Here is a 57,671-nt window from a genome sequence, read left to right as displayed (position 1 = left end):
GATATTCGTGATGGTATTGAAATTTACTTAAAAAATGAAGGTTATCATGTCATTAAGGCAGCAGACGGTGTAGAAGCACTTGAGAAGCTAGAAAATAATGAAGTACATTTAATTATTTTAGATATTATGATGCCAAATATGGATGGTATTACGGCGACGTTTAAAATTAGAGCAGAGCGCAACATTCCAATTATAATGCTTAGTGCGAAAGCTGAAGATGGTGACAAGATTCATGGCTTATCCGTTGGAGCAGATGATTACGTTACGAAACCATTCCATCCTTTAGAGCTGTTGGCGCGTGTTAAATCACAATTGCGTCGTTATGTACAACTTGGGACGTATAATGACGGAGCAGCAAAGGTAGAAATTGATGGTTTAGTGCTAGATGAAGATGCTAAGGAAGTTGTATTGGAAGGCGAACCTGTTCGTTTAACGCCAATTGAATATAAAATTACAGAATTACTAATGAAAAATGCAGGACGTGTTTTTTCAATCCGAGAAATTTATGAACGTGTATGGAATGAGGAAGCTTACAATGCTGAAAATATTGTAGCAGTTCACATTCGTAAAATACGTGAAAAAATTGAAGCAGATCCGAAAAATCCACGTTATTTAAAGGTGGTGTGGGGCGTTGGCTATAAAATGGAAAAATAAAATAGAGAAGTATGTAACAATAGCAGGATTTGTGGCAGGTGTTATCGGTCTCGTTTATTTCGGTATTTATGCATATAAAATGGTAAATTCCCGCTCCTCCGAAATGCTACAATTTTTCGAAAAAATTTTTTAGGGGGGAGTTGAAAACATGATGAAAATTTGGAAGCCTCTTCTTGCACTTATTTGTTTAACATGGTTTATTTTCGGTGTATTTACGTTTTCTAAAATTGGCTATCAGTATGTAGGGAAATCGTATTTTCAATCCGGAAATTTTCAAAATGAACTGGACAGCTTTCAAGCAGAGCTAGGGCCGTTAGTGCTTAATTTACCAACAGCTGAGGAATTGAAGAGCAAGATTACAGTTTCAGAAAATGAAATTGAGGAACACCGCAATTATTACGGTTCATTAGGCACACAAATTGATAATATAAAGAGTCAATATGAAGAGAAGATTCAAGAAGCAGCTGATAATAATGCTAACGAATTAAAAACAAAGCTTGAAAATGAGCGAGATGCCAAAATAAAAGATATTACAAAAAACTTTGAAGATGATGAATATGTTCGTAAGAAAATTGCGGCGCAAAAGGGTGCACTCATCGATAAATATATAAAAGCTGTAAAAGATGAAGCAAAAGATTTTGCGAAAAACTATAGCTATTTGTCTTATGAATTAACGAATGTTGAAACTGGAGAAACTTTTCAATCCGGAGATATTACTGACAGCAATGTATACAAAATAACATATGTACACCCTCCGCTAAGAACGGGAAGCATCAGTAACAATTCAAGTCATTTGTTATACGGTTCGGATGTCTACATTGAATCGGATGTATTAAATGAAACGAGTGAATACACAGGAACGATTACTATCTCGAAAAGAGCTGCACAGTCTGCAGCGATAATGGATGGATATGACCAATTTAAACGGAATCAATACATGTTTTTTGTTATTTGGCTTACAAGTCTAATAGCATCATTCTTTGCTTGGAAAGGACGTAAAGAATTGCTTCCTACTATAGGCAGCTTAAAGGAAAAAGAATCTTTAGCCAAGCTACGCATTGATATCCAAATAGTATTCCTGTTCATTACAGGTTGTGTATACTGGTTTTCTTCACATATTGCATTCGAAGCAATTGAATATACGTATCAATACAATTATGTACGATTTTTAATTGACTTTGTATTTAAAGTATTAATTTTAATCATTATTGGTGTTGCATTTTTCGTGCAAGTTATTTGGTTGTATGATCGTGTAAATACAGTGAACAAACTAAGTCAAAATGTACAAGATAGTTATTTGTGGGGAATAGGGGAATCGATGACTGATTTATTTTTAAATCGATCAATCGCTTTACATTCAATTGTTTTAGTCGCAGCTGCCTTTTTTGGTGGTGGTAGTCTTGTTGCTAGTATGATGTGGGGGGGGGGATTCCCAATTCTCGTATTAGGAATATGTACGATTGTCGGCATTCCAGCAATGATTGTTTTCCTTTCTAAAATGGGCTATTTAAATCGCATTATGAAGGATACAAAGGATATGGCGGAAGGGCGCCTAAACCAAGATGTGAAAGTAAAGGGGAAATCCCCGTTAGCAGCGCATGCAGAAAATCTTAATCATTTACGTGAAGGTGTTCGCACATCAATGCATGAACAGGCAAAGAGTGAACGTTTGAAAACAGAGTTAATTACAAATGTTAGCCATGACTTACGTACCCCTCTTACATCTATAATTACGTATACAGATTTACTGAAAAATCCAGATATTACGGAAGAGGAGCGTAAGCAGTATATTCATATTCTCGATAAAAAATCAGACCGATTAAAAGTATTAATTGAGGATTTGTTTGAAGTATCCAAAATGGCGAGTGGCAATATTGAGCTTCATCGAAGTCGTGTTGATGTGACACAGCTTGTTCAGCAGGCGGTAGGAGAGCATGAGGAAGATTTAAGTAAAGCACGCTTAGATTTGCGCATGTCGATGTCTAATGATCCTATTTACGCTTATGTTGATGGACAAAAATGGTGGAGACTTATCGATAATTTAATTGTCAATGTATTGAAATATGCCTTAGAAGGTACACGTGTTTATGTTACGTTAAAAAGAACGACTAACGGTGATGCTGAATTCACTGTGAAAAATGTTGCGAAATATGAAATAAGTGAAAATGCTGATGAATTATTTGAACGCTTTAAGAGAGCAGATGCTTCACGTCATACAGAGGGCTCAGGGTTAGGTTTAGCCATTGCACAATCTATTGTAGATTTGCACGGAGCACGTATGAGCATAGATGTAGATGGAGATTTATTTAAAGTAATCGTTCGAATACCAGCAGTGTAAGAAGCAGCTAGGACAAAAGAGAAAAAGTGTTAGATTGACTGCAATCAATCTAACACTTTTTGCTATGCCGTTGTTGTCCGCTACGGCGGACGCTTTCCGCGGGCACACCGTAAGCCGCAACCCTCGCTAACGCGCGGTTTGTTGCGTCTTACGCAGCGTGCGTTCCCGCAGGAGTCGCCGCCTCCGCTACCAACAACTAGTTCTCACTTCTAATTATTTATTGATCTTAAAAGATAAATTGATCCTTCTTTTAAAATTTTCAAGTTTATCTCTGCCTCTTATTAATTGTGGTCACAATTCCTCGCAACGACAATGCTTTTTATAGCCCTACATTTTTGGCAATAATCATTTTCATCACTTCATTTGTGCCAGCGTATATAGACATTACGGGAATATCACGATAACGTCGTGCAATTTTATATTCCTCCATATAACCGTAGCCACCGTGCAACTGCATGCACTGAGTAGATATCTCTCGAGCATTTTCAGTAATCCAGTATTTCGCCATAGAAACCTTTGTTACAACGTCTTTACCAGCAATATGCTCTTCGATTAAAGATTCTAAAAACGTTTTGCCAAGCTCTATTTTTGTCGCCATTTCCGCAATTTTAAATTGCGTATTTTGGAAATCACTAATGGATTTTCCGAAAGCTTGACGTGATTTAACATAATCAATTGTTAAAGCGAGCATATCTTCGGCTGCGGATTGGGCTGCGACTGCTACAGCTAGACGTTCCTGTTGTAGCTTTTCCATCATGTAGGTGAAGCCTTTTCCTTCCTCACCTAATAAATTTTCTACTGGAACACGACAATCCTCAAAAAATAGTTCAGCCGTATCTTGCGCATGCATGCCTACTTTTTCAAGTTTACGCCCCTTTGTAAAGCCTGGTGTTCCTGCCTCGATAACGAGAAGGCTAATTCCTCGATGTTTTTTCTCAGCATGGGGGTTCGTTTTTACCGCGACAACGACTAAATTTGCATGAATCCCATTCGTAATAAAAGTTTTTTGACCATTAACAATATAATAATCGCCATCTCGAATAGCAGTCGTTTGTATATTCGCTAAGTCGGAGCCTGTCCCGGGCTCTGTCATTGCAATTGCTGTAATAGTTTCACCTGTGACACATTTTGGGAGCCAGCGTGATTTTTGTTTAGCTGTCCCATATGCCTCGATGTAAGGGACAACGATATCATTATGCAAACCGACACCGATAAGGCTTGAACCTACACGTTCTAATTCTTCTTGGATAATGACACCAAAGCTAAAATCTAACCCGAGACCCCCATATTGTTCTTCCACTTGTGGACATAGATAACCTAATTGTCCAAGTTTACGCCAAAAACTAAGCGGAATAAGATGATCTTTTTCCCACTGATTATAATGGACCTCAGCTTCTTCTGCTAAAAACTTACGGAACGTTTTGCGGAATAACTCATGTTCTGTGGATTCAAATTTATACTTCCCCATCTGAGACAACACCCCTTTATTTGCTCGTTTATGCATAAATTTTCTAGTACATCTATAATGTTACTGAAATATTGCTTAAAATAAAAGAGCTTTTAAAAATACGATTTCCATCTGTAATGCTATAATCACTATGAATATATGAAAGTAGAGGACTAGTATATGGCAAAAATAAGCATGGGCGTTCTTTTTTTAGGTATATATAGTGCTTTAACGTTCTATTTAGGGTGGGGCTTAAAGCAGTGGCTTGTCGCAATGAATTGGTTTTACTATCCAGTTTTCTATTGGCTGTTACTTTATATCGTTTCCTTTAGTGTTCTTATAGGAAGGATACATGAATCTTTACGAGTGTTTTCTGTAATCGGTAATTATTGGATGTTTATATTTGAATACGGCTTATTGTTATGTTTAACAGTACAAGTTGTTATGTGGGTAACGCCATTCAATAATATTCGCATTATTGGAAGTTTGGCTGTCTTTACGTTCTTTGTACTGTGGGTTGTCGGTACGTATCTGGCATATTCTCCAGTTGTACGTAATTTAGACATTACAATGGATAAAAAAGATAGTGAGTTATCGTCAATGAGAGTTGTTATTGCTTCCGATTTTCATTTAGGCGTGTTATCAAATAAAAAGCATTTACAACGTTTTGTAAATTTATCGAATGAAGCGAAGCCAGATGTTGTTTTTTTAGCAGGAGACATTGTTGATGATGACCCAAAATGGTTTGTTCAAGACGGAATGGCTGATGTGATGAAACAGCTTACGGCTACTTATGGTGTATATGGTGTGCTTGGTAATCACGAATATTATGGTAAGAAAATTCCTGAATTTGTAGAGGAAATGAAAAAAGCTGGTGTGGAAATTTTACGAGATGAAACAATTCGGGTTGGCAATGCGTTTATAGTAACGGGCCAAGAAGATATTACGAATAAAGAAAGACAACAACTCGATGCTATAAAATTGAAAGATCATTTGCCTTGGTTTGTGATGAATCATACACCGGATGATTTGGCAACACCAGAGCAGGCAGGGGTAGATCTCCATATGTCTGGTCATACGCACAAAGGGCAATTATGGCCTAACCAGTATATTACAGCTCGTGTTTTTGAGCTGGATCATGGTTATAAGATGAAGGGACAAATGCATACACTTGTTTCATCGGGCTTTGGATTTTGGGGACCACCAATGCGTATAGGTAGTCGTTCTGAGCTATGGGTTGTTGATATTACTTTTCAGTAAAAGAGGTAGTATATGAAAAAAGAGTAGCTTATAATAAGTTGGTGCGTGCAAAAAACGATTATGGCTAAGTATTTGATGTTATCGTCATAATTAAAGTGAATTCGGATTGTGAAAGAAGTACACAGCAGCTTATTCAACATAAAGGCTGACTGTTTCCAACTGAGGCTAGCTTTCGTATGAGGTACTAGGAAGTTTATGAAAGCTACCTTACAATTGGTATCTATTGTAGAAGCTTCATTTTCCGCACATAGAACAAAAGAAGAATAAAGTTAAAAGGTAAGGTGACAATGTGGATATAATAGAATTATTGAAGGCACTAATTTTAGGCTTTGTCGAAGGAATGACAGAGTTTGCACCAGTATCTTCTACAGGTCATATGATTATTGTGGATGATATGTGGTTAAAGACAGAGGAGTTTTTAGGAAAGTATCCGGCTAATACTTTTAAAATCGTTGTTCAGTTAGGGTCGATATTAGCGGTCGTTGTGGTCATGTGGAAGCGTATGCTAAGCCTCGTGGGTCTATATAATATTAGTGGACAATCACGATCTATGAAAGGTCGCTTTAACTTAATGCATGTAATTGTCGGTATGTTACCAGCAGTTGTATTAGGATTTGCGTTTAAAGATTTTATTGACGATCATTTATTTAAAGTAGAGCATGTTATTTATGCATTAGTAGCTGGTGCAATTTTAATGATTGCTGCCGATAAATTTGCACCAAGAAAACCTAAAGTCGAATCATTAGATGATATTTCTTATGGCATGGCGTTTAAAGTAGGTTTAGTACAGTGTTTATCTTTATGGCCAGGATTTTCTCGTTCGGGTGCAACTATTTCAGGTGGTGTCCTTTTCGGAATTAGTCACCGAGTAGCTGCTGATTTCACGTTTATTATGGCTGTTCCAATAATGGCAGGTGCAAGCCTTGTATCTGTATTGAAAAACTGGGATACCCTTTCAATGGATTATTTAGGATTTTATGTAGTTGGTTTTATTAGTTCATTTGTATTTGCATTACTATCCATTAAGTTTTTCTTAGCTCTTATCTCAAAAGTAAAACTAATGCCATTTGCGATTTATCGTTTGGTATTAGCTGCTATACTAAGTATTATTATTTTTATGTAAATGAAAAAAGTCACTCATTTGTCACAATAATGAGTGATTTTTTTTTTGAACATAGAGCTATTCATTAAGTTGGTGAATATAAAAACGTTATTATTAACTAATTATTAGTAATGCTGCAATAGTAAAATAGATAAAAAGTATTATAAAATCAGTGATAATGAGTGTCAATAGGTGGTCTAATAGATAATTTTTACTGAACTATTGTATCTATTAATCAATACACTTTATAATCAATTATAGATAAGTTGCGTACGAAAAAATAGAATGGCACAATATATTACTTTATGGGGTGGAAAGATGTTTCAATTTAGGAATAGACCTAAGCAAAATACAATTGTTATGAATGATGTGTCAAATACAGGTGTAACTATTCAAGATCCAGAACGTCTGCTGCAGCTACAACTCGTCAATCTAACAAAACAAGATTTACAGTTAATAAAAAGTTTAAAGCCATATGTTGAGCAAAGTGTTGTGGAAGTGGTCGAAACATTTTATAAAGCAGTAGAGAGTGTACCAACTTTACGAGATGTTATTCAAAAGCACAGTTCGAGTGAACGCCTTCGCCAAACACTTCGCCATCATATAATTGAAATGTTTGAAGGGAAAATCGATGACAACTTTTTAGAAAAGCGTCGGAGCGTAGGAAAAATGCATGTAAAGATTAATTTATATCCGAAATGGTATTTAGCTGCGTTTCAAAACCTAGAAAAATCTTTGCGGAAAATCGTCTATAATTTGCATCTATCAAAAGAAGAAGAAGAAAAGTTATGTGATGCTATTAGTAAAATGTGTAATTTTGAACAGCAAATTGTTTTGGAAGAGTATAACAACTATTCTAATTCTATAGTAGAAGAGCAACGAAGTAGTATCCGTGCACATGTAAAAGATATAGTTGGTGGAATTTCGACGCAGTTAGAAGCCCAGTCTCATGAAACAAATGAATCGGTAATGGAGCTTATTTCTAGTACGAAGCAAGTAGATGCTTACTTAAAGGAAAGTATTGATGAAGCTAAGACGATGCAAAAAGTTTCATCTGAAGGCTATTCGAAAATAGTATTATTAAATGAGCAAACTGGAAAAATTAATGATAAGACTGCTGAAATGGCGATAATGGTAGAAGAGTTAAACCATTCTTCTTCCAAAATTAATAAAGTAATCGAGATGGTGAAAAGCATTTCTGGACAAACTAATTTACTAGCATTGAATTCAGCAATTGAAGCTGCACGAGCTGGGGAACATGGAAAAGGTTTTGCAGTAGTAGCCGATGAGGTACGTAAGTTAGCAGATCAAACGAAAGAATCAGTGGAACAAATTGCAGATTTGATCGGCATGTCTAATGGCATTACGAAACATGTAGTTCAGGCAATTCAAGAAATACAAGAGCTCGTAAATAATAGTATCGAGCAAAATTTGAACTCATTAAAAGCATTCGATGCGATATCTGGCTCAGTAGAGGGCTCTATCGTAAACTTCCAAAATGTTGGAAGTCAAATTACTGAGTTGGCAAATGTAATTGAATCCATTGGCGAATCTTCGGAGGAACTAGAACGAGTTGCAAGTCGTCTTGATACGACGATTAAAGATTTCTAATTAAAATTAAAGAGTGCGTGAGACACTTTTTGTGCTCAAGCATAACGTATGCGGACGCCCTTGTTTTTTTATAGTTTATATCCCTTGTTAAAATTACTGAACTTCTTGATAATTGTTATGATAACTCTGAACTATGCATATAAAAGTGCATAGTTTTTTTATGGATAAAATTGTTGAAATAGAGGGTAGAGAAGTTTAAAAAAGGATAAAATCCCATAACTGAAGGATAAAATTACTGATATGAAGGATAGATTTAAAAAAAGCAGAAAACCGTATTTTTTTATCGTGCAAAATGGAAATATTGAATATAAAAGCTTGCTTGTGACGTTAGCATATTAGTGTTACGCTAAAGGCAAAATGGGGAATTGACTCAAAGGGGTGTTGGAATATGAAAAAGAAATTGTTTATTACACGAAAATTTCCGGCTCAGTTTGTTGAGCCTTTAGAAGAGCATTATGATATAGAACAATGGGAGGAAGAAGAAATCGTTATTCCGCGAGACAAACTTTTAGCAGCAGTAGCGGATTGTGAAGTATTGTGGGTAACGATTGCAGACCAAGTCGACGAAGAATTATTAAAACACGCCCCCAATTTAAAACTAGTGACAAATCTAGCAGTTGGTTTTAACAATATTGATGTACCAGCGTTGCGTAAAAGAGGCATAATGGCTACAAATACGCCTGGCGTATTAACAAATACGACAGCTGATTTAGTATTTGGCTTATTGCTAGCAACAGCACGTAGAATACCAGAAAGTGAGCGTTATTTACGTGATGGTCATTGGAAAAGCTGGTATCCTATGCAATTAGTTGGTAAAGATGTGTCGGGCTCAACGATTGGCATTATCGGCATGGGACGTATCGGGCAGGCTGTTGCGAGACGTGCGAAGGGCTTTGATATGAAAGTTTTATATCATAACCGTAGACGTCGCCATGAAGCGGAAGAAATGTATGGCTTCCGTTATGCATCCCTAGAGGAGCTTTTAACGAAATCTGATTTTGTTGTTATAATGACCCCTTATAATAGCGATACAGTTGGTTTAATCGGCGCGAAGGAGCTTGCCTTAATGCAAGAGGATGCAGTATTGATTAATGCCTCTCGTGGAGGAATTATTGATGAAAATGCCCTTTATGACACGTTGAAAAATGGCAAGCTATGGGCTGCAGGGCTAGACGTTTTTGAGCATGAGCCAGTTGCATTGGATCATCCTCTGTTAACCTTACCAAACGTCGTTGCGCTTCCGCATATCGGTAGTGCGTCGTTAAAAACAAGAACAGCTATGCTAATGCTCAATGTCAATGCACTAATGGCATATGGAGAGGGCAAGCCAATATCGAATAGAATTGACTAAACAACTATTTAAGGGGTGCTTCCACTCATGCGAGCGACCTCCATTCAAAACCAACTTCAACTTTAGTTGAGGTAGTGACAATAGGATAACTTTTTAATTTTAATATTGCATAACGTAGGCGCAAGATCTAATGGATCGAGCGTCTTTTTTTGTACTAAATGGAGTAATGCTGCGCACTATTATTGAGAGCAATAAGAAATTGTGCTTATTAATAAATTTCATTTGCGTGAATTTATTTCATAATACATTGAATATTTAGCTTAAATGTATTATATTATTCACGATTATGAAATTTAGAGGAGGTGAAGGAATGAATATAGGGATGGAAATAAAGAAATTAAGAACTGAAAAAGGAATTACTTTGAAAGAGTTAAGTGAAAAAAGCGAACTTTCTGTTGGGTTTTTATCTCAATTAGAAAGAGGTCTTACTACTATAGCAGTTGATTCACTTGAAAAACTAGCTGATATTTTGGAAGTACATTTAACACATTTTTTTGATTATCCACATAAAAAGAAAGATGTCGTTTTAAGGAGTTATGAACAAGAAATAATAGACGCCGTAGATGGTGGCTTTATTAAGTATAGTTTAAGTACAAATTTGGAAAATAAACAACTTGTTCCTAGGCTTATCGAAATACTACCTCAAAAGAAAAATGAAGAAATATTATCCTATAAGCATGAGGGAGAAGAGTTCATTTATGTTTTAGAGGGTATATTAACGGTTTACATAAATGGCAAGAGCTATGAAGTGTATCCTGGTGATAGTATTCATATGGACTCAAATATTGCTCACAATTGGGCAAATTATACTAACAAAAAGGTTAAGCTCATCGCTGTTAATACGCCTAATTTCTATAATAGTGGGTTAAATAATATAGCTTCTGATTAGTCAAAACGTAAAATAAAGTTAATAGAAAGTGAAAATAAAAATGGATAAATTTGTATTGCTCCTAATTGGCTCATTTTTTGTAATCGGAGGTATTGATTATATTACCGGTAATCATTTAAAACTGGGTCGGAAATTTGAGGAAGGCATAAAAACCATGGGGGCTTTAGGGCTTGGTATGATAGGAATACTTTCTTTAGCACCTATCTTAGCAAATTTTTTATCCGCTAAGATTATTCCACTATGTCAAGTATTTCATTTAGATCCTTCTATCATTCCTGCAGCTTTTTTAGCTGTAGATATGGGGGGCTATCAAATGGCTGAGGAGCTAGCAATGACAAAGGAAATGGGAGCATTCTCAGGAATTATCATTGCTTCTACTTTAGGAGCCACAATTAGTTTTTCAATTCCTGTCGCTTTAGGAATGCTTTCGAAAGAAGATGAAAAATTTTTTTCTAAAGGTGTTTTGGTTGGAATTATTACGATACCAATAGGATGCCTTGCAGCAGGCTTATGGCAAAAAATGAATTTTAATCTATTAGCATGGAATCTGGTACCTATATTTGTTTTTGCCATTATTTTAGGGGTTGGATTATTAAAAGCTCCGCATGTGTTTATAAAAGTTTTTAATGTATTTGGCAAGCTTATAATGAGTCTAAGTGCTGTAGGATTACTTTTACAAGGTGTAGATGTAATATTTGGTGTTAAGCTTGTTTCAGGATTAGCACCTCTATCTGAATCTATGGTTATAGTAGGCAAAATTGCATTTATTTTAGCTGGTGCATATCCTATGCTAGAACTGATTAGTCTAATTTTTAAAAATAGGTTTAAAAAAATAGGGAAGAAATTTGGTATTAATTCTGCGGCGGTAGCAGGCATTATCGGAAATTTAGCTAGCAATTTATTAATATTTGGCACATACAAGGATATGAATCCTAAAGGAAAAGTGGTATGTACTGCCTTTGGAGTAAGTGGAGCGTTTGTATTTGGTGGCCAATTTGGATATGTGTCAGAAGTAGCCCCAGAAATGTTAGGAGCGTTTATAGTTTCGAAGCTTACTGCAGGCTTATTAAGTATAGTACTAGCCTTATGGCTGTTTGATCGTGAAAATAAAAAATTTAGTCTTAAGAATAATGGAGGTATTAGTAATGAATATTAAAAATAGAGTCGAAAAGCTAAGAGAGCTAATGCAAGAAAATCAAATGGATGCTTATATAATTCCAAGTTTTGATGCACATCAGAGTGAATATATAGCAGAACATTGGAAATGTAGAGAATGGATATCAGGATTTACAGGGTCTGCAGGTACAGTAGTGATTACGTTAAATGATGCTGGATTATGGACGGATGGCAGATACTATATTCAAGCTGAAAAGCAGCTTGAGAACTCGGGAATTAGATTATTTAGAATGGTAGATCCAGGGGTACCATTTTATTCAGAATGGCTAGCAGATGTTCTGAATGAAGGAAGCGTTGTTGGCTTTGATGGAAATGTTTTTTCAATAGATATGGTTAAAAAGATGGAAGAAGATTTAAAAGCAAAAGGTATCGAATTAAAAATGGATCAAGATTTTATTGGTGATCTGTGGGAAGACAGACCGGAGATTCCTAAAGGTTCAATTTTTACGCATGACGTAAACTATGCAGGGAAATCTCGAGTAGAGAAATTAAATGAAGTAAGAGCAGAAATGAAAAATAAAGGGGCAAATTATTATATTTTAACTTCCCTTGATGATATTGCGTGGCTTTTAAATATAAGAGGTAACGATGTGCCTAACAATCCAGTTGCCATAGCCAATGTAATTGTAGCGGAACATAAATGTTATTTATTTATTGATTCGTGCAAGGTTCCAGCTTTGGTTAAATCGGAACTAGAGGCAGAAGGAATTGAAGTAAGAGAGAATGATGAAATACAAACATTCTTGGAAAATCTTTCACACGAAGATGTCGTGATTTTAGATACAAATAAAACAAGTATCAGATTATTTAATGCCATTAATGAACAAACAAAGAAAATCGAAAGTCCTAACATTACGACGAATTTAAAAGCGATTAAAAATGACGTCGAGATAAAAAAATTAAAATGGTGTGAAATAAAAGATGGTTTAGCTATGGTGAAATTTATAAAGTGGCTAAAACACTTTGTAGATAAAGAAGAAATAACAGAGATTACGGCAGAAGAAAAATTAGAAAATTTCAGAAGTGAACAAGAAGGTTTTGTTGGACCTAGCTTTGATACGATTGCAGGTTATAAAGAACATGCAGCGATGATGCATTATAAAGCTAATCAAGAATCGCAACATACTTTGAACAACGAAGGACTATTTTTAATTGATTCAGGCGGACAGTATTACGATGGAACAACAGATATTACACGAACGATCGTTTTAGGAAAACTTACTGAAGAACAAAAAAGAGATTTTACTTTAGTATTAAAAGGCTTTATAGCATTAAGCTCAGTAAAATATTTATACGGAGCAACAGGCTCTAACTTAGATGTTTTAGCAAGACAACCAATTTGGCAGTATGGTTTGGATTATAAGTGTGGGACAGGGCATGGGGTAGGATTTTTCCTGAATGTTCATGAAGGGCCACAAAGCATTCGCAGTACTAATCATGTTACATTAGAAAAAGGCATGATTGTTACGAATGAACCGGGAATATATCTTGAAGGTAAATATGGAATTAGAATTGAAAATATGATGTTAGTAGTTGAAGACGAGAAAACAGAATTTGGTCAATTTATGAAGTTTGAAGCAGTTACGTATTGCCCTATTGATTTAGCGGGTATCAATAAAGATATGTTAACAGAGAGTGAAAAGCAATGGTTAAACAATTATCATCAAGAGGTTTACACAAAGCTAGCGCCTTATTTAAATGAAGAAGAGAGTGCATGGTTAAGAGAAGAAACGAAAGAAATAGAATAGACAAACAACATGGGTGCCAGGCACTCGGAATAAGTGCCAGGCACTCAAACAATTTCGAAAAAGCGTCATTAAATATAAGTATAGGGTTGCTTGATTCTTACAAAAGAACAAGCAACCCTACAAAGTAATCTATTACATTTTGAATAACCATGCTAAGTGAAACGAAACAGAACATGGACTGCAACTATAGGATGCATGAGTCCTGTTTAGCTAGCTATTTTCCTATTTTTTGTGACTACGTTCTAGTTACTTATTGAACATATCGAATAGTCCACCGATACCACCTTCACCTGCTGACTGGCCGCCACCGCCTTGTGAAATCGGAGCAGCTGCAAAGACACGACTTGCTAAACGGCTAAACGGTAATGATTGAACCCAAACAGTACCTGGACCGCGTAATGTTGCGAAGAAGATTCCTTCACCACCAAATAGCGCAGTTTTTACGCCTCCAACCATTTCGATATTGTAATCAACGTCAGAAGTCATCGCTACTAAACAACCTGTATCAACACGCAATACTTCACCAGGCTGTAAAGTTTTTTGATGAATTGCACCACCTGCATGTACGAAAGCCATACCGTCGCCTTCAAGTTTTTGCATAATGAAGCCTTCACCACCGAAGAACCCTACGCCAATTTTTTTCTGGAATTCAACACCAACTGAAACGCCTTTAGCAGCCGCCAAAAAAGCATCCTTTTGACAAACAATTTTCCCTTTTAGTTGACTTAAATCCATAGGGATAATTTTCCCAGGATATGGCGATGCGAAATAGACATGACGTTTACCTGAACCAGCGTTCGTAAATGTAGTCATGAATAAGCTTTCACCTGTCACAAGACGTTTACCTGCTCCAAGTAATTTCCCCATAAAACCGCTTTGTGAACTACCTCTTGAGCCATCACCAAAAATTGTTTCCATCTGAATAGCATCATCCATCATCATTAAGGCTCCTGCTTCTGCTACTACCGTTTCTTGCGGATCTAGCTCAACTTGCACATATTGCATGTCATCACCAAATATTTTGTAGTCGATTTCATGGTTATTCATAATGTAATTCCTCCAATATCATTTATTGTTATTGTATACGATTATTAGACAGGATAGTTTCAGTACATAATTAATAATTTTAGAAAAAAAGGGAATAAGATAGAAAATGTCGAATATAAAAAACTAGAATGTGTATTATTTATCTTTGCATCAGTTGTTTCTATATAGTGATGAAAGTATGCACTATCTATTTGAAATTGCTGGACAAAGATAAAGCCTTTGGCAATTGTCACCGATATTTTTCACCAACGTTGCTTCGTGATTAGATTTAAGAATCATGGGGTTACTTTAAAATGAAAATTCGGAATTTTGACACTTTGTAACTGCATATATGTTATGTAGTGCACATAGGAAGCAATAGCGGCAGATATTTTCTGTAGCGAAAGCAAAAGGTACGTGGAAGCCAAAGCATCATAGATTTATCAGGGGGTGTTTGTAATGGAAATTAAAAACTATATCGGTGGTAAATGGGTTACACATTCGCATTTACAAAGTATAGCAGTGACAAATCCTGCAAACGGAGAGCACTTAGCAACAATACCGCTTTCAACCGCAAATGAAGTGATGGAAGCGGTAGCTGTAGCGAAGGCTGCACAAAAACAATGGGCACTTGTGCCAGCACCAAAGCGTGCAGATTATTTATATGCCATCGGTCAACGGATGAAAGAAAAGAAAGAATATTTGGCGACCGTTTTAACAAAAGAAATGGGTAAAGTGATTGAAGAAGCAAGAGGGGAAGTACAGGAAGGAATTGATATGGCTTATTATATGGCAGGGGAAGGGCGAAGGTTGTTTGGGGAGACAACACCGTCTGAGCTTGCTAATAAGTTCGCCATGAGTGTGCGAGCACCAATAGGCGTAGTTGGCCTAATAACACCGTGGAACTTCCCTGTTGCTATCGCTACGTGGAAATCTTTCCCTGCCCTTGTCGCGGGCAATACGTTCATTTGGAAGCCATCTAATGAAACACCAATGATGGCGTATGAAATGGGGAAAATTTTTGAGGAAGTGGACTTACCGGAAGGGGTAGCAAATATTATTTTTGGTACAGGGCCAACTGTAGGGACAGCATTGATTGAGCATCCAGATGTTAAAGTGATTTCGTTTACTGGCTCTACCACAACGGGAAGTAAGGTGGCGGAACTTGGTGGGAAGCATTTAAAGAAAGTGTCACTAGAGATGGGTGGAAAAAATGCTGTAATTGTCATGGACGATGCAGACTTACAGCTTGCTACAGAAGCGATATTATGGAGTGCATTTGGTACAGCAGGTCAAAGATGTACAGCATGTAGTCGTGTGATTGTGCATAAAGATGTAAGAGAAGAATTAGAAAACCGTCTATTAGAAGCAATGCAGTTTTTAACAATTGGAGACGGTTTAGATGAAAGTGTGAAAATTGGTCCAGTGATTAATAGAGCGGCATTGGAAAAAATTAATCATTATGTACAGATTGGTAAACAGGAAGGTGCAACCTTATTAACAGGAGGCAAAATTTTAAACGAGGCTCCTTATGATAAAGGGTTTTACTATGAGCCAACATTGTTTACCAATGTCAAGCCTCATATGATTATTGCACAGGAAGAAATTTTTGGACCGGTCGTCTCTCTTATTGAAGTTGCCAACTTAGATGAAGCAATTGAAGTCAATAATGGTGTGAAATTTGGCTTATCAAGCTCTATCTTCTCACAAAATGTTAATACGATTTTCCGCGCTCAACGAGACTTAGATACAGGTATTGTTTATATCAATGCAGGTACGACAGGTGCTGAAATCCATTTGCCTTTCGGGGGAACGAAAGGAACTGGAAATGGACATCGAGATTCTGGTGTAGCAGCATTGGATGTCTACACAGAATGGAAGAGCATATACGTTGACTACAGCGGCAAATTACAAAGAGCACAAATCGATACAAAGTAACAGATCAATGAAAGGGGATGTTCATGATGAAAGTTGTTGTATTAGGTGCAGGATTGATGGGGAAAGAAGTAGCTCGTGATTTAATAAAAAATAACAATGTTGAACGTGTTATTTTAGGAGATATCGACGTAAATACAGCTCAAAAATTTGTAGATACATTAAATACAGATAAAGTTGAAGTAGTAGAGCTGCATGCGGAAAGTGATGACTCGTTAACATCGGTTATTGCAAAAGGTAATGTTGTTGTGAATGCACTGTTCTATTCGTTCAATGAACGTGTGGCAAGGGCTGCGATAGAGGCAGGTGTTCATTCTGTAGATTTAGGAGGACATATCGGTGGTGTAACTGACAATATTTTGGCATTACATGAAGAAGCAAAGGCAAAAGGTGTGACAATCATTCCTGATTTAGGTGTAGCACCAGGTATGGTGAACATATTAGCAGGCTATGGCGCAACAAAACTAGATGAAGTAGAATCTATTAAACTATATGTAGGAGGCATTCCTACAGAGCCGAAGCCACCTTTGCACTATACGCGTGTCTTTTCTCTTGATGGTGTATTTGACCACTATACACAGCCTTCTAAAATGATTCAAAAAGGCAAGCTTGAAGAAGTTCCATCATTATCAGGAATTGAACCTATATATTTCGATGGTTTTGGTGTGCTTGAGGCATTTTATACATCGGGTGGTATTTCCACTCTTTATAAGACATTCCCAAATGTCCACACATTAGAATATAAAACGATTCGTTATAAGGGGCATGCAGAGAAATTTAAATTATTAGCAGACTTAGGATTTTTAGATGCTAGTAATAATGTAGAGCTGGAAAATCAAGAAGTGCCTGTAAGAGCGGTTGTCAGGGAAGCACTGAAGAAAAAACTTGAACTAGGAACGAAGCCTGATGCGGTGCTATTACGTGTAATAGTAGCAGGTGAAAAGGCGCAACAGCAGGTCACATATGAGTACGAAATGGTTGTACGTAAAGATATGACAATTAATGAGACAGCGATGGCTCGTGCTACAGCAAATACAATTTCTGTAGTAGCACAAATGATTGGCGATGGGCTTATTACAGAACGTGGAGTATTTGCTCCAGAAACCATTGTACCAGGAGAGCCGTATATTAAAGAAATGGCTAAGCGTGGTGTTGTCATTAAGGAAACATCTCATAAGTCTGCAATGATTGTGAAATGGTAGGTGAAGGCCTTGAATTTCGAATTTACAACAGAGCAGGAAATACTAAGAAAAACTGTACGCCAGTTTGTTGATGATGAAATAATGCCACATATTGCAAAGTGGGATGCAGAGGGGAGCTTTGATGCAAGCATATGGTCAAAGCTTGCTGAGCTCGGATTTATGGGTGTATGCGTACCTGAAAAGTACGGTGGCAGTGGCATGGATTATAATGCACTTGCTATCGTTTGTGAGGAACTTGAACGAGGGGATACAGCTTTTCGAACGGCTGTATCCGTCCATATAGGTTTAAATAGTATGACGTTAATGCAATGGGGCACTGAAGCGCAAAAACAGCAATACCTTGTGCCACAGGCGAAAGGTGAACGTATTGGGGCATTTGGGTTGACTGAGCCTGGTGCAGGTTCTGATGTAGCGGCAATGACTACCACCGCAGTTCGAGATGGTGATTGTTATGTGTTAAATGGGCAAAAAACGTGGATTTCTTTATGTGATATAGCTGATCACTTTATTGTTTTTGCCTATACAGACAAATCGAAAAAACATCATGGCATCAGTGCCTTTATTGTTGAACGCTCAATGGAAGGCTTTTCATCCAAGGCGATTAAAGGGAAGTACGGAATTCGTGCAGGCAATACAGGAGAACTTTTTTTCGAGGACTTGCGCATTCCGGTTGAAAATCGTTTAGGTGAAGAGGGAGAAGGCTTCAAAATTGCCATGTCTGCATTGGATAATGGCCGCTTTACAGTAGCAGCGGGTGCAGTTGGTCTTATTCAAGCGTGTATTGAGGCAAGTGTGAAATATTGTCATGAGCGTGAGACATTTGGCAAGCCAATCGGTGAGCATCAACTTGTCGGCCAAATGATTGCCAAAATGGAAGCAGGCTATCAAATGAGTCGTCTGCTTGTTTATCGAGTTGGTGAGTTGAAAAATAATGGAATTCGCAACACAAGGGAAACTTCGTTGGCAAAGTGGCAGGCTTGTGATTTTGCCAATAAGGCAGCAGATGACGCGCTGCAAATTCATGGTGCGTACGGCTATTCAGATGACTATCCTGTTGCGCGTTATCTTCGTAACTCTAAAGCGCCAGTAATTTATGAAGGCACACGAGAAATTCATACCATTATGCAAGCCGATTATGTACTTGGTCGACGGAACGATAAGCCGTTAGCCAAAATGTTACCTAAATGGCCATTTGATGAGTAAAAGAGAGGTATTATATTTTTTAATGTTAAGCTAACCAATTAATTAGTTTAGCTGAGATGCTCGACAAAAGGCGTCAAGATTATTTCTTGATAATGCCTTTTGTCATTTTTTTATTTTTAGGTGCCAGGCACTCACGCAATTCTAAATTTTCATACAATATTATGTATTGGTAAGAAAAAAATCTACGAAGACTCCTGTGGAAATTGCTAGTTCGTAATAGAAATCAACGGCAGTAGCCATCTACAGTCTGAGCTGAACTTCGTATAGGAAATATTTTACCTACCTTTATTTAAATGCCACAGTAAGATATTTATAATAAAGTAGAATGTTCTTCCAGAAGGAGCGCGTTAAGTGGATTTGAATTTCGGAGAAAGGAATCTTTGTATATGTCTAAAATGGTTAATATGCTTTCTATATTATGGCTCCTTAAAACAAGGAAACAATTGACTGCAAAGGAGCTAGCTGAAGAATTAGAAATCAGTATCCGTACGGTATACCGTTATATTGATGCTCTATGTGCAAGTGGCGTACCAATCATTTCAGATGCAGGGCATAACGGTGGGTACAGTTTACTAAATGAATTTACAAAGGCCCCTTTATTTTTTAACCCGGATGAGCAGAAAGCGCTTGTACACGCTGCAAAATTTGCAATAGATGCCGGGTATCCTTTTAGTGAAACTTTAGATGAAGCCATTTCTAAATTGAAAATGTATACAAACGAGGAACAACTGAATCATATTAATAATCATTTAAGAGGATTTGAAGTTATACATCCGACTGTTGCACCTTCTTTAAAATCTATTCTTCAAGATTTAGAAATGGCTGTTGCAGACAGTTATAGTGTAAATATCGTTTATCATAAAGAAAGGGAGATTGAACCTCAATCTCGTTATATCGACCCTTATGGTATTGTATATTGGAAAAGTAAATGGTACACAGTAGCTTATTGCCATTTGCGGAAAGAAGTGCGGAGTTTTCGAATTGATCGTATTCAATCATTGTCCAAAACAGATCAAAAATTTGATCGGCCTTTTGGATTCTCAGCACGTTCTTACTTTTTAAAAGACCTTTTACCTGATTCGAATCAGCGTGATAAACTCGTTTCAGTCCGTATCGAAGGTAATGCACATGTGCTAGATGATTTATGTCAGCATTGGTTATTCAATCATGCTTTAATAGAGCGAAAAAATAATCAGGCTCTATTTAAGGTTGATAAAGAGTCCATTCATCGTTTTGTACCTTACTTTCTTCTTCCCTATGGTAAATCACTTACTATTTTGGAGCCAACTTTATTACAGGAAAAATTGGCAACTATTAGCTTTGAGTTATTCAAGCATTATCAAAATACTTCACTTCACTGACCGTAGATGTCAGTGAAGTTTTTTTATACTGTAAATGTTCAAAACAAAATTATAGGAGGCATAAAAATGATGAAAGATTTAAAATATCAATTTTTTATTGCAGGTACACCTGAGGAAGTTTGGAAAGCACTTATCTCTCCGGAAGGTACAAAACAAATTTATTATGGTTCTGTCATTAACTCTACATTTCAAGTTGGCGACCTTTTGGAATATGTCGGTCCAGGTGTAGATGGAGATAAAACAGTACATGTATACGGCAACGTATTGGAATATGAACCAAATCGGTTACTGCGTTTTACTCACTATCCTGGAAAGTCTTATGTAAAGGAAAATAAAGCATTGGAATCAAGAATTTCTTATCTTTTAGAGCCTGTTGGATCATGCACGAAATTGACGCTTATTCATGACCAATGGAAAGAAGGCGATGCCTCCTATGACAACAGTGACATAGCTTGGTGGATGATTTTAAGTAATACAAAAACTTTAGTAGAAACAGGTAGCACGCTAGATTTTGGTGAATGTTTATAAGAGGAGAAGGAAGGACAATCCTTATTAGCAACCATTAATAAATAATCCATTTTGATAATCCTTTTATCAAAATGGATTATTTTTAGTTACCGACAAGCTGCTCGAAGTTTTGTTTCAATGTATCGCTTTTATTTTTTTATAAAATTTTTTCTTTAAATGTAACTTTATAACACTTCAGTAGTCTAATTATAAAACAAGTATATGAAGGAGTGGAAAATAATGAGAGGTAAATGGTTAGCCATAATGATTATCGTTGTTTTAGCTGTTTTGCCAGGGGTCTTCACATTTATGGTTTCCCCAGAAGCGCATGCTAAAGCAACAAGTACAATTATATCAACGCAAAGTTGGACAGCATCCTTTACACAAGCTTTAAAATCAAAAAATATAACGGATGAATTTGTCTATGTTACCGATGAAGCGGGGCAAAGAGTGACAGCAACAATTACGTTGGGAGAAGATAAAAAATCACTTATTGTTAGTAAACTTTCTCCTGGTAGTTATCGATTACATGTAAATAAAGAAGCATTCGCTTATAGTACGCTTAAGACGACATCCCATGATATTGCATTTACCGTTATTGAAAAACTAGAGCCTGTAAAATCTGAAAAAGAATTGCAACAATATTTTGAAGCTATTATGGCAAATGGTAATAGGGAGCCCGAAATGGGCATTCTTGAGGATAGTGCCTCAAGCAGTAAAGATAGCGCACCTTCAGCTAATAGTTCTTCTACGACAAATAACCAAGTAGAAGGTGTCGAAGAGGGCGATATAGTAGTTGTGAAAGATGGTTTTATTTACGCTATAAAAGATCAAAGTATAACTGTTGTTGATGCAAGTAATCCTAAAAACTTGAAGCTGGCAACGACAATTAAACAAAAGGAATCTCAATATATTGTGAAGTTAGCATTATACGATAATGTATTAATTGCAATAGGAGAAGACTACATTGAAAAATCAGGCACAAGCATGTCGACGGCCGTTTTTTATGATATTACAAATCCGAAAAATCCAAAATTTATTCGTGAAGTTGCTCAAGAGGGCTATTTACAGGATATGCGAATTACAAATGATACGCTGTATTTAATCGGCAATATGCATCCAAATTATTGGATTCTTCAAGAGGAAGGAACGCAAGATTTAAAGCCAAAAATGTATGATAGTGTAGACAGTGAGGAATACAAAAGCTTACCTCTTGATAAGATTTCAATTTTACCAAACACAATGGATGGCACGTATAGTTTAATTACAGCAATTAATTTAAAAAATGGAGCTAAAACTTCTGCTAATACTAAAGGTTATTTAGGAGGTAGTAGTGGACTTTATATGTCAGAAGATGCGCTATATTTAACTACACCAATTTATGATGGCAATCAAGCAGTTCCATTCGGAGGTATCATGGACAGAATCTGGATGCCTCTATCAAGTAATACACAAGTATTTAAATGGGATTTAGATGGAACAGCCATGAACTTTGTTGGTACGAGTGAAGTTAAAGGCTCTGTGTTAAACCAATATTCAATGGATGAGTACGAGGGGAATTTCCGCATTGTTACGACTGAAGGCAACATGTGGGATGAGAAAAATATTTCCCGAAACCATTTGTTTATTTTAGATAAAAGCTTAAAGGAGATTGGTGCAGTAAAGGATTTGGCGCCAGGGGAAAAAGTGTATTCAGCACGCTTTATGGGAGAGAAAGCATATGTCGTAACATTTAAACAAGTTGATCCACTATTTGTTATCGATGTAGCAAATCCGAGAAAGCCAACAGTACTAGGTGAATTAAAAATCCCAGGGTTTAGCAACTATTTACATCCATTAGATGATACACACCTAATTGGAATTGGTTATGATACGGAAGAACGTTTTGATCCTTATACGAAGCGTAATTTCACGGTAACGACTAATATGAAAATGTCGCTATTTGATGTTACAGATTTTAAAAACCCAAAAGAGCAATCTACAGTGAAAATTGGTGGAAAAGGCTCTTATTCAGACGTACAATACAATCCAAAAGCATTGTTCCGCAATAAAGAATATCATTACTTCGGCTTCCCAGTCGTGCTTTATGAGGCAGGGAAGGACGATGAAGTTGTATACCAAGGTCAAGGTGCACAAATTTATGAAATTACAGCGGAGAAGGGTATTGCACTAAAAGGAAATATCATTAATAAAAGCACGGGTGAACCATATGAAAATTGGGAGCAAAACGTCCAACGTGTAGTTTATGTAGAGGATACTTTATACACAATTGCACGCAATGAAGTAAAGAGCTACCAATTAAAAGATTTCAAACCGCTTGATACACTAAACATCAATTAATGGTAGCAAAGGTGGTGACTCCTGCGCCGAACAAACAAAACGTAAGACGTAACAACCCTCGCGTTAGCGGGGGAGCGTCTTACTGTTCTAAGCGAGAAGAAACCACCAAAACGGACATCAATGGCATAGCAAAAAAGTGTTAGATTGATTTTAGTCAATCTAACACTTTTTCTATTCATTGACGATATGGAAGAATTTCAGATACTGTAACAAATTCATAGCCCTCTCCTTGTAAATAGGCGAGTACAGCATCGAGTCCATCTGCTGTTGATTGATGAATATCATGCATTAAAACGATGGAGTTATTGTGCAAATTACTTTTAATATACGTTAGTAATAATTGTGAATTACGATGTTTCCAGTCCAATGTGTCAATACTCCATAGTACTACAGGAACTGGTATTTTTTCATTTATTTCATCATTGGTCGCTCCATATGGTGGTCTAAAAACGGTTGCGCCCTGATTAATTGCTAATTCAATTTCATTAGCAGTTGATGTATATTCTTTTAATACTTGTTCTAACGGCATTTTTGTCAATACAGGATGGTTCCATGTATGGTTTCCAATTTCATGACCACGTGCAAGAACATCTCTGGCGATATCAGGATAGTGTTTTACACGACTGCCAAGCATAAAGAATGTAGCTTTAGCATCGTATTTGTCGAGCGTATTTAAAATTTGCTCTGTAACTTTCGGATGTGGACCGTCATCAAATGTTAACGCAATACGTTTAACATTTGGATCTCCTGGGGAAACAGGAGGTTTAGTTGGTTCCATTGTCTCCATAGCAATTTGGAATTCAGAGGCTAACAATGGATTGATAAGTGAAAGTGAAAGCTTCACTATAGGTGCACCTGCTGATCCACTTGCAATTTCATATTCGTCAAAGTAAAAATGTATCGAATCATCGACAATGGCAAACCGATTAAAGTTTTCCCACTTTGGCTCCGTCACTTTAAGTAGCTCATCTTCATTTAGTACTTCTTTTAACTGAAGGTTTTGTTGTAAATCTTTGCGAACATAGGCTGCTAAAGTTGATAAGTTATTGTTATCGTTTTGTAATAACGTTTGTATATTAATTTGTTCACCTGTCTCGTTATTATAGAAAAATGTTGTTGTTGAAACGACATGATTAGCTCCGCCTAAATACTGCATTTTCGTCAAGACAAATGAATAGTAGTGCTCGTGATATGGGAAGGTCTCTAAATTTATAGTAAGCTCACCCTTAGCCTCTTTATTCTTATTATTTTTCATAGATGACAGATAGTTGTCTTTAGCATCCGTAATATATTGTAATACGGTCTCGTTAAAAACTTTATTTTCTGTTTGTGGATAGTGAACGGCAAAAGGTGAGCGTTTATCGTTAGAAACGTCAGATACAATACGTATGCCAGGAAACGCAGAGTTTTCTGTGGATAAATTAGATTCACTATTTGTGTCTTTCGAGGCACTTATTTTTTGAAATTTAAATTCGTCCTTAGATAGTATAATAACAAGGATGATGGATATTAATGTAACAATGAGCCCAATTAACAATAAATCAATTATTGGGCGGCGTCTTTTTCTGCGCTCCTCTATCAATGTTGGTTTGCTCCTTTCTATAATTATTCTTCTATAAAATCAGACGTACGAGACATTGGAAAAGTTATAGAAATCTACAAATATTTTATATAATTAAATAGAAATATAATAAAAAATAGAATATGTAACAGTTTTTTATAACCACCACGTGAATAACTTATAAAGACTCGATTTTGCAATCTGTATTTTTCAGTTTTAAGCTCAATTAAATTCGATTAATAAATGGATTTTGAACTGAAGGCATTGTATCATTTAGCGACAGATACAATTATTCCAAAATATAATTGATAATATCGAAGATTTTTGGTTGAGTTTTTATTTGCAGTTCGTTACTATATGCAAGGAACCTTTTGAAGGAGGTAGATAACTGGAATGCTATCACATGAAGTGGATAATGAATTTACTATTGACTGCTTGTTACTTGCAGGGCGAATTATGATTGAAAGTGGTGCAGAAACATATCGTGTTGAAGATACGATGCTACGTATGGCACAATCTCAAAATATGCTAGATGCGCAATGTTATGCTACACCTACAGGTATCATTTTTTCGTTAGGCAAGACACAGCCGACGAGAATCACTTCGATTTCCAGTAGGGTTACTGATTTACAAAAAATATCCATGGTAAATTCAGTATCTCGTAGACTCACATCTCACATAATATCATTAGAAGACGCTTATGACGAGCTAAAGACGATACAAAAAACAAATTATTTTTTGCCAATGTATATACAAGTATTTTCAGCAGCACTTGCGAGTGGCTGTTTTCTAATTATGTTTAAGGGTGGATGGTCTGATTTCCCTGCAGCATTTATAGCAGGAGGGTTAGGGTTTCTTACTCTTATTCTAATGAACCATTTAACAAAAGTGAAGTTTTTCTCGGAGTTCACAGCTTCGTTAATTATTGGTACGATTGCTTTTTTTGCGGTGAAATTTAACTATGGTACAGAAATTGATAAAATTATTATTAGCTCTGTTATGCCACTAGTACCAGGTATTTTAATCACCAACGCGGTAAGGGATTTAATGGCAGGTCATTTTATGTCAGGGATGGCAAAGGGAGCAGAGGCGTTTTTAACAGCTTTTGCTATCGGTTCAGCAATTGCCGTCATCCTATCATTTTAGGGGGCGGGAAAAATGGATATATTCGTACAATTAATTGTGAGCTTTTTTTCAACGGCCGGAATCGCAATTATTTTTAATGTTCCTAGAAAAACCTTGTTCCATTGTGGTTTTGTAGGTGTGATTGGCTGGATGATTTATTATTTATTAACAGAGCACGGTATGGACGTTGTAGACGCTTCGTTTTTTAGCTCATTTATCATAGCGATAGTTGCGCATTTATATGCACGTCGTTTTAAAATGCCGATGATTATCTTTATTGTAGCGGGAATAATTCCCCTTGTACCAGGGGGGATGGCTTACAATGCAATGCGAAATGTAGTGGAGGATGATTATTTACAAGGCTTACAGTATGGACTGAAGGCGTTTTTAATTACAGGTGCAATTGTTATGGGCCTAGTATTTGCAGAAGTATTAATGCAGTTTGTGTTTCGGGCTGTACGTTCGAGCAAGTCAAAGCTGCAAAGGACTTACAGAAAATAAATGCTATGTAACTCTAGATTATGAAAAGTAATAAAAAAAGAGCTGCTCCGTAAGTGATTGTATCCTTAGGAACAGCTCTTTATCTTGTTTTTTATTTTACAAGTAGTGCCTCGATTTCTTCTGGTGTAACAGGTTTGCTAATGTGAAATCCTTGAATAGTATCGCAGCCATAAGTAATTAACAGATTAGCTTGCTCAGCCGTTTCAACACCCTCTGCTACCACTTTTAGTTCCATGGATTTGCCTAACTGTATCATACCATGCATAAGCTTTTGTGATTTTTCGGATTTTAATAACGAACTAGTAAATGCTTTATCAATTTTTAATGTATCAATCGGTAAAATTTGCATATAGCGGAATGAACCATAACCTGTACCGAAATCATCTAAGACGAAAGCGATGCCCTCGTTTTCAAGCTTGCGCATTTGTTGTGTAATAAAGGTTGCAGCTTCGGCTTCCAATGCAAATTTCTCTGTAATTTCAATTTGAATAAGGTTTGCAGGACAATTTGTTTTTGCTAACATTTCAAGAATTGACTTGGCCATGTTTTTGTCACGGAATTCACGGACAGACGAGTTAATCGCCACCTTTAAATTGAAACCAGCCTTCTTCCAAATAAGCGCTTGTTCGCAAGCCCTTTCCAGCATAAACGAACCAATATTGTTTATTAGCCCTGTTTCCTCAGCAATTGGAATGAGCTCATCTGGTGAAACTACGCCAATAACTTCATCTTCCCAACGAACTAGTGCCTCTACAGCTGTAATTTTACCCGAGTAAACGTCAACTTGTGGCTGATAAAGTACTTTTAGGTTTTTCTGATCAAGTGCTTGTAGTAGACGTTTTTCAATTAATGCTTTACGATTTAAAGCTTTATGTGTTGCTTTTGAAAGGGAGACAATTTTGTCGCCACCAGCTTCGCGAACCGTTGTAATCGTTGCGATAGACGCTTTCATTAGCTGAGAGAAGGTAGTTTGATCCTCAGGGAAGCGTGTAATCCCGCCACTAATTGAAATAGGAACTGCAATATTGCTGCTATAAATCGGATGCTGTTGTAAATAGGACAAGAAGCCTTGAATAAACCATTCACTTAAAGGTGTAATGACAACGAAATCATTTTCGTTAATACGTGCCATTGTACTGTCCTGGAAGTACATTTTGATACGATTTGTAAATTCAATAATAAGACTTTGGTTTATTTGTTGATCATGTAATTCTTTTAATGTGTAAAACTTATCGATACTTAAATAGACGAAGGAGAAGTGTTTTTCTTCCTCGATCATTTTGGAAATTACTTTTTCTAGTCGATGAGCATTCATTAAGCCTGTTTCTGTATCTATGTAAGCAATTTTTTCAAGCTGATGTTGTATCGTCTTAGATTTTGTAATATCCTTTTCAATTAAAATAAATTGTTGCTCATTAGCTTCTAGATTAAATGTTGGGATAGCTGTGAGAAGCACCCAATAAGACTGCCCTGTTTTCGTAACTTTTTCAATTTCGCCTTGCCATGTGTGACCATTATTTAAATTGCGCCAAATTGTATTTGTAATTTTTTCACTTACTTCATTTTCAGGGAACAACTGCCAGAATGTTTTGCCGATAACACGCTTTGGTGTCCATTGGCTAATTTTTAAAAACTCTGCATTACATTCTAAAATAAATCCATCACGATCAAGCGTTACGGTCATAAAAGTAGAGTCTAAACCTTGCTTTAAGTCTACATAAGTACTACTGTTTGAAACCGAATTAATCATTAACTCTGGTAACATAAACATAATGAGGATAAGGTGTTCACCCTGTTCAAAGTATGGCTTAGCTAGCATTGCTGTAATGATTTCTTCATCAGCTTGGGTGCAAACTTGAACCTGATCTATATATGTACTTTCTTCATTTTGTAAAATCGATTGAAACGTCTCATTTGAAAGATTTCTTAGTAGATTTTCATGTATGGATGGAGTAGTATGTCCTGTAATGTCATTGACTGAAAAACCAAATAATTCTTCAGCGTGTTTTCCTGAAATAGTTGCTTGTCCATTTTGTGTTATAACAATTGCAGGAAAAGGAAGTGAATTTATATAATGCTCATCTATCGTAAATGATTTGTGCTTAAGACTCATGATTATTCGATCTCCTTGGGTAATCTATATATACTAATATTATAGAGAATTATCGGGAATTAGTCATTATGAATATATTTGTAAATATTTGATAATCGGAAAAGATAGGACTTTTCTAATGAGATAAATGAAAAGTTTTGAAGAAAAATAACAATTTTTAGTACGTATATAGGAAGCGGGAATTGGATGGAACGATTAAAAGGTATTCTTTTTATTATCTCTGGAGCGATGCTATGGGGGGCAACTGGACCATTAATGGAATGGTTACTCAATCATACAGCATTGACAGTTTCTTTTATGCTGACAATTCGGTTGTCAGTTGCAGGTATTGTCTTACTTACATATTTGTTGCTAACGGGTAAAAATATTTTTTGTATATGGCAACAAAAGCTTTGGAGTAGGCAGCTCGTCATCTTTGGTATCGTAGGGATGCTCGGTGTGCAATACGCTTTTGTCGGAGCTATAAATGAAAGTAATGCAGTTTTAGCTACGTTACTTCAATTTTTAGCGCCAATATTTGTTGTTGCTTATGTCTCTCTTAGTTTAAAGAAATGGCCACCTAAATATCAAGTGTTAGGTATTATTGGCACGTTAGTAGGATTATTTCTGCTACTAACGAATGCTTCATTTGATTCTTTATTAGTTAGTAATAAAGCCTTATTATGGGGAGTAGCGGTTGGATTAACTTTTGCATTTTACACACTATATCCTGCACGTCTTATGAAGGAATGGAATGTGCTCCTTGTTGTAGGATGGGGAATGTTAATTGGTGGTGTAACATTAGGCACATTAAGTCGTGTATGGCAATCAAATCAGTGGATTGTCTTTGCAGATTTAAAAATTACTGGGTTAATGATGGCGTTAATTTTTACAGGTACTTTAGCATTTATACTATTTTTAAGTAGCATGAAGTATATTACAGCTGTCGAGACGAGTATCTTATCTAGTATTGAACCTTTAACGGCGATGGTGATTTCAGTAATTGTATTTGGCACATCGCTAGGATTGTGGCAATTAGTGGGAGTTTTCGTTATGCTTGTATGTGTAACGTGGCTATCTATTGCAGGTGAAAAAGCATAAATTTATTATTTGTGTAGGTTATTTTAACTACCTTCAGTGTAAATGATAGTTCTTCTCAAATAAGGGGGAGAGAATGTGAAAGTAATTTTTTCGTATGTAAAACCATATAAGTGGACTGCAATTTTTGCATTATGTTTGATGTTGATTGAATTATTTGTAGAGCTTGTTCAGCCACTTATCATGGCCAAAATTATTGATGATGGTGTTCGCGGTCAAAATAATGACATGATTATTCAATGGGGAGCCATTTTACTTGTTTTATCTTTTATCGCCTTTATATCAGGCGTCGTCAATTCTTATTTTTCATCACATACTGCGCAAAGCTTTTCTTTTGATTTGCGCAATGCTTTGTTTGACAAAATTCAATCCTTTACATTAGCTACATATCAAAAGTTTTCTACGGCTTCGCTTATTACTCGGCTAACTAATGATGTAACGCAAGTTCAAACAGTACTGTTTATGAGCCTTCGGATTATGCTCCGCGCACCACTAGCTGTTGTTGGGAGCATCGTCATGGCTTTTGTTGTCAATGCAAAGCTAGCACTGTTTTTAGTTATTGGTACACCGCTCATTTTCGTTTTCCTTATTTTTATGGTTGCAAAAGGTGTGTCATATTTTGGGCGAGTACAGAAGCGTGTGGACCGTTTGAATCGTGTCCTTCAAGAAAATTTGCAAGCGATGCGTCTAGTGAAGGCTTATTTACGTGGGGCATATGAGGCTTCGCGCTTTGAGCAGGTTGCTTCACGATTAAAGGTGGATACTGTCAAAGCTCTGCGTACGATGGAGTATATTATGCCTGTATTATTGTTTGTAATGAACATGAGTTTATTGGCTGTACTTTGGTTCGGTACAAAGCAAGTTGCTGCTGGAACGACACCGCTTGGTGATATTGTAGCTATCGTCAATTATGCAATGCGTATGACAGGTTCATTTTCAATGTTTGCTTTTATTATAATTTTTTATGCACGTGCAAAAGCCTCAGCAGAACGTATGACAGAGGTGCTTGCTGTTGACAATGAAGTAGAAATTACTTCGTCATCTAAAGAAGGTGCAGCTAACGACTTGAAATTAGGCGAATTAGCATTTAAAAATGTAAGCTTCCACTATCCAGGTACAGACACTGCTGTATTGTCTAACGTCACTTTTCAAGTGAAGTCGGGTGAAAAATTAGCAATCATGGGGGCTACAGGAGCTGGTAAATCAACATTACTACAGCTTATTCCACGCTTTTATGATGTGTCGGAAGGACAGATTTTTGTAGAAGGAAAAGATGTGCAGCAATGGGATCTACAAGAGCTACGTGACATTATAGGTTATGTACCGCAGCAATCTTTATTATTTACAGGGAGTATTGCTGACAATGTTCGGTGGGGCGATACAGAAGCTGAAATGGACGAAGTGCTCAATGCAACAATGCAGGCACAAATTCACGCATCTGTAGAAGATTTCCCAAGTGGTTATGATACCCGAGTAGGGCAAAAGGGCGTTAATTTATCAGGTGGTCAAAAACAAAGATTGTCTATTGCTAGAGCGTTATTAAGAAAAGGACATATATTAATGCTTGATGATAGTACAAGTGCACTTGATGTTAAAACAGAGCAGGCACTATGGGATGCGCTTAGTGAAGAAAGAGCAACGATGCTCGTGGTCACACAAAAAATTCGGACGGCTAAAGGTGCAGATCATATTTTGTTAATTGATGCAGGCGAAGTGGTTGGATATGGGTCACACGAAGAGCTTCTGCAAACTTCTGAACTGTATAAAAAAATCGCAATCTCCCAACAGGAGGTGGAATAATGGGATTTTTCCAAAAACCTTTTGGCTATGAGCCGATTTTATCGAAAGATGATGTAAAGCAGGTCGTAAAGAAAAAGAAAGGTCCACGTGCAGCAGATTGGAAAAGTACACTTTGGCGTTTATGGAAGATTGTCGATGAACAACGTATGCTATTAATTGTCGTCCTGTTACTCGTAATGGCAAGCTCGATTTTGGCACTTCTAGGACCGTACTTAATAGGCAAAATAATTGATATATATGTGATGCATGGTGAGCTTAAAGGATTAGGTAGTAAAGTTATGTTACTTGTTGGTATTTATTTACTTTTAGCAGTCGCTTTATTTTTACAAAACTTTTGGATGATAGGGATTGCCCAACAAACGATTTATCGACTGCGTACAAGTGTTTTTGCTCATTTTCAAAAGCTACCGATTTCGTATTTTGATAGACGACAACATGGCGAATTAATGAGTCGTATGACAAATGATATTGAAGCAGTAAGCTCGACTTTGAATAGCTCTTTTATTCAAGTATTTTCGAGTGTGTTAACGCTTGGCGGCACGATTATCATTATGCTGAGCTTAAGTCCGTTGTTAACGATCTTAACAATGACAATTATTCCAATTATGTTTTGGGCGATGCGCTGGATTACCCGTCGAACGGCTCCGTTATTTAAGGAACAACAAGCAGCCATAGGAGCGCTTAACGGCATGATCGAAGAAACAATATCAGGGCAGCGAATTGTTAAAGCCTTTTCACAGGAAGAACGTGTAAAGGCAGAATTTCGCGACAAAAGTTTACGGTTGAAAAATACGGGCTTTTGGGCACAGACGTACTCGGGTTATATACCGAAAGTCATGAACTTTTTAAATAATATGAGCTTTACAATTGTTGCAGGTATTGGTGGAGTACTAGCACTATACGGTCATGTGTCAATTGGGGTAATTGTTATTTTTACAGAATATGCTCGCCAATTTACACGACCATTAAATGATTTGGCAAATCAGTTTAATACGGTATTATCAGCTATAGCAGGAGCTGAACGTGTATTTTCTTTACTTGACGAACAGCCTGAAAAGGAAATGGCTGCTGCAAAAAAACATACATTATTAGGACAGGTAACATTTCAACATGTGTTTTTTAAGTATGATGATGCACAGGAATCCTACACATTAAAAGATATTAATTTTACGATTGAGCCTGGGCATACTGTTGCATTGGTAGGTGCAACTGGTGCTGGAAAAACAACTATTCTACAGTTGATTGCTAGGTTTTATGAGGTGACAAAGGGCGATGTATTATTCGATGGTGTAAATGTACAGCACATTGATCGGGAGGCACTTCGCTCACAAATGGCCTTTGTGTTACAAGATCCATTTTTATTCGAAACAACAGTAATGGAGAATATCCGTTATGGTCGTTTAGATGCTAGCGATGATGAAATTGTGGAAGCAGCACAGCTTGCTAATGCTCATGATTTTATTATGAAACTAAAGGATGGTTATGACACTGTTCTTACGGCAGATGGACGTGAGATTTCCCAAGGACAAAAGCAATTACTATCGATTGCACGTGCACTAATTGCTAATCCGAAAATTTTATTGCTTGATGAAGCAACAAGTAGCATTGACACAGTAACAGAATTAGCAATCCAAGAGGCGCTCGATAGGCTTATGCAAGGACGAACAAGTTTTGTAATTGCACATCGGTTGAACACTGTACACAATGCGGATGTTATTTTAGTTATGCAAAAGGGCGAGCTAGTTGAAGCTGGATTACAGCATGAGTTAATTGAATCTGGTGGGATTTATGCCCAAATGCTAAATTCCTCAACACATCATTTAGATGAGTAGTGTGAAGAGAGCCGTGTAGCACGAGTTGTTGGTAAAAAGGCAGTTTACCTGTCAACCTAGAAAAATCGGCGGTAAACCTTTGGAATGCATCGGTAGTAGTTTCGTTTATGTGTTGGTCTATTGTGTAGAGTGATTTCTTTTATGAAATCGCTCTTTTTTACAATGGGAGGCATCCTGCCAATAGTAACAGTACATGATTATTCAATATAGTCATTCCGTTTTTTAATAATGTAATTTATTTGAATAAATGTTATAATAATTACAGTAAATATAATTATTTAATTTCTTATAAGGCATCCTATATAATAATTTATAACTAATGCCTTCTAGTAAATTTCATTTACTTTGAAGTACAATAGTAGTATAAATCCTTCTGTTTTTTCTGTATTTGAAGTAAAATTGCTGATTATTAGAAAAGGGTATTATAATTTGTTGCCAGTTTATTTTCTTTCTTGCTACAATAGGGCAATAGTCTGGTTTAAGAACGGAGTAAACAATGAACATTTCAGTAATTACAGTGTCATTCCCGCTGGACAAGGAAACACTGAATGAATTAAAAATATTATGCGAAGAAGCAACCTTAAATGATTATCGTGTATATGAAACGATTATGAATATTCCATTAGCAGGCTCTTTTGAATCAAAAGGTTTTATGGTGCTCGCTTATGAAGATGATAATGATGAATTAGTTGGTGCTGCAAGTGCTATTGATTTAATGGGGCTACATACGTATGAATGGTCGTTAGTAGTTTCTCCAGCTTATCGCCAAAAGGGAGTTGGGACAGCATTAGTAAACGTATTACAAGCTGGTCTACAAGAGCGAGGAGCGGAAGGTCAATTAGCAGTAGTTATTGATGGATCTCCCTTTGGACATACATTTATCGAAAAGTGTGGTTATTCATATAGTTTTTCAGAAGCGACGCTGGAAACGAAAGCAGAGTCAGTTGAACTACGAAATGATATTCATATAGCCCCATTTGCAGAAGAACAGACTGAATTGATCACTATTTATAGTGAGGCGTTTGGAGATTTGCCATCAGAATCGGAGGAACTAATTGCCTTTAATACGTCAACGAATGGTCGGAAATTATGGGTAGCACATAAAGACGGTCAAGTTGTAGGTACGGTGGCAACAGTTAAGGAAAATGAAATACAATGGGTGACAGCCCTAGCAGTTCATCCGCAGTATCAAGGGCAAGGAATCGGTACAGCTTTATTGTCTTTTTCAAAAGACTATGCAAGTAAACAAAACGCTAAATTTGTCATGCTTGATGTAGAAATCGAAAATAGAAAAGCGATTTCGATTTATGAGAGAGCAGGCTTTATGAAAGCACAGCAACTAGACTATTATGTGAAAAATTAAATGATGGGTGAGGAGTGAGCAATAAGCTTCACTTCTCACTTTTTTATTTTTAAGATACTGTTAAAATCTTCTTTTTTATCATAAATGTGTACTATGTCCATATAGTATTAATAAGCCTGAAGAAAGGGGTCGTTCTCATGCGTATGCCAGCATTGCCGAAAAAAAAGTCTCCTCCTAGGGAAGCACCTCGCTCATGGTGGAAAGTTGTTAAAGCGTACTTATCAAAAGGAAAGTTTTACAGACTACCACCGCGACATAAATAATTTTGTAGTTTTATTTATCTAATATGATTGAGCAAGGCTATCCAACGTTAAAATAGCATGCTAGGGGGCTATATCCTACTGTGCTATTTTTTAGCTTATAAAAATATGAAATAAAGAATTTTAATTATCTAATAAAAATGTTTTTTTTGATGGACCGATTAAATAAAGCTCATGCATTGCACGAGTTAGTGCAACATAAAGTAGCTTTCTATCAATTTTAGTATTAAAGAAAGGGGTATCAAATGTAGCAACAATGACAGCATCAAATTCCAGTCCTTTTGCTAAATGGCTTGGTACTACAAGTAATACTTGCTGATTTATAGACTCATCCTCAGTGAGAAGTTGACAAGGGATAGCATCGTTCATCAAAGCCTGTTGCATTGATTTGGCTTCAGCTGTAGTTTTACAAATTAAAGCAATCGACTGATGCCGGTTTGCTCTAATACGATCAAAAACTTCTTTAATTTGCTGCGTATTAAAAGAAGCTGCCTGTATAAAAGTTGGCGCATCCCCATGACGGACTACAGGCTCGACTAAAGGTAGCTGCTCATCCATTTGCATTAAAATTTGGTTAGCGACCTCCATAATTTCAATGGTTGTTCGGTAACTTTTTTGAAGTGTTCTGAAGCTGGCACGAGGGAATAAATTTTGCACAGGCTCCCAAGCTGTTAATGAGCGGTAGCTATGAATTCCTTGTGCTAAATCACCTACCATTGTAAACATATCGGTTTCTAACCCTGCTTTTAGAGCGGCTAGCTGGAATAGACTGTAGTCCTGTACTTCATCGATAAAGACAACGCGCATTTTCCACTCATCTGCAATCCCTTTTAGTCGTGCCTGTAAATAATAGAGAGCAGCTAAATCTTCTAGCATCCATTGCTCTTTAGCATGTGCTTGTAAAAACTGCTGTTGCTCTAAATAATGCCATTCTGGTGCGACTTCTGCTAATAACTCGGCATTTGTTAAAAGTGTACGATAGAGCGTTTTTACATTATATTTTGCAAAGCGGCGCATATAGACAGATACAGTCGATTTTGCTTCTTTTTCAATTGCTGGCATACGTTCATCACGTTCATCTATAAATTTAGTGACAATGTTTTTACGCTTCTCTGCATCACGAATACCATTAAGTGCTTTGCCAAGTGCTTCATCGTACTTTGCATGTAACATATTTAAGACAGCTTGTTTCTTTTGCCGAACATGGCTGGCTAGCACTTTTTTAATGTGTGCGAGTCGTTTTTCAATTGGCATATATGAAAATTCGTATAAAAACAACTTTTTTAAATGTGAGGCACGCATTATACGATATTTTTCAATAAATACATCTTCGAATTGTTCAGCGATTTGCAGTTCGATTTTTTGTAAATAGCGTTCTATCATATCGCGATAATAGAGGGAACCCTTAACTTCAGAAATCCACGCAGTAGGCTGATCAGCGCCACCTATTACTAATGATTCCAGCTGTTCGTTAGGATTACGAAGCTTTAGTTTTAATTTAGTTGCTGCAAGGACATAATCTGAAAACGTAGTTTGGCATATTTTATCAACACCAAGCTCTGGTAGGACATCGCCGATATAATCGATAAATAGCTTATTTGGTGCTAAAATCATGAGCTGCTCAGGATTAAAATGTTCGCCCATTGTATATAAGAAGTACGAGATACGGTGCAAAGCAATTGTTGTTTTTCCACTACCAGCGGCACCTTGAACGATAATTGGCTGACGAAGATGTGCGCGGATAATATCATTTTGTTCTTTTTGTATGGTGGAGACGATTTCTGTTAGGCGTACATCTGCTTTTCCTGCTAATGCCTCTTGAAGTAATTCATCATTTGTCGTTAAGTCAATATCCCGAATATCGAGTAATTCTCCATCTTCGATTTTATATTGTCGCTTGGCAAACAAATGTCCTTTATGAATTTCTCCACGTACATCATATTCCATATCTCCTAGACGCCCATCATAGTAAACATTGGCCACAGGTGAACGCCAGTCTACAATAATCGGTTCATGCGTATCGCGGTGAAACAAGGATGTTTTTCCGATATACAAAAATTCCTCAGGATCACCAGTCTTTTGGAAATGAATTCGAGCAAAATATGGCTTTTTTTGTACGGCTTCTAAGCCTTCCTTTTGATTTCGAGCCATTTCAAAGAAGCGAGCGTTTGTTAAAATATTCAAATAACTTAAACTAGAATCTAAATAATCAAGATCTGCCATGGACTTCCGAATATTTTCTTGCGCAGATTGCAAATCACGCTGTGATTCATTTAAGATTTGTTGCATATAATTTTGGGTGTATGCTAGCCTCTCCAGCTCAGCCTGAAAATCCGGGTGTTTTACAGTCATTTTTAGCACCTCCTAAGTACTTACAAATTCAAGTAGATTCTCATACTACTATACAAAATTTTACCTATCAAGTGTAAATATCATAATTCACTTATTGTTATACTATTAAGTAAAGATTAGAAGGAGGTTTTGCATTTGGATCTATTTGCACATAGAGGTGTATCTGCACACTATCCTGAAAATACAAAAGCTGCTTTTTATGCGGCTTCCAAGCTACCAATTGCGGGCATTGAGTTGGACGTTCATGTCACTGCGGACGGGGAGGTAGTAGTCATCCATGATGAAACGATTGACCGTACATCAGACGGTTCAGGCTATGTGAAAGACTTAACGCTTCAACAGCTTCGTTCATATGATTATGGTTCGTGGTTTGCAGAAGAATATAAAGGTGAGAGTATTCCAACATTAAGTGAAGTATTAGAGCTTTTCGTTGCTACACATCACCGTATCAATATCGAGCTAAAAACAGATATCTTTCCGTATGAGGGAATTGAGGTGCTTGTGTTAAAGGAAATAGCGAAGCACCAAATAACTGAGCGAGTAATTATTTCTTCCTTTAATCATGAATCGCTTCAAACTGTATCTCAGATGGCGCCATACATTGAAACAGCGGCTTTATTTGCTGAAATTTTAGTTGATTTTACAACATATACGGCAAAAATCCCTGCAAATGCTATCCACGTTAGTTTACCAACAGCATTTAGGAGATCAATAGGTGTAGCACTTGAACAAGGGGCAACGATACGTGTATACACAGTTAATGACCTAGAGTATGCGAAACAATTGCAACAGCTTGGTATACAAGCTGTTTTTACAGATGACCCAGAAGCAATACTAGCAGGCTTAACAAAGTAAAGAGGCTAATAAGCAAAAAAATTCGCGATACTTTTTGAAAAGAGGGCGAATTTTTTTGCAGCACATATGAACTTAATAAGTATTTTAGGCACTTACCATTTTGCTTGATGTTCCTCGATACAACCAAGCATTTGCTTAATAACGAGTGTCTCACCATTATCTAATAGAACAGTACCGTCATAATAGCCAAACATCTGGTGTACTTCCGATTTGACGAGTTTTGCATTTGTTGCGGCAATACGTTCAAAAAATGGGGAAAATGTTAGAGAGACTTGATTTGTGAATTTCGTCTTCACTTTCCAGCGTTGCATATAGTCCTCACGATCATAATCGAATAGTAAGTCCTCATGTATTTTTGTCATTTTTCCATCAACAAAAACCGCATTTTCAGTCATTCCAGTACCATCAGTCCATTTACCACCTAAGTTGAGTCCAATGCGTCTGCCACGAACTCGCTGAGATGCCATTCCCCAATTCCATGTGGCTTCTCGAGGCCAAACACCCCGCCCGTAATCAAGTACAGCAAAACTTTCCTCGGGAGTAAATGTAAAGTGACGATTACCGATAGTCACATCTCCTGATGTAGGGAGTATATGATGCTTCCCTGTAAATTGGAATGTTCTACGATTCCATGGAATGACGACATTCAACGATTCGTCCGCAGGTGGATGCTGAATAATTAAATTCGCACTTAGGGCATCGCCATCAAATGTAGGGATTGAAACAGATAAATGTGTTTCGTTTTGAATATAAGTCATATCAATCGACATTTCACTATTACTGAAAGATACGGATTCAAGCACGTGTGTCGGCATTTTAAGCTTGCCACCAAGTGGAACTGTTATTGTCTTTTCAAAATAGCGCTGAGTTTCATATTCAAGGAAATATACGAAGCAGACTGCTGCGTAATCGAGATGACTAATAGTTGCGGAGAATAAAATCTCATCACCATAGACACACCAATAATTCCATTTCTTTTTACGCATAATATGACCACTTAAATTGCTATTTATGAGAGGTTTTCGTGCAAATCCAATAGCAGCTGGATTTAAATTACCTTTTTTATCGCATAAATGAGTAGGCTGTAAGATTTCTTTCTCAGCATGCTGCTTCACATTCAACATCCCTTCTGTTCATAAAATAAAAAAATGCCAATTTGTTTAATCTTATTGTAGCAAAAACTATCTTGAAATTGGAAAAGATAGCGCCTGATATAACCGTTTTCAGCAATAATACGATGAAGGACCTAATTAATAGAACGAATGATGTGGTCATATGATGGTCATAAGGAGGGGAAGCGTGGCCAAAATGTATAACAGACAGGCAGCTGTTCAATATGCGAATTTATGGTGGAATAGACGCAATCCAGCATTTCCAAACTTTGATGTCGATTGTACGAATTTTATTTCGCAATGTTTACTTGCTGGAGGGGCACCGATGAGAGGTGCGCCAAATAGAGAACGGGGTTGGTGGATTCAGCAAGGCAACTGGAGTTTTAGCTGGTCTGTCGCACATTCTCTTAGATGGTATTTAGAAGGCTCAAAAACTGGTTTGAAGGCTACACGTGTGCAATCTGCAGAAGAGTTAGAGCTTGGGGACATCATATTTTACGATTTTCAAGGAGACGGCAGAATCGATCATTCTGTTATTGTCACGAGTATACAAAATGGAGTTCCTTATGTGAATGCACATACTTCCGATAGTATTAACAGGCCATATCTTTATCAGGATTCTACGGCGTATACCCCTAATATGACCTATTACTTCTACCATATAGATGATAGTTTTGCTTAGAGAGTTGGCGGTTTTAAAGCTCATCATTTTGTGATAATGTTGGAGATAGAACTAATGACGAATAATCAATATTCTAATATAAATAGAAGGAGATAATAAAAAATGAGTGAACAATTATTATCAGTAAGAGAAGCAATTATAAACCGCCGTTCTATAAAGAAATTTAATGGGAAGCCGGTAAATCGTGAAGAATTATTGAGCATTATTGATGATGCTATATGGGCACCAAACCACGGTAATCGTGAGCCTTGGCGTTTAGTTATAGCTTGTGATAATGAGTTAGTGGCAGTTCAACATTTATTGCGTGATATAGCTATCCCAAAATGGCAAGATCTTTCTAGTGAAGATTTAGCTAAGCAAACGACGAAATTTACACTACCAGGTGGCTTTGCTTTTGTCATTGTGCCAGAGGATGCGCGCCAAAAAGAGCGTTTAGAAGATTATGCTGCAGCGAGTATTTTCATTCAAAATATCCAGCTGTTAGCTTGGGAGAAAGGCATCGGCACTTGCTGGAAAACACCAGGCTTTTTAGACAATCCGAAATTCCGTGAGGCATTGAAAGTACAGCCAGGTGAACGTGTAATTGCAATGCTACAAGTCGGATATTTTGATGAAGTTCCAAAAGGGAAAGAACGAAAAAAATCAGCAGAATTTGTAACAAATTTCGGTGAATAGACGATTGAAAAACCCCCCTGCCAAACTGAAATAACCGTGTCTAACTTTTAGGGGTCACTTCAAAACTGGTGAGGGGGTTTCTATTGTGTTCAAATGCATTGTGAGTAATTCTAAGAAAAACCGTCGTGCTTCGTGGAAAACGAAAGTGGTTGGTGCATAATTGCATAATCTTACAGGAATTTAGAGGAGGGCACTAGTTGTTGGTAGCGTAGGTGGCGACTCCTGCGGGAACGCATGCAGCGTAAGCCACAACAAACCGTGCGTTAGCGAGGGTTGTGGCTTACGTGTGTGCCCGCGAAAAGCAACCGCCGGAGCGGACAACAACGGCATAGCTAAATAGTGATAGATTGTCTGAAATCAGCAATTCTTTCTTTTGCAGGAATAATAAATTGCAGCGTGTACTAGTTGTTGGTAGCGTAGGCGGCGACTCCTGCGGGAACGCACGCAGCGTAAGACACAACAAACCGTGCGTTAGCGAGGGTTGTGGCTTACGGTGTGCCGGCGGAAAGCGTCCGCCGTAGCGAACAACAACGGTCGCAGTAAAAAAAGTGTTAGATTGATTGCATTCAATCTAACACTTTTTCTCTTTTGTAATAGCTATTGCCTTGTTTATTTTTGTAACGCAGCAACCTCATATAAGTAGTCGCCTAAAACGCGTAGGCCTTTATCGAAGTTCTCTAAATGGAAGTGTTCGTTTGGTGCATGGAAGTTTTCACTCGATAATCCGAAGCCCATTAGAACAACAGGTAAATCTAAAATTTCATCAAATGCAGCAACGATTGGAATCGAACCACCGCCACGTGTGTAAGCAGTTGGGACATTATAAACTTTTTCATATGAACGACCAGCCGCTTGAATAAATGGATGATCAAATGGTGTTAAGAATGGACGTCCTTTATCGAATTCTGAAATCGTTACGTCTACACCAACAGGCTTATGTTTTTCAATATGTGCTTTTAATAATGCAACGATATCTTCTGGATCTTGATTTGGTACTAGTCGGCATGTAATTTTCGCACCGGCTTCAGCTGGAAGTACAGTTTTAATGCCTTCGCCAGAGAAGCCACCAAACACACCGTTTACTTCTAGTGTTGGACGAGCCCAAGTGCGTTCTAAATAAGAATAGCCAGCTTCACCGAATAATTCTGATACGCCAACTTCCTCTTTTACAGAGTCTTCGTCAAAGCCTAGCGCACGGTAAGCTTCACGTTCTTCTTCTGTTAATGGTAATACTTTGTCGTAGAAACCTTCTACTTGAATTGTGCCGTGTTCATCGCGGAAGGAAGCTAAAATTTCAGCTAATGCATGGATAGCATTTTGCACGCCTCCACCGTAAAGGCCAGAATGTAAATCGCCTTTTGCTCCACGAACATCAATTTGTACGCCTGTAAGACCGCGTAAGCCATAGCATACTGCAGGTTTACCAGGACCATAAAGACCTGTATCTGAAATTAAAATTAAATCTGCAGCTAATTTTTCTTTATGCTCTTCGACATAAGCAGGAAGGTGTGGACTTCCGATTTCTTCTTCACCTTCATAGATGAATTTGACGTTCACTGGTAAAGTACCTGTTGTAGCAAATAGTGCTTCAATCATTTTTAAGTGCATAAACACTTGGCCTTTATCATCACTTGCGCCGCGTGCAAATAATTTGTTATCACGAATCGTAGGATTGAACGGCTCTGTTTCCCATAAATGTAATGGATCAACAGGCTGTACATCGTAGTGGCCGTAAAATAGAATCGTTGGTTTGCCTTCTGCATGTAACCAGTCAGCATAAACAACAGGGTGACCAGCAGTCTGCGTAATTGAGATGTTTTCCAAGTTTAGTTTTTTGAAGGCATCAGCTAGCCACTCGGCAGCGTGTTGAATATCTTCCTTATGTTCTGATAACGAACTAATACTTGGAATACGTAAAAATTCATTTAGTTCGTTTAAATGTGCCTCGCGATGTTCTGTAAAGTAAGCATTTAATGTCTCTACTTGCGTCATATTAGCATCCCTCTTTCAATATTTCGATAATAGAAATAGTATAGCATAATGTGGTTGGGGAATCCTGTTATTGCAAAGGTTTTTCCAGTATTTATTAATGCTTTGCTCCACTAGCCTTTACTAAAGATTATGCCTTAGACATCCATCGTCTTCTTTTGAGTATTGCCTAACCTCTCTGGTCGATAACTTTCACATAAGTCCATCATTTCTATAAAAAAGATCTGATTTCGTTGTTTTCTCGAAATCAGATCCTTTTATAATAATTAATGAGCAGTATAACCGCCATCGACTAGAAGTGTTGTGCCATTAACAAAGCTTGCGTCATCACTTGCTAAGAATAAAACGGCTTTCGCGATTTCTTCTGGTTTACCAAGACGACCTTGTGGATGAAGGGATGCTAGGTATTCTTTCTTTTGAGCATCTACTTCAGCTAATAGAGGTGTTTCGATATAGCCAGGACATACCGCATTTACGCGAATGCCTTGTTTAGCATAAGCAGTACATAGGTTTTGTGTTAATAATTTTACGCCACCTTTTGCAGATGAGTAGGCTGTAGGATTCGGTAAGGAAACAAAACTATGAATGGAACCAGCGTTGACAATAACGCCACCTGTACCTTGAGCAAGAAACTGTTCAATTGCATATTTATCAGAAAGAAATACACCTGATAAATTAATATCAATTGTTCTTTTCCATTTTTCGTAAGATAACTCATGTGCTGGTGCATCGTCAGCTACGCCCGCATTAGCATACATAATATCAAGTTTACCGTATTTATTTACAGTTTCATTAATCATGTTTTTAATGTTTTCTTCGATAGTGACATCTGTTTTCACGAAGAGTGTATCAAAACCACTATTATTTAATTCATCTGAGATGCTTTGTCCACGCTCAGAGAAATCAGCAATGACTACTTTTGCACCCTCTTGTGCAAAAAGACGAACGGTTGCTTCACCAATACCGCTAGCACCGCCTGTTACGATTGCTACTTTATCTTGTAGTTTCATATAAATGACCACCTTTATTTTTATTTTGCTGTTGCTCCGCCATCAATGACGAATTCTGCACCTGTTGAGAAGGAAGACTCATCAGAAGCTAAAAATAATACTGTTTGCGCTACTTCTTTAACAGAGCCTAAACGTCCTAATGGGAAAATGCTTTTTCCTAATTCATCTTTAGAGCTTCCAGTTGTTGCAGACGCATAGTCTGCCATTCCAGTGTCAATGTAGCCTGGATGGATAGAGTTTACGCGTACGCCATATGGAGCATATTCCATTGCCGCATCTTTTGTCATAATGCGAACAGCTCCTTTACTAGCTCCGTATAATACGTGCCCAGCAGCACCTGTTAAGCCAGCGATAGAAGAAGCATTAATAACAGAGCCTTTATGTTGTTTAGCCATAAGTGGCATAATATGTTTCATGCCTAGGAAGACACCTGTCACATTGATGGACATTAAGCGATTCCAATCAGATAGTTCGATTTCTGCAAGTGGTTTAATGATATAGATACCTGCATTATTGAAAAGAATATCTACTTTGTTAAATGTTTTAATTGTTTCATTTGCAACCTTTTTCCAGTCTTCTTCATTGCTAACATCATGGCGTACAAATAATGCTTCACCGCCAATAGCTTGAATATCACGTACTGTGTCGTTACCAGATTGTTCGTTTATATCTGTAATAACTATTTTTGCTCCTTCTTTGGCAAACAATAGTGCAGTTTCTTTCCCGATTCCTGTTCCTCCACCTGTAATAATGGCTACTGCATTTTCAAGTCTCATTTCATGCATGCCCCTTTCATTATTTCTGGTTATATAATTACCTAACGATCCAAAAGTATTCGCATTGTTTAGCGATACCTTTATTTTACTATCGTCAATTTGAAATACTATCCTATAAGATGCTGTATAATATAGTGAGTGAATATCCTCCATTTATAGGGGTATTTTAGTGTGAAGGAGAAGAATTTCCTATGACGCATCCATTTCAGCCAATTGAAGAAGTAACACTTCAAGAGTTTGTGTTATTTATTAAAGTTCATCATAAACAAATTAAAGAGAATATGAATATTTACCTCAATCTAGAACCTGCTATAGGCGAAACAGAACGAAATAGAGTAGCGTTGCTATTAGATTCATTTTTACGTTTACTGACACATACAAACATTGATGAATTAAATGGTGATGAGTATTTTTTTAATACGTGGCTACAATCACAATTATCCATTATTGATAGGAAGAGCTTTAATTTATTCCAATTAATATTTGAAAAGTCATTGATTACGTTTATGATTCAACAAAAGAGTAGTCGAACGAATGCTGTCTTAATGTATGTATTATCATTATTTATGTCTCTAGTACAGCTTTACTATGACTGTGAGGGAGAAGGCAAAGATAGTAATAGGCCTACTGAAAATGAGGGATTGAGACATTTACAGTTATTAGATAAGCTCGATAAATTGCTTATTAGTTCCTCAGGCTATCAGGATTTAGCCTATATTTTAAAAAAATGTGAAGAATATTTTAGCTACAAGAGATGTGTATTTTACGCATATGTCCCATGGTCCAATCAATTTTACGGAGTTATTGGTGCAGAGCTTCCTAAGGTGCAAAGCATGAAAGGGGAGCTAACTGGAGAAAACACTATACTTAGTTCAAGAAAACCAATTTATTTAAAAAGCCCAAAAAATTACGTGAAGGAGGAGCATATCCAATTATTTGGTTTATCCTCAATTATTTTTATTCCTATTGTTGGAGGGGATCAGTTATTCGGCTGGCTAACATTTGATCAGCTAGGCGAAGAATTCGATTGTACAAAGGAAGAATTAACGCTTCTTGAGGAAGTAGGAAAGCGTTTAGGCTTATTTTTATCACGCAAGAGTGAGAAGGTAGAGAAAAATACAGAACTTCATTTAACGGAAAGGGAGTCGATGATACTCGGCTTACTTGCTGAAGGATATGATAATAAAAAAATTGCCAGTTTATTATTTTTAAGCGAGCATACGGTCAGGGATTATGTAAGCAGTCTCATGACAAAGCTCAAAGCAAAAAATCGAACACAGGTCGTAGCCTCATCTTTTCGTCTAGGGCTGTTAAGTTAACAATAAATGCGCTTCTGCTAGGAGTGCATTTTTTTGTTTTTTTCATATCAATTAATGCCTAATAAATTTTCTGATAATAAATATTATTAAAAATATAGTGATAAAAATAGAGGAATATGGTTTTAAAGTGGTCTTTTGTTGGGAAAGTGATATAGTAGTAAAACAATTTTTACGAATATTACAAGTGAAAGCAATTAAGCTTACACGATTGTAATGAAATTGAAAGCCAATACGATAGAGTGTAATACATTATTTTGCGAGAATGTGTATAGAAGCAAGAACAAGAAGCGGAGGAATACACAATGAATGAAAAATTAGAAGGCGTATATGAGGAATATAACCGTTATATATACCATTTATGTTTGAAACTAACTCGCAATAATGTAGAAGCAGAAGATTTAATGCAAGAAGTTTGGGTAAAAGTCGTACGCTATGAAGATAGCGTTGCCGAAGTTGAACATATTAAAGCTTGGCTAACAACAATTACAATGAATACATTTAGAGATCGCTATCGAAAAAAAGTACGACGCAGTAAGTATATGATGAACCAACCTGAAACATTAGACGTACCGATTTTAGATTTGGTTCCCAATAATGACATTTCTACAGAAGAAAAAATTGAAAAAGAGATTGTGACGAAGCTAGTACAGGACAAAATGGGTCAATTAGATACAATTTATCGTAAAACTTTATGGTATTTCTACATAGACCAATATTCACTTGCTGAAATCTCTACTATTATGAAAGTATCAATCGGTACGGTGAAATCTCGTTTATTCCGTGCGAAAGCGCGTTTAAAAGAAATGCTAATGGCCGATGTGTCAATCGTCGAGGCTGTGCTGCCAGCGTAATCAATACATTGGTCGCACAACCATAACTACTTAGACGGAAGTATTCGTTCGGCCAATCCAAAAAAGGATGCACTGCAAACAAAAATTTGCGATGCATCCTTTTTCGTGTTTCCACACAAAACATAGATGAAAATTTAATCTTGCCGATTTGTATCAACAGATAGTAAGCATTTGGCGAAAATATCACGCAACGTTTGCACCTCTTCAGCTGAGAGCATGCCAAACATATTATTAATAATTTCACTCACTTGTTGACGGGATTCTTCAAGTATTTCTTCACCCTCGGTAGTAATAACTAATTGTGAGGCTCTACGATCAGTAGCATGCTGCGTCTTTTCAATAAAACCAGCATTAATCAGTTTGGTCGTTAATACCGTGACACCACCAGTTGTTACCTTTAAGCGTTCTGCTATTGCAGAAGGGCGCTTTGGTCCCTCCTGCGATAAGTAGTCTAAAATTAAAATATGGGATTTTGAAAAGCCGAGTGCATTATGATTATTCCACTCGTTTGCCCATTTACGCTCGATAGAAAAGACAACTTCAAACAATGAGGTAATGGCTTGTTGTTTTTCTTGATCCATATAAGGTCATCTCCAAAACTGTTTTAACTTTCTTGTGCCAATCTTGTCATCGCATTTAATTCGTAAGCACGTACTTTACGTGGAATAAAACGACGAATGTCCATCTCATTGTACCCAACTTGGATACGTTTTTCATCTATAAGGATAGGACTACGTAACATTCTAGGATGCGCTTGAATAATTGCGTACAACTCTTGAATAGAAAGCTGATCAATATCAATATTTAGATTTTTAAAGTCATTTGAGTTTGTTGCAATAATTTCATCAGTACCATCTTCTGTCATGCTTAAAATTTCTTTAAATTCAGCAAGTGTAAGAGGATGTGATGTAATGCGTTTTTCTTTATATTCGATGTTGTGATCTTTTAACCATTTTAGTGCTTTTCTGGATGAAGAACAGCTCGCTTGTGAGTAGATAGTAACTGTCATTCTTCATTCCCCGCTTTCTTTGTTGGATTATATTTTATGAATAGCTTATTAGTAAGTAAAATAGGTTATACATATATCTTACTAGTAAGCTATATATAAATCAATAGTTAATTAAAAAACTTTTAAGAGAACATAATATTTTTAATCTATACTAAATATACGCTGGAAAGTGCGAAAAGTTTCATTAAATAAGCTTACAATGATGTAAGTTTAGAAGATTTTAAAAATAGAGAATATTGAATGCTTGCCAGTCACCCAAACAATTCTGAATTTTCATGGGTATGCCAGTAGAGTAGACTCCCGCAGAAAGCGATGAGGATTTTTACAATATAGAAGGAGCGAGGCTTTGCCAAAGAGTGACCACCTATGGGCGAGTCAAAAAGTTGTCGTATATAGCAATATCAGAAGGATATATTAATTTCAAAGGAAAAATCCACCTAGCATCCTGCGGGTCAGCACAAAAAGGAAGACGCAACAGCGGTAGTTGCACCTCACCTTGTGCCCGCGGAAAGCGAAGTGGATTTTTACTCTTTAGAATGACACATTATTAGTATTTAGCTTTGTTGACCAGAAGTGAACCAGTCTTGCACATCCCATACTTTTGTTGCTAAGCCTTCATAGAAATCAGGTTCATGGCTAACGAGTACAATTGTGCCTTTAAATTCTTTCATAGCACGCTTTAACTCTTCTTTGGCATCGACATCCAAGTGGTTTGTCGGCTCATCAAATAGTAACCAGTTAGCTTCTTCCATCATTAGCTTACATAATCGAACTTTAGCCTGCTCACCACCAGATAAAGAATTAAGTGGGCGAGTAATATGATCTGTTTTTAGACCAGCACGTGCTAATGCAGCGCGTACTTGTGCTTGCTCCATAGAAGGGAAAGCATTCCATACATCATCAATTGGAGTAATTTTATCTGCCTTTACTTCTTGTTCGAAATAAGAAGGAGCTAAATAATCACCACGAATTACCGTACCACCTAGCGGATTAATTTTACCAAGCATCGTTTTTAGTAAAGTAGATTTACCAACACCATTCATGCCGACTAAGGCAATTTTTTCACCGCGTTCGATCATAAATGAAAGAGGTGGTAGTAGTGGTTTGTCTTTATCGTAACCGATGACTAAATTCTCTGCTTCTACAACGTAACGGCTTGGTGTACGTGCTTCTTTAAAACCAAATTCAGGTTTCACTGCTGTTTCAGGACGGTCGATACGCTCTAAACGATCAAGCTGCTTCGCGCGAGACTTTGCACGACCAGTTGTAGAGTAACGCGCTTTATTTTTCGCTATAAAGTCTTCTTGTTTTTTTATGAACTCTTGTTGCTTTTCATAAGCATCAATATGTTGACGTTTATTGATTTCAGCAAGCTCTAAAAACTTTTCGTACGTAGCTGTATAGCGAGTTAGCTTTGAAAACTCCAATTGGAAAATAACATCAACTGTCTCATTCATAAATTCCGTATCGTGGGAAATTAATAAGAATGCATGTGGATAATTTTTTAAATAGTTTTTCAACCAATTAATATGCTCTTCATCGAGATAGTTCGTTGGCTCATCGAGTAATAATACTTTTGGCTTCTCTAATAATAGCTTTGCCAGTAAAACTTTCGTACGCTGACCACCAGAAAGGGCAGCTACATCGCGTTCAAGACCAATAGCATCTAGACCTAGACCTCGTGCAACCTCCTCGATTTTCATATCGAGAGTGTAGAAATCTCCAGCATCAAGAGCATCCTGAACCTCTGCCATTTGTTCTAATAAAACTTCTAATTCTTCAGGTGTTGCTTCAGCCATTTTACCTGTAATTTCGTTTAGCTCTTCTTCTTTCTTATATAGTGGGAGGAAGGCATCACGTAATGCATCGCGCATAGAACGTCCTGCTGTTAGCGCAGTATGCTGGTCTAAATAGCCATAATGTGTTCCAGGTAGCCATTCAACTTTTCCTTCATCGTGAATTGTTTGTCCTGTAATGATTCCCATAAGAGTAGACTTACCAACACCGTTTGCACCGACAAGGCCAATATGATCGCCTTCTACTAAACGGAAAGAAACATCTTTAAAAAGTGTACGGTCACCGAAAGAATGACCTAAATTTTCAACTGTTAATATTGCCATATATGTTGTTCCTCCAAAATAATTCGATTAGGTCTGTATAAATAGATGAATCACAATGCTACTGCTACAACATAACAGTTGGCACGATGCGAATTCATTATAGCTCTGCTAGTTGTTTATTTAATTCTGCTAGCTTTGCTTCCATGTTAGCAAGGCGCTGCTCAGCATTTGCGACTTGGTCGTTATGGCCTGTAGATTCAAGTTTTTCGATGTCACCTTGTAAATTCATATAATCCATTTTTAATTCTTTGATTTGATATTCAATATCGCTTTTTGATGGCATGATACTTGGCTCCTTTATTAGTTTATTTTTTATTACGAAAGCGTGTAAAAGCGATGGAGGTTTTGTCATCCCCCACCGCTCAATTGTTAAAATTAATCGGGTACTGATGCGTTGAGATTCCTCAAATATTCTAGCCTACTTTGTAATGGATACATTCAACTAGAAGCAGGGGAAATACGAAAGTGAAAAATTCTAATATATTGTATCATATTCACCTTAAAAGAATCACTAAGTTGAAGCGATATTATGTCGATCATAAGCGAAATCAAGTAATAAAGATTCAAGCGTTTTGTTATTGCTAGCGACATTCAGCTGGCGCTGTTTTTTCACAGCACGTTCACTGCGCGCCTCATGCAATAAAAACTCCATAACAGCATTTTGTATTTGTGATTGTTTCATCTTACGCCCGAGGCCAAGATGTATAAAGCCATTATGCTCACGAGGGAATGCGTGTAATAGCTCATTTTCTGTCTGTGCGAGCGTAATACATGGCACGCCATAGGAAGCAATCTTATATGGTGTGTAATTAGCATTGCAAATTATGACATCAGCTTTGGGTAATAATTTAAGGAGTGCGTCTTTATCACGCAAAATGGCAGTATTCCGACGACTTAAAACCATCATTTGCAAGTCATCAGTCGCATGTCGATAACTTTCATCTATCATTACTGTAATTTGTAGTGGGATTTGTAGCTGGGTTAGGTGTCGAAGAGTACGATATGTTAAGTTATGCTCGTCCCCATCCTCGAAAGCAACAACAATATGAGGAGGATTTTCTGGTGTTTTAAGATCAGGTAATTGTTCTGCATGCTGATAAGCTTCAGGTAATGCAAAGACGAAACTGCCACCAATATAATGGGAAGGCATATAATCTTTAACTTCTTGATAGAGTGCTAGTAATACACAGTCACAGGCTTGGCCACCATCACCAAAATCATCAAAATGAATAATTGTTTTGCAAAATGGTCGTAAATTCTCCACTTGCCAGCTTTCTGAGTTACGACCATCCCTAACAATTAAATCAGGTTGTATCGCTTTTATTTGCTTAGGTAATTCGTCGAAGTGATCGAATAGTATTGGTGAAAGATTGTGATTCATTAAAATTTGAATCCCATCATTTGAAGGGGTTTTTACGAATATGAAAACTTCCTCTTGTCCAAGCAACTTAGCTAATGTTGCAACTCGTTCAAAAGGATACAGCCCTTTATCAATACAGCTTTCAATTATGAAAACAATCGATTTTTTCGGTTTAATTGTTTGTGTTTCGTTTTGCAAATGTATCCCATCCTTTCATCTGTCTATTTAAATTATGGTGAAAATTGGGCAAGTATGTGTAAAAATTAACATTAGATAAATAATGTATGAGATGAAACTTTAAAAATTGACTTTGCTATACCGATGAATAGTAGAGAGGACATGCAAAATGAAGCTAGTTCTCATTATTGAAGATACATACATAGAAATCGTCTTTGTGGAGCAAATATAAGACTTTCTCAAAGGGGGAATGAAATTGGGCATGCGTTCGGCAATTGTTGTAGGGGCTACTGGATTAACAGGTAGTTCACTAATAGAACAGTTATGTGACAATGATGAATATGTTTCGGTCATCGTTATAGCACGACGAGAGCTACAATATAAGCACCCGAAGTTAGAGGTGAAAATTCGAAACTTCGATACATTAGAAGAAAAAGATATTGAGTTTGCTCATGAGCTATTTTGTTGTTTAGGTACAACGATTAAAAAGGCTGGATCACGTGAGGCGTTTGAAAAAGTTGATTTTGAATATCCACTAGCCATTGCCTCATTGGCGAAAAAGCAAGGGATTCCGCATATGCTTGTCATTACAGCTATGGGTGCCAATGAGCGATCTCGATTTTACTATAATCGTGTGAAAGGGAAGCTTGAGCATGCATTAATAGAGCTAGGCTTACAGCGTCTATCCATTATTCGTCCCTCTCTTTTAGTAGGACAGCGCGATGAATTTCGTTTTGGCGAAAAGGTAGGAGAAAAGCTAATAAAACTTGCTAAACCTTTATTAATAGGACCATTAAAGCGTTTGCGTTCTATTGAGTCCTCGCAAGTTGCAAAAGCAATGATCGTTATTGGTTTACATGGAAAGAAACAGCCGGTGACAATTTATCCATCACAGGACTTAGCGAAAATGGATTTTCCAACTGTGGCACAAGATGAATTTACGCGTGAAGAGTTATTTAATTGGCAAAAGCTTAAAGGCTTAGATGTGTCTGATGCAGAGCGCAAGGTAAATCGAGAGGTCATTATAAATCGAGATAAATATAAAGTGGAAGAAACTGTGGTAGATAAAGAAGTGACATTTAATCGACACGATGAAAAATAGTCGTCTTTCCATTAAATATAGCATTCCGTCTAAAGACTGAATTTATTGTTTTGACTATTACAATTCTTCCCGAGCCACTATTCATTTGTTACAATATTATTGTAGAAGATGAATGTGGAGGCAAAATGAATATGAAAATTTTACTCGTTGATGGCACAATGTTTGGGCGTAAAACTGGTGCTATTTTAGAGCAAGTAGAGCGTTATATTAAAGATTTCGATGCTAGTTTCGATTTAGAAATTATGCATTTTAGTGAATATAAACATCAAATTGTCGATGGCTCACCATTAAATGAAGATATGAAAAAAATGATTCAAAAGTTTGAAGAAGCGGATGCGTATATCATTGCAACTCCGATTTTCCAAGCTTCAATTCCAGGTGTATTGAAAAATGCTTTTGATTTCTTACATCCGAAAACAATGCGTTATAAGCCAGTATCTATCGTAGCGAATGGTGGCACATATCAGCACCATTTAGTAGTTGAGAACCAATTAAAGCCTATCTTAGATTACTTCCGTGCACTTGTGACACCAAACTATGTATATACGCATACATCACATTTTGATGCAAATAATGTAATTGTAGACGAGGATGTTCATAATCGTTTACGTGAAATGGCACGTGTTTTCGTTCAGTACTGTGAAATGAGTAAAACATTACCGAAAGAAACAATAGACCAACATTAAAGATATGTCCTATTGTCGGTACCAATAAGTATTGATCCCTTGTACAGTGGAAGGAAATCACTGTGCAGGGGATTTTTCTTTGCAAGATTCCATTTACGATATGATAAAATAATACTTTAGTGAATTCGGAAAGGAGGGCAGCTCATGCAGAACATCGCTTTACTAGAGAAACAACGCTGTAATTTAATTTTGACGAATAAGGCGAAGGAGGCGGTAGAGGAATGCTCAGCAAACGAGCATGCCTTTTTTGCGTTACAAAAAACAGTTACTGTCTATATTGAAAAAAGAAAAGCCAAAACAATTGGCGAAACGTTTTTATCGATTTATTTTAATGCAGAGCACAATGAAAAGTTAGATAGTGTACTTGCCGGAAAAACGGCAATTATGGATTGTGTGCTAAAAGTGGAAGGGTTATTAGCAACAAATATTCGTTTTGTACATATGCGAGGTCCAATAAGTACGAATCGCCGCTTACCGGCTGCATTGCAATTTGTAACAAAGCCTAATAATGGCGCAGGTATCCCGCTTGACCTTCATACGAAAATAAGAGAACTACCGATTGCTGAAGAACGTACCGAATATGTGAAAAAGCGTATTGCAAGTTGGGAAGGCTATTTAAAAATCCAAGAACGTGATGCAACAATTGATGATATTCATACGGAATTTAAGCAAAGCTACTTCAATGAAGACTTTTCACGTTTAACGCTTGTATGTCCATATGTAAAAGCGAAGGAATGGAAGCAACTCGAAGGTTTAAGTGTTAGTATCCATGGGGTACGTGGCGAAATCGGTCAAGTATTAAAATCGAATGCTGGCAAGCAAACAGTGGAAATTGATTTAAAGCCTTTTGCACAGGATCAGGCTCGGAAAGATCAGTTAAACTTGCGCTCAAAACAAGCAAGCTTTAGTAATTTTGCAACACTAAGTCAAATTCGACGCTTACGCAATGGCTTTACGAAGCTAGAAAAGGGCGAAGCAGTTAATGCTAGTCTAGAGACGATTTTATTTGAAAAACGCCCAACTGTCCGCACTACAAAGCTGAGAGATGATATTGAGTTTCATAATAATTTAAATGAATATCAACGTAAAGCGGTAATCGGAGCCCTATCTGTTGAAGATTTATATGTGATTCAAGGGCCACCAGGGACTGGGAAAACAACGGTTATTTCAGAAATATGCCAGCAAAATGTAAAAGCAGGATTGAAAACACTCGTTGCATCACAGTCAAATTTAGCTGTTGATAATGCATTAGGAAGACTTCTCTCCAATCAAGAAATTCGAATTTTACGGTATGGTCGAACAGAAAGTATTGAAGAAGAGGGAAAGAAATTCATTGAGGAAAATGTTGCCCTTCATTGGCGTGAACAAACATTAGCTTCTGTTGAAGAAGAAATTATCGCTTTTGCTGAGCGTGAACAAGAATTGAAGGCAAGTATTTTAAAAGCAGTGGACGAGCGGCAAAAGCTTGAGACATGGCTTGAGGAGCTAGTTAAGGAAATCGCTGCTAAGGAACAGGCGGCAATAGACGAACCAATTTTGCTAAGAGAGATTCAATCGTTAAAAAAGGATTTGAAAACGGCAAAAGCAGAAAAAGAATCTAGTGAAGAGCAAAAAGAGCTTCTTGAGAAACAGCTAGCACAACTAGAGTCTGCTATACAATCGCAAGAACAAATTTTATCTGATTATGATTCGCTTGAACAGCTACAACAAACGATTCAAGATTGCACCCATAAAATAGAACAATGGCAAGCTGCTATTCAATATAAAGAATTACTTGTAGAAAAGCAGGAGCTGACATCGCAGTTTCAAGATATTCAACTAAAATATGAACAAGAAAATAAGCGATTGCTTTTAATGAAGGAAGGACAACAATATATTGGTACGTTAACGTCCTTTGATCGTATTCAACGCTTTTTAGAGCATTATCAAATACGTCCTACGCACATTTTAGCTCAACAAATTGGACGACTAGAGCATTTAGAGGATGCGAAAGATTTAGAAGCCTGGGCAACAATAAATTCCCGATTACAAAAAGCGATTGCAAAGCTTGAAACATTGGTATCGCCTGAGGAGAAAGAACGAGCGTTAGCTAGAAGTCGTCAACAGCCGGTTCAATCGTTCTCATTAAAAAATTTAACGGGTGTATTTGCACAGCTAAATGAGTCGTTTCAAGAAGGGCAAACACCTCCTATCGAACAGGTAGAAAGCTATTTACTAGGGCTCTATATGCGTCGCGATTTTGTTTGGCAAAAGGGGATGGCGCTTCGACAACAACAGGATCATAAAGATCGGGAATTTGAGTCACTACGTAAAAATATTAGTAGTTTAATACATCAAGAATGTGCCATAACAAGCTTCGATGTACAAAGCTTGCAACGCCAATTACAGCCATATATTAAACATACCGAGCGACTACAGCAACTCGCTGATACATTCCAAGCTGATATTATGCCAGAAGAATCAGTGGAACAGTTGAAAATGCTAGTATCTAATACACAAACCGCTCTACAAACAGCCCGTCAACAGCTTCAGGCCGTTGAGCAAGCTAACACACAACTTGTGCCTAAGAAAGCAGCACAACAAACAGCAAAGGCAAGCTTAGTTGAGGTTGAGGAACAGTTAGCGCAATTAGAAGAAAAGATTAAAGCTATAAATGTAGATGGGCTAAAAAAGGAAAAACAACTAACTGCGTTAACAACGTTGCTACAATCTACGCCAGAGCGCACATATGAGGAAGTAAAAGAAACTATTCAAACGACAAATGAAAGCTTAGAAGAGCTACATCGTAAAGAACAGCAGCTACCTCTACGTAAGAAATTGCAAGAGCAATGGCGTGATAAGTTACAAAACGCAACAGAATATGATTTAGATGAAATTCGTAAATTATATGTGCGTCATGCCAATGTTATCGGAACAACATGCGTTGCTTCGGCAAGTAAGGAATTTATGGAAAACTATCCGACCTTTGATGTTGTCATCATTGACGAAGTATCTAAGGCGACACCTCCAGAGCTATTATTACCAATGCTTAAGGGCAAAAAGGTTATTTTAGTTGGTGACCATCATCAGCTACCACCACTTCTTGGTGATGATACGCTAGAGGAAACATTGAAGGGCATGTTAGAAGAAAATCCAAACTTCGATGGTGCACAAGAGCTAAAAAGCTTGCTGCGTGAATCGTTATTCGAGCGGTTATTTAATAACTTACCGCCAACACATAAGCAAATGCTCGCATTACAATACCGTATGCATGAAAAAATCATGCACAGTATTACACCTTTTTACGCCAAGGAAGAAAGTGGTCTGCAATGCGGTCTACCGGATTCTGATTTAGCGCGTGACCATGGCTTAGAAGGACATTTCGTCAATCGAGATGATCATTTACTATGGATTGATATGCCAACTGAAAAACCATTTTTAGAGGAACAAGTTAAAGGTGGTACGAGTCGTTATAATGAGGGGGAACTACAAACAATCCGCCGAATTTTAACAGATTTAAATGCTGCTGTTTTAGAAGCGAAAAAGGCAGGGCGCATACCACAGGATGCACAGAAAAGTGTAGGCGTTATTAGCTTCTATGGCGAGCAAGTGAAAAAAATTAATCGTCTACTTCAACAGGAATTACAGCTACCCCATTTACAGTTTAGAACGGGAACTGTCGATAAGTTTCAGGGGATGGAGATGGATGTCATATTAGTGAGTATGGTACGTAATACGCCAAAGGGAGGAGACATTGGCTTTGCGAGAGATTATCGCAGGTTAAATGTTGCACTTTCTCGTGCACGTGAATTGTTAATGCTTGTTGGCAGTGCAGATATGTTTGCAAAACGTGCTAAGCATCAAGATACACGTGACATGTACAGCAATCTTTTAACGACGGTGAAATCCTACAACGGTTTGCGTAATCATGAAGGACAGGTGATGTAGGGTGTTAAAATTACAACAGCGTTTAATACGAGAGTTACAGCAAAATCGTCATGTGAAAATAGTGAAATCTACTGAATGGTGTATTCCGGTTCGCACGATTGAAGTGACATATGAGCCAATTCGTCGCTCAACGATGGATGTCCTAATGAAAATGCTATTAATTAGCATGCAGGAAGCAAATTTTCAAAATGTACAGGAATTGAGTGAGCTATTACTAGTAGACCCACTTTTTATTGAGGATTTAGTGACGTTAATGTCTCGCGTCCGTCTTATAGAGCAAACGGATGGCTTTTATAAACTAACCTCTAAAGGGGAGCAACAATTGGCGCATGGCATTTTCGAGGAAGAGCTAGAGGTCGAAACGGCAACGCTATTATTTAGTCCATGTCACCAAGCGATTCTTCCTGTAGGAGAAGAGGCTATAGAGGAATATGATGAGTTACCAGAGCCATATCGTTATGTCGATAAGGACGCTGAGCAGCAAGAACATTTTGATGAGGAAATGATGCTTGCAGCTTTACAGCAGGAAGAGGAAGAATCTAGCTCACAAAAAATAGTAGCTACTATTGTTACTTCAGATGCGAAACAGATTAATGATATCCCCTGTTTAGAATTTGTTCTTTTTAATAAGGAGCAAAATATTGTATATGCCCGAGTATGGAATACATTGCTAAACCAATGGGATGAAAAGCTGGAACAGCAACTTACAGAAAAAGAGCAACTACAATGGCGTGAACAATATTTATAAATGACAGAACGAGCGGTAAAGCAATGGTGGGCTTACCGCTTGTTTTTTTTGTGCTTAAAAACGATTAGTTATGGAGAGGATTTCGCGGAGTGAGGTGTTGATTCCGCGAAGTGAAGGGTTGATTCCGCGGAGCGAGGTG

The 57,671-nt window shown here is 37.2% G+C and carries 45 protein-coding genes (1 of these 45 cut by a window edge); 31 read left to right on the top strand and 14 right to left on the bottom strand.

The genetic code is table 11. The features are described from left to right. The 3 genes in view from ACIP9G_RS11660 to ACIP9G_RS11650 are tightly spaced (at most 15 nt apart) and all read left to right on the top strand, a layout consistent with a single transcriptional unit that may run on beyond the window. Positions 1–654: the 3' portion of a response regulator transcription factor gene (locus tag ACIP9G_RS11660; RefSeq protein ID WP_340821152.1), read on the top strand. Its footprint begins 39 nt before the window's first position; the window shows 654 of its 693 coding nt (coding positions 40–693); its start codon lies beyond the left edge, outside the window; the stop codon is at positions 652–654. After that, positions 632–787, top strand: coding sequence for a hypothetical protein (locus ACIP9G_RS11655; protein ID WP_340821151.1), 156 nt, complete (start codon positions 632–634; stop codon positions 785–787). Before ACIP9G_RS11660 ends, ACIP9G_RS11655 begins: the two co-directional genes overlap by 23 nt. Before the next feature lie 15 nt (positions 788–802). Beyond that, positions 803–2,992, top strand: coding sequence for a histidine kinase dimerization/phospho-acceptor domain-containing protein (locus tag ACIP9G_RS11650; protein ID WP_401019439.1), 2,190 nt, complete (start codon positions 803–805; stop codon positions 2,990–2,992). Positions 2,993–3,311: 319 nt separating this feature from the next. On the opposite strand, the gene ACIP9G_RS11645 is transcribed toward ACIP9G_RS11650, so the two are convergent. Next, positions 3,312–4,460, bottom strand: a complete 1,149-nt coding sequence (locus tag ACIP9G_RS11645; protein ID WP_401019436.1) for an acyl-CoA dehydrogenase family protein — start codon at positions 4,458–4,460, stop codon at positions 3,312–3,314. A 159-nt stretch (positions 4,461–4,619) separates the two neighbouring features. On the opposite strand from ACIP9G_RS11645, the gene ACIP9G_RS11640 reads away from it, so the two are divergent. The 7 genes from ACIP9G_RS11640 to ACIP9G_RS11610 all read left to right on the top strand — a co-directional run bounded on the left by ACIP9G_RS11640 (position 4,620) and on the right by ACIP9G_RS11610 (position 13,576). After that, positions 4,620–5,699: a metallophosphoesterase gene (locus tag ACIP9G_RS11640; protein WP_340821148.1), complete on the top strand. Its 1,080-nt coding sequence runs from the start codon at positions 4,620–4,622 to the stop codon at positions 5,697–5,699. A 289-nt stretch (positions 5,700–5,988) separates the two neighbouring features. Then, positions 5,989–6,822, top strand: a complete 834-nt coding sequence (locus ACIP9G_RS11635; RefSeq protein ID WP_340821147.1) for an undecaprenyl-diphosphate phosphatase — start codon at positions 5,989–5,991, stop codon at positions 6,820–6,822. A 297-nt stretch (positions 6,823–7,119) separates the two neighbouring features. Further along, a complete protein-coding gene (locus tag ACIP9G_RS11630) occupies positions 7,120–8,412 on the top strand; it encodes a protoglobin domain-containing protein (protein ID WP_401019432.1) in 1,293 nt (430 codons plus the stop codon). A gap of 388 nt (positions 8,413–8,800) precedes the next feature. After that, complete coding sequence (locus ACIP9G_RS11625; RefSeq protein WP_340821145.1) at positions 8,801–9,763, top strand: 2-hydroxyacid dehydrogenase; 963 nt, start codon at positions 8,801–8,803, stop codon at positions 9,761–9,763. A gap of 310 nt (positions 9,764–10,073) precedes the next feature. Further along, positions 10,074–10,652: a helix-turn-helix domain-containing protein gene (locus ACIP9G_RS11620; RefSeq protein WP_401019429.1), complete on the top strand. Its 579-nt coding sequence runs from the start codon at positions 10,074–10,076 to the stop codon at positions 10,650–10,652. 40 nt (positions 10,653–10,692) lie between these two features. Next, on the top strand, positions 10,693–11,808 hold the full coding sequence (eutH, locus tag ACIP9G_RS11615) for an ethanolamine utilization protein EutH (protein ID WP_401019427.1): 1,116 nt from the start codon (positions 10,693–10,695) through the stop codon (positions 11,806–11,808). Further along, positions 11,798–13,576: an aminopeptidase P family protein gene (locus ACIP9G_RS11610; protein ID WP_401019423.1), complete on the top strand. Its 1,779-nt coding sequence runs from the start codon at positions 11,798–11,800 to the stop codon at positions 13,574–13,576. The genes eutH and ACIP9G_RS11610 overlap by 11 nt, the downstream gene beginning before the upstream one ends. A gap of 246 nt (positions 13,577–13,822) precedes the next feature. Here ACIP9G_RS11610 and ACIP9G_RS11605 read toward each other — a convergent pair whose 3' ends face one another. Beyond that, on the bottom strand, positions 13,823–14,623 hold the full coding sequence (locus ACIP9G_RS11605) for a TIGR00266 family protein (protein WP_340821141.1): 801 nt from the start codon (positions 14,621–14,623) through the stop codon (positions 13,823–13,825). Between the two features lie 438 nt (positions 14,624–15,061). Between ACIP9G_RS11605 and ACIP9G_RS11600 the strand changes: the two genes are divergently transcribed. From ACIP9G_RS11600 to ACIP9G_RS11575, 6 genes are all read left to right on the top strand, one after another. Then, positions 15,062–16,540: an aldehyde dehydrogenase family protein gene (locus tag ACIP9G_RS11600; protein ID WP_401019419.1), complete on the top strand. Its 1,479-nt coding sequence runs from the start codon at positions 15,062–15,064 to the stop codon at positions 16,538–16,540. Between the two features lie 26 nt (positions 16,541–16,566). Continuing rightward, positions 16,567–17,739 (top strand): saccharopine dehydrogenase family protein, encoded by a 1,173-nt coding sequence (locus tag ACIP9G_RS11595; protein ID WP_401019647.1) that lies wholly within the window; start codon positions 16,567–16,569, stop codon positions 17,737–17,739. Positions 17,740–17,748: 9 nt separating this feature from the next. Continuing rightward, positions 17,749–18,942, top strand: a complete 1,194-nt coding sequence (locus ACIP9G_RS11590) for an acyl-CoA dehydrogenase family protein (RefSeq protein WP_401019416.1) — start codon at positions 17,749–17,751, stop codon at positions 18,940–18,942. A 386-nt stretch (positions 18,943–19,328) separates the two neighbouring features. Further along, the gene (locus ACIP9G_RS11585) at positions 19,329–20,303 is read left to right on the top strand and encodes a helix-turn-helix transcriptional regulator (protein WP_401019414.1); all 975 of its coding nucleotides are present in this window, start codon (positions 19,329–19,331) and stop codon (positions 20,301–20,303) included. Positions 20,304–20,372: 69 nt separating this feature from the next. Beyond that, positions 20,373–20,831, top strand: coding sequence for an SRPBCC family protein (locus ACIP9G_RS11580; RefSeq protein WP_401019644.1), 459 nt, complete (start codon positions 20,373–20,375; stop codon positions 20,829–20,831). Between the two features lie 219 nt (positions 20,832–21,050). Next, positions 21,051–23,150, top strand: a complete 2,100-nt coding sequence (locus ACIP9G_RS11575) for a beta-propeller domain-containing protein (RefSeq protein ID WP_401019413.1) — start codon at positions 21,051–21,053, stop codon at positions 23,148–23,150. 175 nt (positions 23,151–23,325) lie between these two features. Here the strand turns inward: ACIP9G_RS11575 and ACIP9G_RS11570 are convergent, their stop codons facing one another. Next, positions 23,326–24,732 carry a polysaccharide deacetylase family protein gene (locus ACIP9G_RS11570; RefSeq protein ID WP_340821136.1) on the bottom strand — a complete coding sequence of 469 codons (1,407 nt, stop codon included), beginning with the start codon at positions 24,730–24,732 and terminating at the stop codon, positions 23,326–23,328. Between the two features lie 372 nt (positions 24,733–25,104). Between ACIP9G_RS11570 and ACIP9G_RS11565 the strand changes: the two genes are divergently transcribed. Both ACIP9G_RS11565 and ACIP9G_RS11560 read left to right on the top strand, forming a co-directional pair. Next, on the top strand, positions 25,105–25,857 hold the full coding sequence (locus tag ACIP9G_RS11565) for a threonine/serine exporter family protein (protein WP_340821135.1): 753 nt from the start codon (positions 25,105–25,107) through the stop codon (positions 25,855–25,857). A gap of 12 nt (positions 25,858–25,869) precedes the next feature. Next, positions 25,870–26,337 carry a threonine/serine exporter family protein gene (locus ACIP9G_RS11560; protein ID WP_401019409.1) on the top strand — a complete coding sequence of 156 codons (468 nt, stop codon included), beginning with the start codon at positions 25,870–25,872 and terminating at the stop codon, positions 26,335–26,337. Between the two features lie 91 nt (positions 26,338–26,428). Here ACIP9G_RS11560 and ACIP9G_RS11555 read toward each other — a convergent pair whose 3' ends face one another. Further along, positions 26,429–28,450: an EAL domain-containing protein gene (locus tag ACIP9G_RS11555; protein WP_401019406.1), complete on the bottom strand. Its 2,022-nt coding sequence runs from the start codon at positions 28,448–28,450 to the stop codon at positions 26,429–26,431. A gap of 186 nt (positions 28,451–28,636) precedes the next feature. On the opposite strand from ACIP9G_RS11555, the gene ACIP9G_RS11550 reads away from it, so the two are divergent. The 4 genes from ACIP9G_RS11550 (at position 28,637) to ACIP9G_RS11535 (ending at position 34,522) form a co-directional block, all read left to right on the top strand. After that, positions 28,637–29,530 carry a DMT family transporter gene (locus ACIP9G_RS11550; RefSeq protein WP_401019403.1) on the top strand — a complete coding sequence of 298 codons (894 nt, stop codon included), beginning with the start codon at positions 28,637–28,639 and terminating at the stop codon, positions 29,528–29,530. Positions 29,531–29,605: 75 nt separating this feature from the next. After that, the gene (locus tag ACIP9G_RS11545; RefSeq protein WP_401019401.1) at positions 29,606–31,327 is read left to right on the top strand and encodes an ABC transporter ATP-binding protein; all 1,722 of its coding nucleotides are present in this window, start codon (positions 29,606–29,608) and stop codon (positions 31,325–31,327) included. After that, positions 31,327–33,159, top strand: coding sequence for an ABC transporter ATP-binding protein (locus ACIP9G_RS11540; RefSeq protein ID WP_340821130.1), 1,833 nt, complete (start codon positions 31,327–31,329; stop codon positions 33,157–33,159). Before ACIP9G_RS11545 ends, ACIP9G_RS11540 begins: the two co-directional genes overlap by 1 nt. A 496-nt stretch (positions 33,160–33,655) precedes the next feature. Next, positions 33,656–34,522: a GNAT family N-acetyltransferase gene (locus ACIP9G_RS11535; protein WP_401019398.1), complete on the top strand. Its 867-nt coding sequence runs from the start codon at positions 33,656–33,658 to the stop codon at positions 34,520–34,522. 383 nt (positions 34,523–34,905) lie between these two features. Here the strand turns inward: ACIP9G_RS11535 and helD are convergent, their stop codons facing one another. Further along, on the bottom strand, positions 34,906–37,134 hold the full coding sequence (helD, locus tag ACIP9G_RS11530; RefSeq protein ID WP_401019395.1) for an RNA polymerase recycling motor HelD: 2,229 nt from the start codon (positions 37,132–37,134) through the stop codon (positions 34,906–34,908). Positions 37,135–37,269: 135 nt separating this feature from the next. Between helD and ACIP9G_RS11525 the strand changes: the two genes are divergently transcribed. Then, complete coding sequence (locus ACIP9G_RS11525) at positions 37,270–37,989, top strand: glycerophosphodiester phosphodiesterase (RefSeq protein WP_401019393.1); 720 nt, start codon at positions 37,270–37,272, stop codon at positions 37,987–37,989. A gap of 92 nt (positions 37,990–38,081) precedes the next feature. Here ACIP9G_RS11525 and ACIP9G_RS11520 read toward each other — a convergent pair whose 3' ends face one another. Continuing rightward, positions 38,082–39,104, bottom strand: coding sequence for a DUF2804 domain-containing protein (locus ACIP9G_RS11520; RefSeq protein WP_340826375.1), 1,023 nt, complete (start codon positions 39,102–39,104; stop codon positions 38,082–38,084). A gap of 184 nt (positions 39,105–39,288) precedes the next feature. Between ACIP9G_RS11520 and ACIP9G_RS11515 the strand changes: the two genes are divergently transcribed. Beyond that, positions 39,289–39,783, top strand: coding sequence for an amidase domain-containing protein (locus tag ACIP9G_RS11515; protein WP_401019391.1), 495 nt, complete (start codon positions 39,289–39,291; stop codon positions 39,781–39,783). A 102-nt stretch (positions 39,784–39,885) separates the two neighbouring features. Then, entirely contained in the window at positions 39,886–40,458 is a 573-nt protein-coding gene (locus tag ACIP9G_RS11510; RefSeq protein ID WP_340821125.1) for a nitroreductase family protein, read from the top strand. Between the two features lie 609 nt (positions 40,459–41,067). Here the strand turns inward: ACIP9G_RS11510 and ACIP9G_RS11505 are convergent. The 3 genes from ACIP9G_RS11505 to ACIP9G_RS11495 form a co-directional block, all read right to left on the bottom strand. After that, positions 41,068–42,450, bottom strand: a complete 1,383-nt coding sequence (locus tag ACIP9G_RS11505) for a dipeptidase (protein WP_401019388.1) — start codon at positions 42,448–42,450, stop codon at positions 41,068–41,070. A gap of 263 nt (positions 42,451–42,713) precedes the next feature. Then, the gene (locus tag ACIP9G_RS11500; protein WP_401019386.1) at positions 42,714–43,457 is read right to left on the bottom strand and encodes an SDR family NAD(P)-dependent oxidoreductase; all 744 of its coding nucleotides are present in this window, start codon (positions 43,455–43,457) and stop codon (positions 42,714–42,716) included. A gap of 20 nt (positions 43,458–43,477) precedes the next feature. Then, on the bottom strand, positions 43,478–44,233 hold the full coding sequence (locus tag ACIP9G_RS11495; RefSeq protein ID WP_401019383.1) for an SDR family NAD(P)-dependent oxidoreductase: 756 nt from the start codon (positions 44,231–44,233) through the stop codon (positions 43,478–43,480). A gap of 191 nt (positions 44,234–44,424) precedes the next feature. Between ACIP9G_RS11495 and ACIP9G_RS11490 the strand changes: the two genes are divergently transcribed. Both ACIP9G_RS11490 and ACIP9G_RS11485 read left to right on the top strand, forming a co-directional pair. After that, on the top strand, positions 44,425–45,552 hold the full coding sequence (locus ACIP9G_RS11490; protein WP_401019382.1) for a LuxR C-terminal-related transcriptional regulator: 1,128 nt from the start codon (positions 44,425–44,427) through the stop codon (positions 45,550–45,552). 302 nt (positions 45,553–45,854) lie between these two features. Then, entirely contained in the window at positions 45,855–46,403 is a 549-nt protein-coding gene (locus tag ACIP9G_RS11485) for an RNA polymerase sigma factor (protein ID WP_340821120.1), read from the top strand. 134 nt (positions 46,404–46,537) lie between these two features. Here the strand turns inward: ACIP9G_RS11485 and ACIP9G_RS11480 are convergent, their stop codons facing one another. From ACIP9G_RS11480 to ACIP9G_RS11460, 5 genes are all read right to left on the bottom strand, one after another. After that, positions 46,538–46,984, bottom strand: coding sequence for a MarR family winged helix-turn-helix transcriptional regulator (locus ACIP9G_RS11480; protein ID WP_340821119.1), 447 nt, complete (start codon positions 46,982–46,984; stop codon positions 46,538–46,540). Between the two features lie 23 nt (positions 46,985–47,007). Beyond that, entirely contained in the window at positions 47,008–47,412 is a 405-nt protein-coding gene (gene spx / locus ACIP9G_RS11475) for a transcriptional regulator Spx (RefSeq protein ID WP_036117523.1), read from the bottom strand. A 554-nt stretch (positions 47,413–47,966) separates the two neighbouring features. Beyond that, the gene (locus ACIP9G_RS11470) at positions 47,967–49,532 is read right to left on the bottom strand and encodes an ABC-F family ATP-binding cassette domain-containing protein (protein ID WP_340821118.1); all 1,566 of its coding nucleotides are present in this window, start codon (positions 49,530–49,532) and stop codon (positions 47,967–47,969) included. A 97-nt stretch (positions 49,533–49,629) separates the two neighbouring features. Further along, the gene (locus ACIP9G_RS11465; protein ID WP_053597392.1) at positions 49,630–49,815 is read right to left on the bottom strand and encodes an SE1832 family protein; all 186 of its coding nucleotides are present in this window, start codon (positions 49,813–49,815) and stop codon (positions 49,630–49,632) included. A 228-nt stretch (positions 49,816–50,043) separates the two neighbouring features. Beyond that, complete coding sequence (locus ACIP9G_RS11460; protein ID WP_340821115.1) at positions 50,044–51,090, bottom strand: PseG/SpsG family protein; 1,047 nt, start codon at positions 51,088–51,090, stop codon at positions 50,044–50,046. Between the two features lie 229 nt (positions 51,091–51,319). On the opposite strand from ACIP9G_RS11460, the gene ACIP9G_RS11455 reads away from it, so the two are divergent. The 4 genes from ACIP9G_RS11455 to ACIP9G_RS11440 all read left to right on the top strand — a co-directional run bounded on the left by ACIP9G_RS11455 (position 51,320) and on the right by ACIP9G_RS11440 (position 57,532). Next, positions 51,320–52,171, top strand: a complete 852-nt coding sequence (locus tag ACIP9G_RS11455) for an NAD(P)H-binding protein (protein ID WP_401019378.1) — start codon at positions 51,320–51,322, stop codon at positions 52,169–52,171. A gap of 131 nt (positions 52,172–52,302) precedes the next feature. Next, entirely contained in the window at positions 52,303–52,857 is a 555-nt protein-coding gene (locus ACIP9G_RS11450) for an NADPH-dependent FMN reductase (protein ID WP_340821111.1), read from the top strand. A gap of 144 nt (positions 52,858–53,001) precedes the next feature. Continuing rightward, on the top strand, positions 53,002–56,784 hold the full coding sequence (locus ACIP9G_RS11445) for a DEAD/DEAH box helicase (RefSeq protein ID WP_401019375.1): 3,783 nt from the start codon (positions 53,002–53,004) through the stop codon (positions 56,782–56,784). A 1-nt stretch (position 56,785) separates the two neighbouring features. Further along, entirely contained in the window at positions 56,786–57,532 is a 747-nt protein-coding gene (locus tag ACIP9G_RS11440; RefSeq protein ID WP_401019372.1) for a hypothetical protein, read from the top strand. Positions 57,533–57,671 lie beyond the last annotated feature (139 nt).

This window comes from Lysinibacillus sp. NPDC093197, assembly GCF_044754025.1.
Lineage (GTDB): Bacteria > Bacillota > Bacilli > Bacillales_A > Planococcaceae > Lysinibacillus.
The sequence above is the reverse complement of the archived record's forward strand: the minus strand, read 5'-3'. Positions and strand labels throughout refer to the sequence as shown.

What these genes read in the sequence shown, in the direction of transcription:
- ACIP9G_RS11650 (WP_401019439.1), top strand. Translation starts at nt 803, where the DNA reads ATGATGAAAATTTGGAAGCCTCTTCTTGCACTTATTTGTTTAACATGG.
- ACIP9G_RS11645 (WP_401019436.1), bottom strand. Translation starts at nt 4,460, where the DNA reads ATGGGGAAGTATAAATTTGAATCCACAGAACATGAGTTATTCCGCAAA.
- ACIP9G_RS11640 (WP_340821148.1), top strand. Translation starts at nt 4,620, where the DNA reads ATGGCAAAAATAAGCATGGGCGTTCTTTTTTTAGGTATATATAGTGCT.
- ACIP9G_RS11630 (WP_401019432.1), top strand. Translation starts at nt 7,120, where the DNA reads ATGTTTCAATTTAGGAATAGACCTAAGCAAAATACAATTGTTATGAAT.
- ACIP9G_RS11625 (WP_340821145.1), top strand. Translation starts at nt 8,801, where the DNA reads ATGAAAAAGAAATTGTTTATTACACGAAAATTTCCGGCTCAGTTTGTT.
- ACIP9G_RS11620 (WP_401019429.1), top strand. Translation starts at nt 10,074, where the DNA reads ATGAATATAGGGATGGAAATAAAGAAATTAAGAACTGAAAAAGGAATT.
- eutH (WP_401019427.1), top strand. Translation starts at nt 10,693, where the DNA reads ATGGATAAATTTGTATTGCTCCTAATTGGCTCATTTTTTGTAATCGGA.
- ACIP9G_RS11610 (WP_401019423.1), top strand. Translation starts at nt 11,798, where the DNA reads ATGAATATTAAAAATAGAGTCGAAAAGCTAAGAGAGCTAATGCAAGAA.
- ACIP9G_RS11605 (WP_340821141.1), bottom strand. Translation starts at nt 14,623, where the DNA reads ATGAATAACCATGAAATCGACTACAAAATATTTGGTGATGACATGCAA.
- ACIP9G_RS11600 (WP_401019419.1), top strand. Translation starts at nt 15,062, where the DNA reads ATGGAAATTAAAAACTATATCGGTGGTAAATGGGTTACACATTCGCAT.
- ACIP9G_RS11595 (WP_401019647.1), top strand. Translation starts at nt 16,567, where the DNA reads ATGAAAGTTGTTGTATTAGGTGCAGGATTGATGGGGAAAGAAGTAGCT.
- ACIP9G_RS11585 (WP_401019414.1), top strand. Translation starts at nt 19,329, where the DNA reads ATGTCTAAAATGGTTAATATGCTTTCTATATTATGGCTCCTTAAAACA.
- ACIP9G_RS11580 (WP_401019644.1), top strand. Translation starts at nt 20,373, where the DNA reads ATGAAAGATTTAAAATATCAATTTTTTATTGCAGGTACACCTGAGGAA.
- ACIP9G_RS11575 (WP_401019413.1), top strand. Translation starts at nt 21,051, where the DNA reads ATGAGAGGTAAATGGTTAGCCATAATGATTATCGTTGTTTTAGCTGTT.
- ACIP9G_RS11565 (WP_340821135.1), top strand. Translation starts at nt 25,105, where the DNA reads ATGCTATCACATGAAGTGGATAATGAATTTACTATTGACTGCTTGTTA.
- ACIP9G_RS11560 (WP_401019409.1), top strand. Translation starts at nt 25,870, where the DNA reads ATGGATATATTCGTACAATTAATTGTGAGCTTTTTTTCAACGGCCGGA.
- ACIP9G_RS11555 (WP_401019406.1), bottom strand. Translation starts at nt 28,450, where the DNA reads ATGAGTCTTAAGCACAAATCATTTACGATAGATGAGCATTATATAAAT.
- ACIP9G_RS11550 (WP_401019403.1), top strand. Translation starts at nt 28,637, where the DNA reads ATGGAACGATTAAAAGGTATTCTTTTTATTATCTCTGGAGCGATGCTA.
- ACIP9G_RS11540 (WP_340821130.1), top strand. Translation starts at nt 31,327, where the DNA reads ATGGGATTTTTCCAAAAACCTTTTGGCTATGAGCCGATTTTATCGAAA.
- ACIP9G_RS11535 (WP_401019398.1), top strand. Translation starts at nt 33,656, where the DNA reads ATGAACATTTCAGTAATTACAGTGTCATTCCCGCTGGACAAGGAAACA.
- helD (WP_401019395.1), bottom strand. Translation starts at nt 37,134, where the DNA reads ATGACTGTAAAACACCCGGATTTTCAGGCTGAGCTGGAGAGGCTAGCA.
- ACIP9G_RS11510 (WP_340821125.1), top strand. Translation starts at nt 39,886, where the DNA reads ATGAGTGAACAATTATTATCAGTAAGAGAAGCAATTATAAACCGCCGT.
- ACIP9G_RS11505 (WP_401019388.1), bottom strand. Translation starts at nt 42,450, where the DNA reads ATGACGCAAGTAGAGACATTAAATGCTTACTTTACAGAACATCGCGAG.
- ACIP9G_RS11500 (WP_401019386.1), bottom strand. Translation starts at nt 43,457, where the DNA reads ATGAAACTACAAGATAAAGTAGCAATCGTAACAGGCGGTGCTAGCGGT.
- ACIP9G_RS11495 (WP_401019383.1), bottom strand. Translation starts at nt 44,233, where the DNA reads ATGAGACTTGAAAATGCAGTAGCCATTATTACAGGTGGAGGAACAGGA.
- ACIP9G_RS11490 (WP_401019382.1), top strand. Translation starts at nt 44,425, where the DNA reads ATGACGCATCCATTTCAGCCAATTGAAGAAGTAACACTTCAAGAGTTT.
- ACIP9G_RS11485 (WP_340821120.1), top strand. Translation starts at nt 45,855, where the DNA reads ATGAATGAAAAATTAGAAGGCGTATATGAGGAATATAACCGTTATATA.
- ACIP9G_RS11480 (WP_340821119.1), bottom strand. Translation starts at nt 46,984, where the DNA reads ATGGATCAAGAAAAACAACAAGCCATTACCTCATTGTTTGAAGTTGTC.
- spx (WP_036117523.1), bottom strand. Translation starts at nt 47,412, where the DNA reads ATGACAGTTACTATCTACTCACAAGCGAGCTGTTCTTCATCCAGAAAA.
- ACIP9G_RS11470 (WP_340821118.1), bottom strand. Translation starts at nt 49,532, where the DNA reads ATGGCAATATTAACAGTTGAAAATTTAGGTCATTCTTTCGGTGACCGT.
- ACIP9G_RS11465 (WP_053597392.1), bottom strand. Translation starts at nt 49,815, where the DNA reads ATGCCATCAAAAAGCGATATTGAATATCAAATCAAAGAATTAAAAATG.
- ACIP9G_RS11455 (WP_401019378.1), top strand. Translation starts at nt 51,320, where the DNA reads ATGAAATTGGGCATGCGTTCGGCAATTGTTGTAGGGGCTACTGGATTA.
- ACIP9G_RS11450 (WP_340821111.1), top strand. Translation starts at nt 52,303, where the DNA reads ATGAAAATTTTACTCGTTGATGGCACAATGTTTGGGCGTAAAACTGGT.
- ACIP9G_RS11445 (WP_401019375.1), top strand. Translation starts at nt 53,002, where the DNA reads ATGCAGAACATCGCTTTACTAGAGAAACAACGCTGTAATTTAATTTTG.